Below are 57,671 nucleotides of genomic sequence, written 5' to 3' on the forward strand. Positions count from 1 at the left end.
AAGTGCCGCAAACTCATCAGCAAGGCTACCCTTTTTACCAATATCATAAGCTTCAACTTGTGACTCTAAACCTTCAACGCGACGCTCATATTGCTCAAACTTCACCATCGCATCATCAATTTTACTTGAATCAAGCTGCTTTTTAACTTCTAAACGTGAAGTGGCAGTTTGCTTGCGCATAATAATGGTTTTTTGGCGTGCTCTGGCATCATTCAGTTTTTCTTGTAACTGTTCAACTTCATGTTTAAGACGAGCAATGTGCTCTTCTACTACTTGAAGTTCCATCTCAAGGGTTTCTAATAATGAAACCGTTTTTTGTTTTTCAATTAGCGCAGCTTTTGCTAAGTCTTCTCTATCTTTCGATAAAGCTAATTCAGCTTTAGCTTGCCAATCAATCACTTGCTCTTGAACTCGGCTAATGCGTCTTAGTAATTCTTTCTTTTCTGCTAATACTTTTGCAGAAGTAGAGCGTACTTCAACTAACGTGTCTTCCATTTCCTGAATGATCAGGCGTACCATTTTTTCTGGATCTTCAGCTTTATCAAGTAAAGCACTGATGTTCGAATTAATGATATCTGCAAAGCGTGAGAAGATTCCCATAATGTGTCCCTCAAAAATATTGTTAATGTCGAAGTTTACTATTCACGAGTTGTGCCAACTTTTAAAAAACCAGACAATTCAACATCATAACCAAAATATTAACTTTTTCTTTCTTTTAATGCCGCAGCCCACTATTATGATTTTCACCACTTGTTAGCGTAATAGACTAAAAATTACAGTGACTAAACAATTTGAGCAAGACAATCTTATCGGACAATCTAATGCTTTGTTAGAGGTATTAGAACATGTTTCTAAAGTTGCCCCACTTTCTAAGCCGGTATTAATTATTGGTGAACGCGGCACAGGTAAAGAATTAATCGCCGAGCGGTTACACTATTTATCAGGCCGTTGGGATAAAGAGTTTATTAAATTAAACTGCTCTTCATTAAGTGAATCATTACTTGAAAGCGAACTGTTTGGCCACGAGTCTGGTGCGTTTACGGGCGCGAAAGGCAAACATGAAGGTCGCTTCGAACGCGCCGATGAAGGCACCTTATTTTTAGATGAGCTGGCCAATACCTCAGGATTAATTCAAGAGAAACTGTTACGTGTCATCGAATACGGTGAATTCGAACGAGTGGGTGGCAGTAAAACAGTTAATACCAATGTAAGGTTAATTTGTGCTGCCAATGAGGACTTACCTTCATTAGCTGAAAATGGTGAATTTAGGGCTGATTTACTGGATAGGTTAGCCTTTGATGTTATCACCCTACCGCCCCTTCGTAGCCGCACAGAAGACATTATGCCTTTAGCAGAGCATTTTGCCGTGAGCATGGCAAGGCAACTGAATTTAGATTATTTTGGCGGTTTTAGTCCAGTAGCTATAGAGCAACTCATGTCATATCGCTGGCCAGGTAATATCCGCGAACTTAAAAACGTGGTCGAACGCAGCGTCTATCGTCGAGGATCTGAAGGTGAAGAAATTGACCACATTATTGTCGATCCTTTTGCCTCTCCTTATCGACCAACATCAAGAATCAAAACTCGTGAAAGGCAGCAAACAGAGCATCAAGCTCCCGATACTTCAGTCGCGGTTCCAGTAACCGATGACTCCACTGAAAATGAAGCATCATCAGTTAGCACCAGTGCAACAGACAGAGATATTCGCTTCCCATTAGACTTTAAAGAGCATACTGAAAACTATGAGATTAACCTGCTAAAAAGTGCCTTAGCCCAAAGCCAATATAATCAAAAGAAAACCGCTGAAATATTAGGTTTAAGCTACCACCAACTGCGGGGCATTTTGAAAAAGTATAATTTACTTGAAAAGTCTTAATAGGATATTTGCTCCTAAGTTATTAACACTGCTAAAATACTTATTCAGTACCTAAATAATATGATGAAAAAATGCGTGAGACATTAAAACGCTTTAAACCTGCTGCATTACTCTGCTTGCTAAGTTTTTTAGTAACAGGTTGTGGTGAACTCAATGTCCCATCAGGTATTGTGTATTGCTCTGAGGGCAATCCTGAAACCTTTAATCCGCAATTGGTCACTTCTGGTACCACTATTGATGCCAGTTCTAATCAGTTATACAACCGCCTAATTGACTATAACAATGACTCATCTGATTTTATGGCTGCGCTGGCAACCCAGTGGCGCATATCCGATGATGGCTTACGTTATCACTTTGTGTTGCGTAAAGGCGTACAGTTCCAGCACAATAATTTGTTCAAACCTTCAAGAAATTTTAATGCCGATGATGTCCTATTCTCATTTAATCGCATCATTAATCCCGCGCATCCTTTTCACTCAGTGAGCAGAACTGGCTATCCATTTTTCCAAAGTATTGATTTTTCCAACTTAGTGAGTCGAGTCGAAAAAGTAAACGATTATGAAGTGGTATTCCACTTAACCCAACCTGATGCATCATTTTTAGCTAATTTGGCCACTGATTTTGCCGTTATTCTTTCTGCCGAATATGGCGAGCAACAATGGCAGGCAGGTACCCCTGAAAATATCGATTACTTCGCCATCGGCACAGGGCCTTTTTACCTCGCAGATTATGTCAAAAATGATTTTATTCGCTATAAACGCAATACCGCATATTGGGGTAAAGCGGCTAAAATTGACCTGTTAGTTTTTGATATCACACCTAAAAGTGAGTCTAGACTGGCTAAAATCATCACTAAAGATTGCCATGTGTCTGCCCTGCCAAAGGCAAATGAACTTGCAGTAATTAAACAGCATAAACACTTAAAAGTTAACACTAAACCGGGGTTAAACGTCGGTTTTTGGGCATTTAACACTCAAAAGCCTCCTCTAGACGATGTGCGAGTTCGACTTGCCCTTGCCCATGCCATTGATAAGAAAAATATCCTTAATGTGGTTTACCATGACACCGCTGTAGAAGCGACCGGAATGCTGCCGCCAGGATCATGGGCTTATTCAGACTCATCCGACCCTAATGATTTTGATCCTGAGAAAGCTAAAAGGCTGTTAGAAGAATCAGGGGTTAATAACTTAACCTTTGATATTTGGGCGATGCCAGTGGTGCGAATTTATAATCCAAACGCCCTCAAGACCGCAGAGCTGATTCAGGCCGACTTAGCCAACATTGGGGTTAAAGTGAATATTGTCAGTTATGACTGGAGCGTGTTTACGCAAAAATTAATTAGCCAAGATTATGATTCAGTATTAATTGGTTGGAATGCTGACAATACCGATCCTGATAATTTCTTTACCCCACTACTCAGTTGCTCAGCCCTAGAATCAAATAATAACCGTTCTAAATGGTGTTCAGCTGAATTGGACGCAATACTTGCACAAGCTAAAGCTACGCCAATAAAAACCACAAGAAAGGCGCTATATCAGCAAGCTGAACAGCTCATTCATCAGCAAGTTCCCTTGGTTAATATTGCCCATGGACAAAAATTGATCCTAAAAAACATTTCAGTATCAACTAAAGATGTTAACCCCTATGGTGGAATGGCTTTCTCTAATATCGAACTAAAAACTGCGGAGAAAAAACCTTAATGTGGCGTTATTTTCTAAGACGAATTAATTTATTTTTTGCCACTTCATTGGTTATGATTGCGGTACTGTTTTTTGCCACAGGTATGTTTCCAGTTGAAAAAAGCTACGCCTTAACTGGGATACAGTTCCCTAGCAGTGAGCAACAAGCACAAACCGTTGCAGACTTTAAGCTTGATAGTAACCAGCTTAGTCAATTTATCGCTTATTTAACCGAGCGATTATCAGGCAATTTAGGGATTTCGGTTAACTCACAACAAAGTGTCGCCACAGAGCTCAGTAACGTGTTACCCGCCTCTTTTGAATTGTCATTATTTGCTGGGACGATAGCAATATTTTTTGGAGTGCCACTTGGCGTATTGTCCTCATTAAGTGAAAGCAAGTCAGTCCAGCGCAGTATTTTAGCCCTAACCTTAACCGGTTACTCTATACCTGTATTCTGGCTCGGATTAACCTTGTCATTATGGTTTGGGGTAAAGCTAGAGTGGTTGCCGATCTCTGGACAAATCAATTTATTATATGAAATTGAACCCGTCACAGGTTTTATGCTGATCGATACTTTGCTATCACATGAAGCCTATCGGATCTCAGCATTTAAAGATGCCTTATTACACATCATTTTACCTGCGGTAACCTTAGCTGTATTACCTTTTACTGTCGTTATACGTATCACACGTCAAGCAATGATGACGGTTATGACCCAAACCTATATTCGCGCTGCTGAAGCCCGTGGCCTTAATACCTATAGTATTTTAATGAAACACGCCTTACCTAACGCGCTTATCCCAGTTCTTAAAGCCTTTGGCTTAATGCTTGGCTCGTTTGCCAGTTACGGCATTATTGTCGAGGTAATTTTTGCATGGCCAGGGGTGGGATCATGGCTTATTGCAGGAATATATCAGCGAGATTACACCGTGATTCAAGCAGGGATCCTTTCAGTCTCTTTGCTGATTATCTTTTTAAGCATTATGATTGATTTAGTGCATACCACTATTAACCCTATTAATAGGAAAGAACTGTATGCCAGCAATTAAAATATATCAGGATGAACACATAGCTTCACCTATGATGCAATTGTGGAAAGCATTTGCTAGTAACCCATTTGCTGTCGCAGGCCTTTGGGCGGTAATATTTTTATTACTACTGGTTGTATTGGGGCCGCTACTCGCTCCTTACCCACCAGAAATGCAAAATCCTGATGCCATATTATTACCGCCATCATGGGACGCCCTTGGACATGTTTCGCATTTTTTAGGTACCGATGATTTAGGCCGAGACTTATTCAGCCGCTTATTGCATGGGGTTAGATTAACGTTCGGCATGTCATTAATTGTGGTGCTTTGCGCCTTAATCGTCGGCTTTATTATTGGCTCCCTTTCAGGAATGATGCGTGGGTTAAAATCAAGTATTTTAGGTCATTTGCTCGATGCCTTATTATCAATTCCGTCATTATTGCTCGCCATTTTGGTTGTCGCAGTGACCGGTCCGGGGTTAATAAATGTATTTTGGGCAGTAGGCTTAGCCTTAACGCCGCAATTTGTGCGGGCAATTCACCAAGCAGTACATGAAGAGCTACAAAAAGAATACGTTATTGCCGCTAAACTTGATGGCGCCAGTCAAATACAAATCTTTTGGTATGTCATCATGCCAAACGTCTGGGAAGTGGTTATTATTCAAACGACCATTGCCATATCGGTGGCGATATTAGACATTGCCGCCTTAGGCTTTCTCAATCTTGGAGCACAAGCCCCTAGCTCAGAGTGGGGAGCGATGATTTTTCAAGGGTTAAACAGCCAATTAATTGCGCCTTGGTCGATTACCATTCCAGGTTTGGCGATCCTATTTACTGTGTTATCCATTAATTTGGTGGGTGACGGATTACGCTCGGCGCTCGCGCCGATAAGAAACTAGCCCATGCCATTACTTGATGTCAGAAATCTCACTATCGAACTCGATACCCCACAAGGCACAGTGAAGGTACTTGAGAAAGTCAGTTTAACCATTAATCCGGGTGAAATTCATGGCTTAGTTGGTGAATCAGGTTCTGGGCGTAGCTTATTAGCCAAAGCGGTACTAGGCGTTTTAGGCCCAAACTGGCGCATCATTGCCGATCGCATGATGTGGGATGGCAAAAATTTATTGGAAATGACTAAAAAGCAACGTCGCAGCTTAATGGGCAGTGATATGACCATGATTTTCCAAGACCCTTCTGGCAGTTTAGACCCGGTAAAAACTATCGGCAGTCAGTTAATTGAATCGCTCACGCCAAACAAAGCCGTGCCTTTTTGGCGCAGAGCAAAAGACACTCATTTAACCGCGCAAAAATGGCTTCATAAAGTTGGAATTAAAAAGCCCAAAGCCATTATGAAGCGCTACCCTTGGGAACTTTCTGAAGGTGCCTGCCAAAAGGTAATGATTGCTATGGCAGTAGCTAACCACCCTAAGTTATTAATCGCCGACGAACCAACGAATGCGATGGAATTAAGTACTCAAGCGCAAATATTTCGTTTGTTAGCTCAATTAAACCAACTTCAAAATGTCTCTATACTGCTAGTCAGCCATGAACTAGAAACTTTAGCAAAATGGTGCGATCGCATCAGTATTTTATACAGCGGACAAATCATGGAGTCGGGGCCCGTTAACGAATTAATCAAACAACCCTATCACCCCTATACCAAAGCATTATTCAAAAATCTGCCAGACTTTGCAGGCCAAATACGCCACAAAGCCTATTTACCAACATTGCAAGGTTCCTCGCCGTCATTGCAGCATTTGCCTGCAGGGTGCAGGCTGGGTCCTCGCTGCCCTGACGCCCAAAGAGCATGTGTTATCCAACCCAGTTTGGCCCACGAAAAAGATCGCTATTTTGCCTGCCATTTCCCGTATAACAGTGAGATAGAAGATGACAACTCCATTACTTAAAGTAAACCAGCTAAGCAAACGCTATTTTACGGGTTATAAAAGGTTCAAAGCGCAATATAATCAAGCCCTGTCACCACTATCATTTAAACTTGAGCGTGGACAAACCTTGGCTATTGTCGGTGAAGTAAGCTCAGGTAAAAGTACCTTAGCGCGAATACTGGTTGGCGCAGAGCCTCGCAGCGGTGGAGAAATATTGTTTGAAGGGGAAGCATTGGAGGCGCGAAATCTCAAACAGCGCAGCCGCTTAATTAGAATGATTTTTCAAGACCCTAACACCTCATTAAACCCGAGGTTAACCATTGGTAGCCTACTAGAAGAACCATTACGATTTAACACCACATTGAATTCAGCGGAACGAAAAGTGCGGGTGGCAGATAGACTCAGAAAAGTGGGCTTACTACCTGAACATGCCAATTTCTATCCTCATATGGTCTCTGAAGGTCAAAAACAACGTGTAGCCGTTGCTAGAGCTTTAATGTTAAACCCTAAAATCATTATCGCTGATGAAGCACTTGCCTCATTAGATTTATCAGTGCGTTCTCAAATACTTAATCTGCTGATAAAATTACAAAAAGAAATGGGGCTATCGTATATTTTTGTGACCCACAATTTGAACATTGTACGTCATTTTAGTGACAAGGTACTGGTGCTCAAAAATGGCAGCGTAGTTGAACTAGCGAGCACAGAAGAATTATTCAATCACCCACAACAAGAATACTCTCGCCGCTTAATATCGCAGCAAACACAACTCACAGCCAAACGCTAAACTGCTCCAACCACTGAGTAATTTAGCCAAAAAACATAAAAACTAGTGCCAATTCGTCGCCTAACTATTTATCCTAGTGCGATTGTTAAAGGAAGAAACCAAATTATGATTATTAAACCTAAAACACGTGGCTTTATTTGTACAACCACTCATCCTATCGGTTGTGAAGCTAACGTCAAAGAACAAATCGAATTAACCAAAGCAAAAGGCAAAATTGCCAATGGCCCTAAAAAAGTCTTAGTGGTTGGCTCTTCAAGTGGCTACGGCTTATCTTCTCGTATTGCATCAGCGTTCGGTAGTGATGCGGCCACCATTGGTGTTTTCTTTGAAAAACCAAGCACAGAAACCAAACCAGGTACGGCCGGTTGGTACAACTCTGCCTACTTTGATAAATTCGCTAAAGCTGAAGGTTTATATTCAAAAAGCATTAACTGTGATGCATTTAGCCATGAAGCTAAACAAAAAGTCATTGAGCTTATCAAACAAGACTTAGGTCAAATTGATATGGTGGTTTACTCTTTAGCTTCTCCAGTGCGTAAATTGCCTGATACCGGTGAAGTGATCCGCTCAAGCCTTAAGCCTATCGGTGAAACTTATACCGCAACTGCGGTAGACACCAACAAAAACACCATCATCGAAACCTCGGTAGAGCCAGCAACAGAGCAAGAAATTGCTGATACCGTGACAGTGATGGGCGGTCAAGATTGGGAATTATGGATGAGCGCCTTAAGTGATGCGGGTGTATTAGCGGATAATTGTAAAACCGTGGCCTACAGCTATATTGGCACCGAGATCACTTGGCCTATCTACTGGCATGGCGCATTAGGTAAAGCCAAAATGGATTTAGACCGTGCGGCTCATAGCCTTAATGAAAAGTTAGCCAAAACAGGCGGTTCTGCCAATGTGGCTGTGCTTAAGAGTGTTGTCACTCAAGCAAGCTCTGCTATCCCGGTAATGCCTTTATACATCGCGATGGTATTTAAGAAAATGCGTGAAGAAGGCGTTCATGAAGGCTGTATGGACCAAATTTACCGTATGTTCAGCGAGCGTTTATATCGCGCTGATGGTCAAGCGGCACCAACAGATGATGAAAATCGTCTTCGTTTAGATGATTGGGAGTTACGCGAAGAAATTCAAAAACATTGCCGTGACTTATGGCCGGATGTCACCACTGAAAACCTTGCTGAACTGACTGATTACAATGAATACAAAGAAGAGTTTTTAAAACTGTTTGGTTTTGGTATTGCTGGCATCGACTATGAAGCTGACGTTAATCCAAACGTGACTTTTGATGTTATCAGCCTTTAATCCCCTAAGGTAATAAGAAAAGCCAAGTTATTATAACTTGGCTTTTTTATATCTGGTTAAATGCACAGTGACTCTTTATTTTATTAATGCGGCGTTATTAATAAAAAAAGGCCAAGTTGATGAGACTTGGCCTTTATAAGGGAATGATGAAATTTAACTAAGAGTTATTTAGTTTTTAGCGCATGCTTAGCGGCGTTTTCACCAGCTTTACGACCAAATACTACCGTATCAGCGATTGCGTTACCGCCTAGACGGTTATAACCATGAACACCACCAGTGACCTCACCAGCCGCAAACAAACCAGGCATTTTCCAGCTTTGTAGGTTCAAGATATTCGTATCGGTATCAATTGCGATCCCGCCCATAGTATGGTGAATACCAGGTGCTACTTTTACAGCGTAGTATGGCGGCGTGCTTAAGCTTAATGGCATATTGGCGCGGCCGAATGCATCATCTTTACCTGCTGCTTTATACTTGTTGTAATCCGCTGCAGTTTTCGGTAAATCAGCCATTCCGGTGATTTTTGCCAGTTCTTCAATGGTGTTGGCTTTACTTAACATACCTAAATGTTCGTAACCACGTACCATTTTCTTTTTCTCAACCAATTGCTCATCGAACACTAACCAAGCATATTGATCTTTTTGCTTTAAGATTGCATCTGATGCACGGTCACGAGTCGTTAGTTCATTAATGAAACGGTTGCCATCAGTATTGACCATAATTGCACCAACACCGCGAACGGTTTCAGAAATCAAAATACGGCTATCTTTACCTACTGTAGGATGCGCTTGAACCCAATCAATATCAGTCATTGAAGCGCCAATTTCTTTAGCAAGTAGCACACCATCACCAGTGGCTGTAACGTTATTTGAACTAGACATGTCTTTCATTGTTGGGCGGTAGTAAGCAACCATTTGCTTATTCATACCATAACCACCTGTCGCTAATACAATAGAATCAGCAGCGACCATGTTGTAGCCTGAATGACGGCCGTGAACCACCACGCCAGCAACTGATTGATCATCATTTAAGACGATTTTTTCAACTCTTGAGTTAACGCGAACTGGAATATCACGTTCTACTGCGGCTTTACGCAAGGTATCAATTAAGTGTGGACCAATTGACGCGCCACCAGAAGGTGCGTGAGTACGCTCTGCTCTTGCGCCGCCTGAACGTTTAAGCTCTGACATATCAGCACCTAAAGACTCAAGCCATGCTACAGCGCCAGCAGACTCTTCAGCCATAGTTTGCACAAGTTTAGGGTCATTTTGATAACGACCGCCTTTCATGGCATCTTCAGCATACCAATCAACAGTGTCTTCAATGCCTTTGGCTTTTTGTTGTGGTGTGCCGACAGCATTAATACCGCCTGCAGCAAGCATTGAGTTACCACCGGTATAAGGGGCTTTTTCAAATAAAACAACGTTGGCACCTGCCAATTTAGCTGAAATCGCTGCATTGAAACCGGCACTACCGCCACCAACAACAATCACATCAACCGTTTCTACAGGGCCTTTATCAATCGCTTGTTGGATTTTGTCTTGATTCCAATCACCATCCCACTTCTTCTTCGCTTTTGAATCAGCAAATGGCATTTCTATTTCAAAGTTATGACAGTTATTACAAGTCAACTCAGGTTTAGCATGGGCGGTATGACAAGAAGTACAGTTGATATCTCCTAAATGAGATGCATGTGGGTCAAACTCAAGTTTATCGTTAACTAAATCAGCATAACCACCATGACAGTCCTGACACTGGGCGTTCTCATGAGTTTGGCTATCAGTCATGCTTTTCTTGATGTCTTTCATTTTTTCTGCAACGTGACAGCTTTGACAGTCACCCATTTCAGTATGGAAAGACGCTAAGTCATTTTTTGCCATTACGCTGCCAGAAGTAAGCATCATCACTGCCACTGCCGAAGCTAAATATTTAAGTTTCATTGGTTCATACCTCTAATTATCATTTTCACAACTTGCTTTGTTGGACGATAGAATACTCATAAAGAGATAGTAAAACTTAGACATTGGTCAACATTGGCACTTGGTTAAGTTTTAATGAAACCAAATTAAAATTAACTTAAATCGCTACAAAACCACAACATTTGTGACCCAGTTAGAATTTATCTCCATGATTCAATCCTATTATGTATATCAGGTTTACATACGCTGCAACCTCCTCAAAATTGATGATATTGAGGTTTATTAATGAATATATTCATTAGCTAAAGCAATATAACCAATTGATAATATTAATTTAAAATAGAGATGATTAAGAAGATGAAAAAATCACTAGTTTCACTCACTGTTGTATCAATCCTATCAGCGAGCTCTTTTGCCGCATTCGCTGAGTCACCGCAGTTCTATGGCCGCTTAGAAATGGCACTAACAGAGTCTGATAACGGTTTAACAACACAAAATCAAAAAGCGGGTACTGTGCTGGAAAATAACTTTTCTCGCCTAGGGGTAAAAGGCAGTGAGAAAATATATGAAAACATAGAGATTATTTATAATGTTGAAGTGCAAGTTAACGCTGCCACCAACGAAGCTGATGATGATTTATTTAAACCAAGAAACACCTATTTAGGGGTGAGAAGTGGTTTAGGTACTGTCATTGTTGGCCGAAATGATACGGTAATGAAAACATCTAAAGGCACAGCTGAAGCATTTGCATTAACCAATGCCGCCTACAATAGAATGATTGCTGGGCAAGATCGTAAAGCTGATGGCATTACTTACTATTCACCTAAAATTGCCGATTTAGTCAGTATAAATGCCACCTATTTAGTTGATGATAATTATGATTCTAACGAGAGTCAGTACGCATTAAGCGTTACCGCTGGTGACAAAAAGCTGAAAAAACAACGTTATTACGTTGCAGCGGCTTATAACACCATTGGCGGTGTCGACGCATACCGCGGGGTTGGTCAAGTCAAAATAGGTAGTCTTAAACTAGGCGGTTTATTACAAAATACCCAAAGCCAAACCTATAGTGATAAAGAAGGTAATTCCTACTTCGTTAGCGCAATATATAACTGGAGTGGCATCAACTTTAAAGCTGAATATGGCAAGGATAAGGCCGGTTTTGGTAAGTATTTTAAAAATAATGACGTCTCTTCAGCGCAATACAAGGAAGCTACCGATGTCGATATTAACTCCTTCACTGTAGGTGCCGATTACCGTCTATCAAAATCAACGATGGTGTTTGGCCACTACGCCACCTATGAAGGTGAATATCGGGTTGCTAACACAGGCCCGACGATTGAATTAGAAGATGACAGTGTATTTACTGTAGGCGTGCGCTACGATTTCTAAAATATTCTAATAGTAGATTGGCTATAACGTCGTATTATTGGCGTGTTATCTGATAGCCAATACATAATTAAATATGATAAACCCATCAACACTGATGGGTTTATGCTAACAAGGTAAGACTTTTTCAAATAACTTGAACTCGTTAGCAATTCCTAAAAATAATACCAAAAGTTTACAGAGTAATATTGTCAACTCGTTATACTATTGATGAATTCATAGAATAATTTGCCCATGAAAATCACACTCAAGCAACTGTCAATATTTAAAGCCATCCATATTAATGGTCAGATCTCTAAAGCAGCCAAAACATTACATATGTCAGTCCCCGCTGTCAGTATGGCGTTAAAGGATTTAGAAGGTTCATTAGGCACCCGTCTGTTTGAGAGAAGCAGTAACGGCTTAACCATTAATGATAATGGTGAAGTTATTTTGCCTTACGCCAATGAGATGCTTTCTAAAAGTAATCAATTAGAGCAGATGTTTACTGAGCGAACAGCCATCGGTGGCACCATCAAAGTTGGCAGTAGTAAAACTGCGGGTAACTATATTCTTTCAAGAATCATCCCATTATTTAAACAACAACACCCCTGTGTTGATATTAAACTATTGATTAACAACAGTTTAGCCATCGAGAAAATGGTGTCTGAAAAAGAACTGGATTTAGGTTTTGTCGATGCCAAGCCTGGGTTAAATAATTTACAATATCAGCAGTGGCTTAAAGATAGATTGTGTATCGTCATCGGCAGTAACAATCCAATAGCAAGCGAAACCATTACCCCTGAATTGCTGTCGCAACAATTATGGGTTATGGATGAAACCATTTCGGTGTCGAGGCTACGTAATACCCAGCTATTAAAAAGTGCCAGTATCAATATTCATCAAGAATTATCAATGAATACTATGGGCGCGATAAAACGTGCTATTGGTACTGGCATTGGCGTTAGTGTACTGCCCTACCTTGCTGTAAAAGAAGAAATAGCCAGCGGTCAACTTATTGAAATAGATTTACCAGAGTGGGATTTCGAGCGAAACTACTGGTCTATTTGGCGTAATGAAGAAGCATTAAGTCCGTTACTTGAAGAGTTCATCCAATTCTGCAATCAATAACAAAGCGATAAACTAATAAGGTTGCCAATATAAATTATGATTACTGCAGATCCGGTCATTTTTGGCTTGTTGGCCGCGATTATTGGTTTGGTATTTTATACTAGCAAGCTAAAACAAAGCTTTTGGAAACAACTTTACCGTTTTGTGCCCATTATGGTCATGATTTATGTGTTGCCATCATTTTTAAATACCTTAAACATTGTCGATGCTTCCCAAAGTCAATTACCCCACATATCCTCAAAGTATTTAATGCCCGCTTGTTTAACATTACTAATTATCAGTGTAGACATAAAATCCATTCTATTATTGGGCCCTAAAATTGTCATGCTGTTTTTAATTGCCAGCTTAGGCATTATTATTGGCGGCCCGTTAACTCTGATACTTTTTGCGAAAATAGCGCCTGAATCTATTAATTGGCTAGGTGAAGATGCTGCCTGGCGCGGAATGGCGACCTTAGCAGGGAATTGGGTTGGTGGCACAGCGAATCAACTTGCCATGAAAGAAATCTATCAGGTAAAAGAAAACTTATTTGCGATTATGATTTCGGTCAATGTAGTCTACTCAGCGATTTGGATGTCATTTTTATTAATCTGCGCCAATAATGCTGCTGCGATAGATAAAAAAACGGGTGCCGACTCAAGCAATTATCAGCGGTTAATCGCTACAAGCGAATATCAGCAAGCTCACACGGTCAAGAATATCACCATAACTGATTACATATTAATATTCAGTGTGGCATTTGGCGTGACGGGATTAGCACATATGGGGGCTGATATTCTGGCGCCATATTTTGCCGCCCACTACCCTGCAACAGAAAAGTTTAGTCTGACTTCAAATTTCTTTTGGATTGTCATCATAGTGACCACTATCAGTATTGCACTTTCAAATACCAAAGTGCGTGAACTTGAGCAATTAGGTGCATCAAAGGTCTCCACTGTCATGCTGTATATTTTGATTGCTAGTATGGGCCTTAGAATGGACTTGACAATGATTGATGACTTTCCAATCTACTTTGCCATCGGCTTTGTATGGTTAGCAATTCATAGCCTGTTCGTGATTATTGCTGGGCTAGTGATGAAAGCACCTGTGGCTTATATGGCATTAGCAAGTCAATGCTGTATTGGCGGCGCGGCATCATCCCCTGTGGTGGCAATTGCATTTCACCGCTCACTGGTACCTATCGCGATCATGTTCTCAGTATTTGGTTATGCTTGGGCAACTTACATGGCTTGGCTATGCGCCGAGATGATGCGGCTCGTATCGCAATAAAACGATGAGTTAATTTCTTACAGTGAACATATACGGATACCTGTTACTGTAATTTTAAATAGACTCTAACCTCTACAAGCTCTTGGTTGTCATCGGCAATAGCAGCTTCAACAGCCTCACTCTTAATCACATCCAAGCGTTCAATTATCAGCGGCTGGGTCGTTAAAGTCCAATCACTGGCAGCAAGCCAATGACTATAAAGATATTTTATTTTGCTATTGAGCTCTTTTTCAGAACCCAAATGATAAAACTGAGCATAACGCCCCTTAGCCACAGACTTATTCGAAAAATAACCAGACTCAGCAATAACAGGCGCTAATTCAGTAAGCTTCGCTTGATTGACACTCACACCAATATCCAGCGATAACATGGATTGATCGTCAGTTAAGGCATTAATTTGCGGATAAGGCATATCATAAACGAAATTAAAGGTGCGACTAGTACTGGGCGATAAATGATATTTTTGCCTAAATGCGTTTAAGGCATTTTTCGATTGAGATAAATAACAAGCGGGTCCACGATGCTTAATAACCACTAACTCTGTCGCCGTTAGATCCGATGCCTGAATATTAACCTCAGCAGCAGAAAACTGCTCGTGTCCTTCGGCTAGGGTACTCAGTGGTTGCTGCTTGGCAAAAAAATTCCCCCAATCAGGTGAGGCTTGAAAGCTTTGCGGACTTTGACCAATGCTGTCGGTAAACGCGGTAATAAATGCCGCAGTTGACGGGTAGCCCATTTTTAACGCGACAGTATCTAAGCTAATAGTTTTATCAAAACCCAGTAACTGCGCCGCTTCAAGGTTTTTTAGCAAACGAATATAATCCTGCACTTTAGTATGAAACAGACTGTAAAATAACGCACCAAAATGCACTTCAGCAACCCCTGCAATCGCCGCTAAGCGGCTGTTGAGATTGTCATCAAACGCAGAAATTGCAGGTAGATTATTATCGATATAGCTTAACAGCACTTCAAATTGAGCATGTAAATCTTTCAATTTTTGACTAGACCTCTTAGTTTAAAACTGACTTATCTTTCATATAAACACAACTTACAAGTCCGATTTTTAGTCCCATGACTGCAACAAGTTGTTTGGCTTATAAACCGCTAGATTTACTAGTAAACAGTAAAGCCATACCTTAGTTTTTTACTATATAACGGCGTTAGCCTGTCAGTTTTTGCCATCGGTAATAACTGACATCAGCAAGTTCTAGCATGGGTTTATCTTCTTCTGTATCACCATAGGCATACACTTTATCAAAATCTTGTAGGTCAAACTGAGCTAAAACTCGATTTGATTTTGCAGCGCCGCTACAGTCACCATTAATATACCGTCCGGTCAGTTTACCCTTTTTACTTTCTAGCTCTGCACATATCAGTTTAAATCCATGCTGGCGACACCATGGCGCTAAATAAACATTAAGTGATGCCGAAACCACAACAATGGTGTCACCTTGCATCTGATGCCATTGCAGACGCGCTAGCGCTTGAGGTTTGATTTGTAGATCAAAACTTGTAGCATAATCTTCGCCGATGGCCTTAATGTGTTGCTCATCTTGTTGCCAAAAAGCAAACTTAGAAATGATGCTACGCGTTCTTGACCCACCAATGAGCTGCCATTTATAAGCGGCTATCACAGGGATTAATATCGGATAACAAACGATTAAACGCCACTTAGGTACACTTGAGTAAATAAATGGCGTGTAAGTATCTTTACTTGTAATAGTTCCATCAAAATCAAACAATGCTAAGTTCATAAATATCCTTATAAGAACCTCAAAATTTTGACATAAAAAAGCCAAGGCGAACCTTGGCTTTTGTGAATTCCAATCAGCTTATTCAGCTACTGGGTATTCAACTGTTGCTTTTGCTTTTAAAGCTGCGACAACTGAACGGTAATCAGCTTCGCTGTATTGAGGTACTAAACGTTGCTTAATACTTTCAACAATATTTGCATCAATACCTTCTGCATCATTAACTTTATCCAAAGCAATAACCGCATAGCCATTAGCTAATGCAGCGGTATCAAATGAGCTTGCACCAGCATCTGGAGCTGCAATTTTAAATGCCTTAGTCGAAATAGCTTGATCAATATCTTGATTAAATCGTGCTAGCTTCTCTTTCGTTGCTACTGCAACTTCAGTGATTTCAGTGCCTGCTTTTAATTGCGCTAAATATTCATTGGCTTTTTCACTTGCGGCAAAGTTCGCTTTATCTTGCAATAAACGTGCTTCAATGCTGCTAGATACTTCAGTTAATGGCAATGTACCAGCATCTTTATGTTGCAGTAAACGAATCACAACCACATGGTTAGGTGCTAACTCAATCACTTCACTGTTCATGCCGCTACCAATAACGTCATCAGAAAATGCAGCTTTGATTAAAGCTGGAGTATTTAAATTAACAGGCGCATTATCACGAGAAAATAACGCTGTTGATTGAACCTCAACGCCTAATGCTTTAGCTGTTTCATCTAAAGTGTCAGGTATTTCGTAGCTGGTATCGGCTAAAACACTTTGTAAGCTATAAAATTCATCAACCGCTTTTTTGTTTTGAAGATCAGCGATGATTTTATCTTGCACGTCATCAAACGGCGCTGCAGCACCAGATTCCACATCGAGTAACTTGATAATGTGATAACCAAATTCACTCTTCACAATTTGTGAGTACTCACCAGTTGAAAGTGCAAATAAAGCTGAGTCAAATGCAGGATCCATTACACCTTGTTCGAACCAATCGAGTTGACCGCCCTGCTCTGCGCTAAATTGGTCATCTGAATCTGATTTAGCAACGGCAGCAAAGTCTTCACCAGCTTGTAATTTAGCTAAAGCAGCTTCGGCCTTTGCTTCATCGGCGCTATCATCGCCAGATGCAAATAAAATATGTGCAGCTAAACGTTTTTCTGGCGTTTGATATTGTTGTTGGTTGTCTTCATAAAAAGCACGCGCATCATCAACTGACGTTTCGATACCTTTAGCCAGATCTGCAACGTCCAACTCGACATATTCTAAGCTAACTTTTTCTTGGCTCATGAACTGAATTAAGTTACTTTCGTAATAGGCTTTAATCTCTTCAGCAGAAACTGTTGAAGAAGCTAAGAAAGGTGTAGAGTCCACAACTAAATAACGAATATCACGGGTTTGACCTTGAACTTCAGCTAATTGCTTTGCTTCACCATCAAGAACAAACTCACTGCCCACTAGCGCGGTTAAAAGTTGACGACGAGTCATATCAACACGCATCATATTTCTAAAGCTAGTGGTTTGATAACCTAATTGACGTAGTACAGCTAAGTAGCGGTCATTATCAAATACACCATCGGTTTGGAATGCTTGCTCATTCAGAATCGCTTGTTTAATTTGCTCATCTGAAACACGTAGTCCCAAATCTTCAGCCGCTTGGCTAATTAGCTTATCTGAAATCAAACGATCTAATACATTCTGCTTGATACCATTCATATAGTTATCATCAGCAGCTAAGGCATCAAACATTTCGCCTAGTTGTTGTTCTAAACGGCCACGTTCATTTTGGAATGCTTGTTCTAATTCATTGGCTGTGATTTCGTCACCATTAACTACTGCGGCTGGAACATCTGTCGAGGTTCCTAGGTAACTACTGACACCAGCAAATGCGAACGAAAGGATCACCAGTACTAAAATACTTTTAGCTATAACGCCCTGTGAACCTTCGCGAATTTTTTCTAACATCTGAATTCTCGCTTGTTGCGACATAATAAAATAAAAAGGCGCACCTTTTGCGGATGCGCCTTCTTGTAATTTAGACGGAGTATTCAGACGCTACCGAGGTATGCCTTATCTCTCCTAATATCAAAAAAACAAAGTTAATTCTGATACTTTATTTCGCAAAAAGCACTGTTAAAACAGTGCTTTCTACAAATGCCTTACAAAAGGCAACGATACCAACTATTTAGTTAACAGCGTCTTTTAGTGCTTTACCAGCTTTGAAGGCAGGAATGTTTGCTGCTGCAATTTTGATTTCTGCACCCGTTTGTGGGTTACGGCCAGTACGTTCTGCACGTTGACGTACTTCAAAAGTACCAAAACCAACTAGAGAAATCTTATCGCCTTCTTTAAGCGCTTCAGTAACAGCAGCAATAAAAGAATCTAGTGCACGGCCAGCGCCTGCTTTAGAAATGTCAGCACCAGAAGCGATTTTCTCGATTAGTTCAGATTTGTTCATGTCATCCCCTTGAATGTTATTTTTGCGCCGCAACCAAATCCGTCTTTGGAACGGTCTACGGAGGCTTTTTATCGTAAGTTTGATACCACACCAAACTTAGTTGGAAAACCAAAAAAAATGTACTTGGATACAGCTCAAAGTCAGATGCGCCAAGGGTTTGGTGCTAACTGACTCTCCACTTATCTAGGCTACCACAGCTTTCGTGTTTGTTAAGCCCCTTTTTTCATTTTTTTTGGGTTACTAGCAAGTTTTCTTACTGATTAGTTACTTTTTGACCACTTCGAAGCCTTTAACAGGTCTTTCTAAGGCCAATTCAAGGACTTCCTCGACCCACCTTACAGGGTGGATCTTTAAATCAGCAATCACATTTGCTGGAATTTCTTCTAAATCACGCTCATTTTCTTTAGGAATAAGCACAACTTTTATCCCACCGCGATGCGCCGCAAGCAGTTTCTCTTTCAGGCCACCAATTGGTAACACTTCACCACGAAGGGTAATTTCACCCGTCATCGCTACGTCACTTTTAACCGGGTTGCCGGTTAAACTTGATACTAAAGCAGTACACATTGCCGCACCTGCTGAAGGACCATCTTTTGGCGTTGCACCTTCTGGTACATGAACATGGATATCACGCTTTTCATAAAAGTCGTTATTGATCCCCAACTGCTCTGCGCGGCCTCTAACAACGGTCATTGCAGCTTGAATTGACTCTTGCATCACGTCACCTAGCGAACCGGTATAAGCAAGTTTGCCTTTACCTGGCACCGAAGTGGCTTCAATGGTCAGTAAATCACCACCAACTTGAGTCCATGCAAGGCCAGTAACTTGACCAATTTGATTGTTAGATTCAGCTTTACCGTAATCAAAGCGCTGCACACCTAAGAAAGATTTCAGGTTATCTTGATCCACAACAACGGTTTTCACTGACTTATCAAGCAAAATCATTTTTACGACTTTACGACAAACTTTAGACAGCTCACGCTCTAATGAACGCACGCCAGCTTCACGGGTGTAATAACGGATCATGCCAATAATGGCACTGTCTTCTATGGTTATCTCACTCGCTTTTAAGCCATTACGCTCAATCTGTTTGGTTAATAAATGCTTCTTAGCAATATTAAGCTTTTCATCTTCGGTGTAACCCGATAAACGGATCACTTCCATACGGTCAAGTAATGGTCCAGGGATATCCATTGAGTTTGAGGTAGCGACAAACATTACGTCTGATAAGTCGTAATCCACTTCAAGGTAATGATCGTTAAATGCTGAGTTTTGTTCAGGATCTAATACTTCTAATAATGCTGACGATGGATCGCCGCGCATATCAGAACTCATTTTATCAATTTCATCTAATAGGAATAATGGGTTTTTAACGCCCACTTTAGCCATTTTTTGAATGACTTTACCTGGCATAGAACCAATATAAGTACGACGATGACCACGGATCTCGGCTTCATCACGCACACCACCTAATGCAACACGCACATACTTACGACCTGTCGCCTTTGCAATTGACTGACCGAGTGACGTTTTACCGACACCTGGTGGGCCCACTAGACAAAGAATTGGCCCTTTAAGCTGTTTAACACGGCTTTGTACCGCAAGATACTCTAAAATGCGCTCTTTAACCTTCTCAAGCCCATGGTGATCGGTATCAAGAATGGCTTCAGCTTTTGATAAATCACGCTTAATTTTAGAACGCTGACTCCAAGGTACCGAGGTCATCCAATCGACATAGCTTCTGACAACAGTCGCTTCTGCAGACATTGGAGACATCATCTTCAGTTTGTTTAACTCAGCTTCGGCTTTTTCTTTGGCTTCTGCTGGCATTTTAGCCTCAGTGATCTTCCGAGCTAATACTTCAAACTCATCTTGGCCTTCATCAAGATCGCCTAATTCTTTTTGAATGGCTTTCATTTGCTCATTCAAATAGTATTCGCGTTGACTCTTTTCCATTTGTTTCTTAACGCGGCCACGGATGCGTTTTTCAACTTGTAATAAGTCAATCTCGCCTTCCATCATCGCCATTAAGTATTCAAGGCGCTCACCAACATTAATCATCTCAAGCACAGACTGTTTGTCTTCTAGCTTAAGTGGCATATGCGCCGCCATGGTGTCAGCAAGGCGCGCTGCTTCTTCAATACCGGTTAATGAAGTGAGCACTTCAGGCGGTATTTTCTTGTTAAGCTTGATGTAACCTTCAAATTGACTGATTGCACTGCGGACTAAGACTTCTTCTTCTTTGTCAGCTAAGTCTTCAGAAGCTAAGTATTCAGCTGTCGCGACAAAGAATTCATCTTCTTGGGTGTAAGCGGTTACTTTTGCACGCTGACCACCTTCAACTAAGACTTTAACGGTCCCGTCAGGTAGTTTTAATAACTGCAAAATTGAGGCTACGGTACCGACGTCGAAAATATCTTCTTTTGTTGGCTCGTCTAAATCAGCTTCTCGCTGTGCGACCAATAAAATTTGCTTGTCTTGTTCCATTGCCGATTCGAGACAACGAATAGATTTCTCTCGTCCGACGAACAACGGAATTACCATATGGGGATAAACCACTACATCTCGCAGTGGCAGCACGGGGAGTTCGATATGCGCTTCACGCTCTTGGGTCATAGTTCGATTCCGTTTGATGAATGGATTTTATAAGTCAGTATATTGGGATGTTTCTCAAACTTTCAATGGTTAATACGAAAAAAGGAGCCCAATGGACTCCTTATTTTTAATAAAAGACTAAATCGTCTATTTATTGTTCACCACCAGCAACTTGGCTTTCGGCATTTTCGTAAATTAGGATTGGTGCGGATTCGCCTTTTACTACAGACTCATCAACAACGGCCTTAATCACGCCTTCCACTGAAGGGATGTCATACATGGTATCGAGTAAAATATCTTCGATAATTGAACGAAGTCCACGAGCACCGGTTTTACGGGTCATTGCTTTATGAGCAATGGCTTTAAGCGCATCTTCGCGGAACTCTAACTCAACATCTTCCATCTCAAATAAGGCACCATATTGCTTAGTAAGTGCATTTTTAGGTTGAGATAAGATTTGAACCAATGCAGATTCATCTAATTCAGTTAGCGTCGCAACAACAGGTAAACGACCGATAAACTCTGGGATCAAACCAAATTTAATTAAATCTTCTGGTTCAACCTTACCTAATGTTTGCGAGATAGTCGCTTTATCTGCATCACCTTTAACTTCAGCGCCAAAACCGATACCAGTACCTGTTAAGCCACGTTGCTCAATAACTTTTTCAAGCCCAGCAAACGCACCACCACAAATAAATAAGATCTTTGAAGTATCAACTTGCAAAAACTCTTGTTGTGGATGCTTACGACCACCTTGAGGTGGCACAGAAGCAACAGTACCTTCAATTAGTTTTAGTAACGCCTGCTGAACACCTTCACCCGATACATCACGAGTTATAGAAGGATTGTCAGATTTACGACTAATCTTGTCGATTTCATCGATGTAAACAATACCACGTTCCGCTTTTTCAACGTCGTAATCACATTTTTGCAGAAGTTTCTGAATAATGTTTTCAACGTCTTCACCCACATAACCTGCTTCAGTTAATGTGGTTGCATCAGCCATAGTAAACGGCACATCAAGTGAACGCGCTAAGGTTTCAGCCAGTAATGTTTTACCACTACCTGTAGGCCCAATAAGTAAGATATTACTTTTACCAAGCTCAACACCTTCAATCGGCGTACCATTACGTAAGCGCTTATAGTGATTATAAACCGCTACCGATAGCACCTTTTTTGCCTGATTCTGACCAATGACGTAATCATCGAGGTGATTACGTAATTCGTGTGGCGTTGGTAATTGGTCTTGATCGCGTTTAGGCGAAATTTCTTTTATCTCTTCACGAATTATGTCATTACATAACTCGACACATTCGTCACAAACATATACTGAAGGTCCAGCAATTAGCTTTCTAACTTCATGTTGGCTTTTCCCGCAAAAAGAGCAGTACAGCAGCTTACCGCTGTCACCGGAATTTTTGTTATCGCCCATTAACTCTACCTCTGTTACAGCCTAGACACTGTCTGTAGAAAACCATCTGTACTGTTTAAATGCACAAACACAGTCTTATATTTTAATACTCTATTCTTCAAAGAATAGCGCACTCAGGCGTAAAGATCAGCTACGCTTTTCAAAAACTGAATCAACTAAACCATAATCGGCTGCTTCTTGAGCACTCATGAAGTTATCACGGTCAGTATCACGTTCAATGATTTCCATTGGTTGACCGGTATGTTCCGCCAACATTTGGTTCAATTTGTTCTTAATGCCAAGAATTTCTTGAGCATGAATTGCAATATCTGAAGCCTGACCTTGGAAACCGCCTAATGGTTGGTGGATCATCACGCGAGAATTAGGTAAACAATGACGTTTGCCTTTTGCGCCACCAGCAAGTAAAAAAGCGCCCATGCTTGCTGCTTGACCAATACATACTGTACTGACATTTGGCTTGATAAACTGCATGGTGTCATAAATCGCCATGCCGGCTGTTACTGAGCCTCCTGGCGAGTTAATGTAAATTGAAATATCTTTGTCTGGGCTTTCTGATTCTAGGAACAATAATTGCGCCACGATCAAATTAGCCATGTGTTCTTCAACCTGGCCAACCAAGAAAATTACACGCTCTTTTAATAAACGAGAGTAAATATCATATGAACGCTCACCTTTTGCTGTTTGTTCAACAACCATAGGTACGAGAGCATTGAGTACAGATTCTGGCGCTTTATGCATTTTATACTTTCCCTAAAATAAAAATGGCTCGTATGAGAACCTCATACGAGCCATTATAAATGGCGAACCGCCAATCAAGTCAAGCGAAGGTTACGCTTTACCTGTTGCCTTGTTCATAAATTCTTCAAAAGCAACTTCTTTTAGAGTTACTTTTGCTGATTTTAATAGCACTTCAACAGCTTGCTCTTCAAGAGCTACGTTACGCATGTTCTGCATAAGCTCTTTGTTGCCATTGTAGTATTCAACAACTTCAGTTGGATCTTCGTAAGCAGAAGCCATTGAAGCGATTAAACCTTGAACGCGCTCATCTTCAGCTTGAAGTTCATTCGTTTTGATTACTTCGCCTAATAATAGACCAACTTTAACGCGACGCTCAGCTTGCTCAGTGAATAGATCAGCTGGAAGCTCAGGCATGTTTTCAGCTTGACCACCAAAACGTTGCATAGCTTGTTGACGAAGAACATTCACTTCACCGTCTACAAGTGCTTTAGGGATAGTGATGTCGTTAGCAGCTAATAAGCCTTCGATAACTTGCTCTTTAACATTCGCTTTAAGCGCTTGATCAAGTTCACGAGTCATGTTTTTACGGATTTCAGCTTTAAGGGCTTCTAGGCCACCTTCAGCAATACCGAATAATGAAGCGAACTCGTCATTCACTTCTGGTAATTCTGCAGCTTGAACTTCGGTAAGAGTAATAACGAAATTAGCCGCTTTACCTTTTAAGTTTTCAGCGTGGTAATCTTCAGGGAAAGTGACTTCAACTTCAAATTCTTCACCGGCTTTATGACCAATGATGCCAGTTTCAAAACCTGGGATCATACGGTTGCTACCAAGCTCAAGTTCGAAATCGTCAGCTTTGCCACCTTCAAATTCTTCACCTTCAACTGAACCAACAAAGTTCATTTTAACTTTGTTGCCTTCTTCAGCAGCAGTTTCAACTACAGCGAAAGTAGCGTGTTGCTTGCGAAGCGTTTCAATCATGGTGTCAACGTCAGCGTCATTAACTTCAGCTTGTGGTTGTTCAACAGCGATTGCATCTAAACCAGTTAATTCAACTTCTGGGTAGATTTCAAAAGTAGCAACGAACTCGAAGTTCTCGCCTTCTGCTTTACTAGGAGCAAATACTGGTGCGCCAGCTGGGTTTAGTTTTTCAGCCATGATAGCTTCAATGAAGTTGCGTTGCATAACTTCACCGGTCACATCTTGACGGATAGCTTTACCGTAACGTTGGTTGATTACTGATACTGGTACTTTACCTGGACGGAAACCAGAGATCTTTGCACGCTTCGCTTCACGTAATAAATTGTCTTTAACTAATTTCTCAATTTGCTCAGCAGGTACAGAAATTGTTAGGCGACGTTCTAGGCCTTGAGTTGTTTCAACAGAAACTTGCATTGTTTTACCTCGAAATATGTCTGACGTCCTTTGTAATAGTCGAAAACTCAACTATTAAATATTCATTTCTTGATGATTAATGTTTACTAATAAAAGTAGTGATACAGCAGCGTTTAAGCGCTGTTACCCGTAGTAATCCGTATTAGATATTTATCAAGACGCGACATTATAGCGACCGTTTACTGCCGAGTCGAGTCTGAAAACGCGGTTAAATGGGGATTTTAGACATAAAAAAAGCGACCTTAGGTCGCTTTTTCTACAACTGTGCATTATCAATGCAAAATTTGGGGTGACTGATGGGGCTCGAACCCACGACAACCGGAATCACAATCCGGGGCTCTACCAACTGAGCTACAATCACCATAATTTGGTACGCCCGGCAGGATTCGAACCTGCGACCACCCGCTTAGAAGGCGGGTGCTCTATCCAACTGAGCTACGGGCGCATGGTTTACAGATAAATCTGTATATCCTACTAGCGTGATAAGTTGCTTTGGTTAACAACTTATCTTTTTACAGCTTATTCATAAAACCGAAGCTTTACAAATAAATAAATTTGGTCGGTGATAGAGGATTCGAACCTCTGACCCTCTCGTCCCAAACGAGATGCGCTACCGGGCTGCGCTAATCACCGAGATGTTCAATGCTACAATGTTTATTTTCTTTAAACACCTTCGCTGTGAGAACGGAGCGCATATTAACGAGTCACTTTCCTATCGTCAACGATTTTTTTGACAAACTTGTTCAGCTGCTGTTTTAACAAACAAAAAATTCTGTTTTTAAAAAATCACTAAGGCAATATTCATGACATGACTTTAGCTGACTGATAGAATACGCTTCGTTAATTTCGTCTTATTATCGCGCCATAAAGGAAACTATACCCCCATGACTGCCCAAAATATTGATGGCAAAGCGATCGCTCAATCTATTCGAACCACTTTAAAAGAAAAAGTACTTGCCCGTAAAGAAGCAGGTAAAAGAATTCCTGGCTTAGCGGTCATCTTAGTTGGTGCAGATGCTGCATCACAAGTCTATGTAGGAAGTAAGCGCCGCGCGTGTGAAGAAGTCGGCTTTCAATCTTATTCATATGATTTAGAGACCACGGCCACTGAAGCAGAATTGTTAGCCTTAATTGATCAATGCAATGATGACCCTAAAATTGATGGCATTTTAGTGCAACTGCCATTACCTGCACACATTGAAGAATCTAAAGTCATTGAGCAAATTCGCCCTGATAAAGATGTTGATGGTTTCCACCCTTATAATGTCGGCCGACTTGCTCAGCGCATCCCAGTGCTGCGTTCATGTACGCCAAAAGGCATTATGACCTTGATCAATTCAACGGGTGTAGATACATATGGTCTTGATGCAACGATTGTTGGCGCGTCTAATATTGTCGGTAGACCAATGACATTGGAGCTACTACTTGCAGGCTGTACTACGACCACCTGTCATCGCTTTACTAAAAACCTTGAACAAAAGGTACGCCAAGCTGACTTGTTGATTGTTGCAGTAGGTAAACCTGGTTTTATTGCTGGTGATTGGATTAAACCTGGTGCGATTGTTATCGATGTGGGCATTAACCGCTTAGACAATGGCCGCTTAGTGGGTGATGTAGAATTTGACCTTGCTGCTGAGAAAGCGGCATTCATTACCCCAGTACCCGGTGGTGTAGGTCCGATGACAATTGCCAGCTTACTAGAAAATACCTTATATGCTGCTGAGACTTACCACGACTAAACCTTTGTTTAATCAGAGTTAATAATTGTATTAACTAAAAAAGCCTGCTAATGCAGGCTTTTTTATGGCGGATTAAACTTAGACGTTACTTTTTACGCCAAGTTGTTACACCATTTTCGCCATCTTCCAGAATAACCCCAAGGGCATTTAGTCTATCTCTAGCGATATCTGCAGCAGGCCAATCTTTTTCAGCGCGGGCGCGATTACGTTCAACGATCAAGGCCTCAATTTCAGCGACTTCATCATCACTGCCCTCGCCTTGGAAATAAACATCAACATCGTTGCTGATAATGCCTAGCACGTCTGTTAATTGCTTAAGGCTAACACCTAAGGCGCTGGCTTGCGCCATATCAACTGATTTAAGACGGTTAATCTCACGTACCATATCAAAGATAACCGAGTAGGCTTCTGGTGTATTAAAATCATCATCCATCGCCAGTTTAAATTTACCGACATACTCAGGTGCAGCTGCTGGAGCAACTGATAAATCTAAGCCTTTTAACGAAGTATAAATACGTTCTAAAGCCGACTTAGCTTGCTTTAAATTATCTTCAGAATAATTTAGCTGGCTACGATAGTGACCCGATAATAAGAAGTAACGTACTGTTTCTGGATCGTAATGTTCTAACACATCTCTGATTGTGAAGAAGTTGCCCAGTGATTTAGACATTTTTTCTTTATCAACCATCACCATGCCAGTATGCATCCAGTAGTTGACATACTTTGAGCCATGAGCACAGCAAGACTGCGCAATTTCGTTTTCATGATGTGGGAACTGTAAATCGCTACCGCCGCCATGAATATCAAAGTTTTCACCTAAGTGTTTGCCATTCATTGCAGAACATTCAATGTGCCAGCCAGGACGACCAGGCCCCCATGGAGACTCCCACGTTGGTTCGCCAGGTTTTGACATTTTCCACAACACAAAATCCATAGGATTACGTTTAGCAGCTTCCACTTCAACGCGCGCGCCAGCTTGAAGCTGTTCAAGGTTTTGTCCTGATAAGCGGCCATATTCCGCAAATGAAGCCACACTAAAGAGCACATCGCCATTGTCAGCAACATAAGCATGCTCTTTAGCGATGAGTGTCTGCACCATGTCGATGATCTCATCAATATGCAGGGTCGCTCTTGGTTCGAAATCTGGGCGTAGCATATTTAATGAATCAAAATCATTGTGCATCTCACCAATCAAACGCTCAGTGAGTGAGTCACAACTTTCGTTATTTTCAGCGGCGCGTTTAATGATTTTATCGTCGACATCGGTGATGTTACGTAAGTAGTTCACCGCATAGCCACTATAACGTAAGTAGCGAACTATCATATCGAAAGACACAAAAGTACGACCATGACCAATGTGACATAAATCATATATGGTGATCCCACATACATACATGTCAATCTTGCCAGGGTTAATCGGTTTAAACTCTTGCTTTTCACGACTCATACTATTGTAAATTTTCAACATCGATGGTTCTCTTTTACTCTTAATAAAACTCAATTTAATTGCCACAAAGTCTACCATGAGCAACACTGTTTTGAACACTGCACTTTAAGCCTCACGTAAGATAAGTTAGAATCGCGCAACAATTTTTATCTAGGTAATTAAATATGATCACTTTGCACACAAATATGGGCGACATCAAAATCGCTTTAAATGCTGAAAAAGCACCTTTAACTGTTGAAAGCTTCATTAAGTACGTAAAAGAAGGTTTCTACGACGGTACTATTTTTCACCGTGTGATTGATGGTTTCATGGTACAAGGTGGTGGCTTTACTGAAGATATGGTTCAGAAAACCCCTCATGCTGCAGTTAAAAATGAAGCGAACAACGGCTTATCAAACAAAGTCGGTACCTTAGCGATGGCGCGTACATCTGATCCGCATTCAGCAACATCACAGTTTTTTATCAATGTGAATGACAACACTTTCTTAGACTTTAAAGCCGAAACATCTCAAGGCTGGGGCTATTGTGTATTCGCTGAAGTTGTTGAAGGTCTTGATATTGTTGAGAAAATCAAAACTGTTAGCACTGGTAACCGTGGCATGCATCAAGACGTACCACTAGAAGCTGTTATCATTAACAGTGCAAGCATTGCTGAATAATCATTAATGCAGACTGTTTTTATGGGCGATTTGCACTTAAGTGCAGACCGCCCAGATATTAGCCAAGCTTTTATTCGCTACCTCAACTCAGATCTTGCTGATGTTGAAGCGATTTATATCATCGGTGACTTGTTTGAAGTCTGGACCAGTGATGATATTGCCGAGCCCTTTACTGACGAAATAGCCACCCATCTAAAACGTGTCGCCACAAGCATCCCTATTTATTTTATCCACGGTAATCGAGATTTTATGATTGGCAAATCATTTGCTCGTAAAGCTGGAATGATCATACTTCCAGAAGTTGTCGAGTTAGATTTGTATGGCATAAAAACAGTAGTCTTGCATGGTGATAGCCTTTGCACGCTCGATAAGGCTTATCAAAGATTTAGAAGCTTCAGAAATTCATCATTCGTGAAATGGATTTACCGTAACTTGCCTAAATCAACGCGACAGAACATCGCTGCTGATATTCGCAAAAAAAGTCAAAAAAGCAATCAACAAAAAAGCTATACCATTATGGATGTTGAGCAATCAGCCGTTGACAGCCTACTGCTAAAAACCAACTGCCAAAGAATGATCCATGGCCATACCCACCGTCCGGCAATACATCAATTAGCCGATAACAAGCAGCGCATTGTGGTTGGTGACTGGTACGAGCAAGGCAGCATACTGATTGTCGACCAATACACTGCCAATCTTAAACAACTGCCCTTGCTAACTTGAGGACTTCAAATACCGCAAGGATATAGTGTTAATTGGGTAAACCACTGTGGAATTTAAAATCGGTATCTGGGGTTAAAATAAGCTCAGCTTCAACCTCGGTCAAAAACCTTACTCTGTCACTAATATCTTTATCCGATACTAACTCGGCCAACGTCAGGTAATCTTGGTAGTGACGAGCTTCAGAGCGAAGTAGCGATACGTAGAATTTACTTAATTCTTCATCCAGATGCGGGGCAAGTTTGGCAAAACGTTCACAAGATCTGGCCTCAATTAGTGCACCAATAATTAACTTATCGACTAATGCATCTGGCTCGAAGGTTTTAACATGTTTCAGTAAGCCTTTGGCATAACGTCCGGCCTCTATTAGCTCATACTGTACCTGTTTTTTTTCCATCAACTCCATTACTTGATAGAAATGATGTAATTCTTCTTTGATCAGCAATACCATTTTATCAACTAACTCTTGACCATAAACACAGCCTTCACGCACTGTGATTTGTTTGCTGACGTTACTTTTTCCTTTAAGAGAGGCTAAATCGCCGACCTTTTTATAGGCAAACTCTTCGTATGGCTTTATCCATTGGGATAACTGCTCAGCACTGGGTTTATCCACCGCGTATTTCCTAATTAAAAACATCGCGCTTTGGGCGGCTTTTAACTCACAAATCATATGATCACGAAGAATGATGGATAAGTTTTCAGGCTTGCTGGCCATTTCAATCCACTTATCAGGTGTTTCACAATTCAAAAAAGAGTAAATCGGCTCAAGTAAACCCTGCTCATACATCATTGAAGTACCACTAAATATTTTATGTGGCGCCATTGTATTAAAAAAATGAAACAGATACGACAACCCATCTGCATATTCTAAGATTGCATTAAGCAGCAAATAGATATTTAACAATCATCAACTAAGTTACATTAACGTCGAATATTTACATATAAATCGACAATCTAAAGAGAAAAATACTGCATGAGCTAACTTCTGATGAGCTTATTAGCTTTTTATACTGATAAAACAACAATAGCACTTGACGAATGGCCGCTAATGTTCAATAAATAGTCTATACATCTGCGTAACAATAGTTGCTTAAGTTGTATTTCAATCACCTTTAATGGATAAGCTTCGATAGGGATGAAGTTATTACTTAAACGGCTCACTAGTAACGAGTGCATTAAGTATGTGTAGGACTGATTAAGGCGATTGATATATGGGGCTATGATCAGTTCGTCTGAAGTTTGGCGAGCTATGTATGAAATGCTAAACAAGGATAATAACAATGATATTGAATCACCTAATGGGGCTATACACTCATCCGAAACAAGAGTGGCAAACAATTGAACGTAATCACGAGGCAGTTAAAAGCAGCCTTAGTCATATCTTACTTATCGCCTTAATTCCTGCTGTGTGCAGTTTTGTAGCAACTGCTTATATAGGCTGGCATCCTGCTAACGGCGAGCTACTATTTCTCACTCCACAAAGCGCCATGTTCATGTCAGTGGGTATGTACTTTGGCCTCATTGCTGGCGTATTTGCACTGGCATATTTATCTTATTGGATGGCAAAAACCTTTGATGCCGCACCAACCTTCACTCAAGCACTTGAGTTAGCCGCCTATACCGCTACACCATTATTTATGGTTGGCATATCAGCGCTATACCCTGTGTTATGGTTTATGATGTTAGTGGGCCTTGCAGGCTTAGCCTACTCAGTATATCTACTTTATGCTGGTGTCCCCATCATTATGAATATCCCTGAAGAAAAAGGCTTTATTTACGCAAGTTCAGTCGTTACTGCAGGTTTAGTGCTATTGGTCGGATTAATGGGCACTAGCGTTATATTATGGAGCTTAGGCTTAGGACCTATGATGCAGTAAATGTTTTTGTACTATATTTAAAAGGCGCTTTCGCGCCTTTTTTGTTATGGCTCGGCCCATAAAGTGAGTTTGAACTAAGGTGATATATGACTCAAAATACCTATCAAAAAATCCTTTTTGTATTGCTGCTTCTAGCGGGTTTATTTGCCATCAACTACTGGGTTAAGTCATCCACTACAGAAAATGAGACTGATACTACTGGTACAAACGCGACTAAATCTCCAACAGCAACAATTGAGCCAAATGTTAATCATCAATATATAGATGCCGCAAACAACAAACTCACAACTAAAAAACCGCAAACCAAGGCCTCAACAGAGATTATTTTAAACTCGCTCGATCAATTAATTGAATTATTCGACTCGTTAAATTACAACAAACAAAGCTGGGATGCCGGTGTAAGGGAAGTACCTCGATTAACCTTTGATAGCGTGAGTGAGAATTGGCAAAAAACCTCAAATGAGATCCCTGTACAGGTTAAGAAAATGGTTTTTTTCAGATTAATGGCGCCATTAATATTACTCAGTAATGAAAATATTATTTTAGAGCGAAAATGGGTGAAACAGGCTGAGCTAACCGATAACAAGCTTATTGATATCGCAACAAAATACAAGGTCATCCCCGATAAGCAAACACCATTAACTCAAGATTTGCGAAAACAACTGCTTAAGCGCGTAGACATCATGCCGCCGTCATTAGTGCTAGCCCAAGCGGCTGAAGAAAGCGGCTGGGCGACATCGCGATTTACCGTTGAAGGTAACGCCTTTTTTGGCCAGTGGGATTTCAGTGGCAACGGCATGGCTCCTAAAAAGCAAAGAACAGAGTTAGGCAATTACGGTTTAGCACGATTTAATACTCCGCAAGCATCCGTTGAGGGCTATATGCTAAATATCAATACCCATGCAGCCTACCTTAAACTGAGACAAATGAGACAGCAATTACGTTATGAGAAAAAACCGATTACAGGCCTTAAATTAGTCACCACATTAGATAAATATTCCGAACGTGGCCAAGCCTATATTGATAGTATCCAGCAGATGATCCGTTACAACAAACTTGATCAAGTGGACGCCGCCTATTTAAGTGATGGTGCGCCAATACACTTAATTTCCGCAAATAACCAAGCCAGTTCTACTGATGATTAACCAAAAAAATGCCAGAACAATATTGTTCTGGCATTTTTATTAACTGACTTAGGGATAAACTACCCCCAGTAAAAGCTACAGGTAAACTTTAAGCAAAAGAATCACGTAGTGCCACAGTTAAGTTAAACACTAAAGCCTCTTTTGATGAATCCTTGTTATCAGCGCAGAAGTAACCTTCACGTTCAAACTGGTACGCTTTTTCTGCCACTGCATTGGCTAAGCTTGCTTCAGCGACACCCTTAAGCACAGTTAAAGAGTCATCGCTTAACACTTCGTCTAAGGTTTCAAAAGCTGCTGGAGACGCTTCAGTAAATAAACGGTGGTATAAACGAAATTCAGCCGGTTTGGCCGTTGTCGCTTCAACCCAATGAATAACACCTTTAACTTTGCGGCCATCACTTGGGTTCTTACCCAATGTTTCATTGTCGTAAGTACAATAAACCGTGGTGACATAACCGTCTTCATCTTGATCAAAACGTTCAGCTTTAATCACATAAGCATTACGTAAACGAACTTCTTTACCAAGTACTAAACGCTTAAAATGCTTATTAGCAGACTCTTTAAAGTCTTCGGCATCGATGAATAACTCTTTACCAAATGCAATTTCGCGGGTACCCATTTCAGGTTTATTCGGATGCATTGGGGCATTAATTATTTCAGGTGTATCCGACGGGTAGTTTTCAATTACCACTTTAATCGGTCTTAACACAGCCATGGCACGAGGTGCATTTTCGTTGAGCTCTTCACGAATACACGCATCAAGCACGCCACCTTCAATAAGGTTTTCTTGCTTTGTAACACCGATACGTTGGCAGAATTCACGAATAGACGCCGGAGTATAACCGCGACGGCGTAAACCTGCGATAGTTGGCATACGAGGATCATCCCAACCAGACACGATTTCACGCGTTACTAAATCGTTCAATTTACGTTTCGACATCATGGTGTATTCAAGGTTAAGTCTTGAAAATTCATACTGACGTGTACGGTTTGGTTGATTAAAATCATCTAAATGATCTAACACCCAATCATACAAACGACGGTTGTCTTGGAACTCTAAAGTACATAACGAATGAGTGATGTTTTCAATCGCATCTGAAATACAGTGAGTAAAGTCGTACATTGGGTAAATGCACCACTTATCGCCTGTTTGATGATGGTGAGCAAAACGAATACGGTAAATAACCGGATCACGCATACACATGAATGGTGAAGCCATATCGATTTTAGCCCGCAGTGCACACTCACCCTCTTTGAATTCACCTGCACGCATTTTTTCAAATAGGTTCAAGTTTTCTTCAACTGAGGTATCACGGTAAGGGCTATTTTTACCAGGTGCTTTTAATGTGCCACGGTACTCGCGTGTTTCTTCAGCATTTAAGAAGCACACATAAGCTAAACCTTTTGAGATTAGCTCAACCGCATATTGATGTAATTGATCGAAGTAATTCGAAGAATAACGAACTTCACCTGACCATTTAAAGCCTAACCAACGTACATCATCCTGAATAGAATGAACATAATCGATGTCTTCCTTTTCAGGGTTAGTATCATCAAAACGTAAGTTACATTGACCTTGATAATCTTGTGCTATGCCAAAATTTAAACAAATAGACTTTGCATGGCCAATGTGTAAAAAACCATTTGGCTCTGGCGGAAAACGGGTTTGCACACTGGTGTGTTTACCACTTTTTAAGTCTTCATCAATAATATTACGAATGAAGTTACTTGGACGTACTTCGTTGTCCACTTGGCTCATGGAGTTCCTCTTGGTGCACGATGGTGAAATTTATGACCTTTGATGATCCTACAGATTTACGCGAGTTACAATGCCTGTTTGCTAAAAATAACCCTCAAAAAACAAAAAACCAGCATTTCGTAAAATGCTGGTTTTAATTTGAACACAAAATCTCTTATTCAGTGATGATTTTAATTCCTGGGATAATCTGTTGACTCTTTTTACCTTGCTTTTTAAGCCAGAAATAAAAGCCCACTAGCGCAATAGAAAAGAATGAAATCCACCCGATAGATTGCACTGGATGCTTAGCAATGTTGGCACCTTGATATACTACCGTTGCACTGCCATAAGCTAATGCAAAGGTCCATAGCGCAGCAAATCGAGCCCACTTAGCACCAAACTCATTCACTAATGCGCCCATTGCCGCAACACAAGGCGTGTATAGCAAGATGAAGAGCAAATATGAGAATGCAGCAATTTTGGTTGTGAAACCAGCTTGCAGTGCACTGAATGTTGAGCGGTCAACATCAAGCTCTGCAGCGGCTTCTTCTAAATTTTCAACATTACCAACATCGATTGATAAAGGATCTTCAGGTGCAATTCCCAATAAGTTTTCAGGAATAGTGCTTAATGCCTCTGAAAAGCTTTCAGACAGACTCGCTAACTCTTCGTCTTCGCCTGCTGGCGTGGCATATAAGCTGTTTAATGTCCCTACAACAGCCTCTTTAGCAAATATACCCGTGATAATACCTACTGTTGCAGGCCAGTTATCTTGCTCTACACCCATTGGTGAGAAAAATGGTGTTACTTTTTGGCTTAATACACTTAGTACTGACTCGTTACTGTCTTCATGGCCGAAACTACCATCGGTACCAATTGCATTGACAAAATTCAGCAGCGTCACCACGATAACAATGGTTTTACCGGCACCTAAAATAAAGCTTTTAGTACGCTTAACAGTACGAGAAAAAACCGCCTTCGCTTTTGGCATTTCATAGCTTGGCAGTTCCATCACTACAGCGCTGCTTGAACCTGGCAATACTGTGCTGCGAAGTAATAAACCCGTACCAATAGCAGCAAAAATACCAATGATATACAGTAAAAATACTAAGTTTTGACCAGAATCAGGAAAGAACGCCGCGGCAAATAAAGCATAAACGGGAAGACGTGCACCACATGACATAAAGGGCGCCATCATGCCGGTAACGATTCTTTCACGCTCACTACCCAGTGTCCTTGTTGCCATAATGGCAGGTACAGAACAACCAAAACCGACAATCATTGGTACAAACGCTTTGCCCGGTAAACCAATGCGTCTCATTAATCCATCAACGACAAATGCAGCACGAGACATGTAACCCGATGCTTCAAGTACAGATAAAGCAAGAAATAGTGCTGCAATAACCGGTATAAAGGTGGCCACGGTTTGAATGCCCTGACCTATACCGCCAGCAATAATTGTCACTAACCATACTGGAGCACCAATTGTGGTTAACAATGCACCTAAATGATCGACAAAAATAGCCCCAGCTGTAATATCAAAAAAGTCGATAAACGAGCTACCAACATTGATACTGAACATGAACATTAAATACATCACTAACAAAAACACCGGAACACCGAGTGCTGGATGTAAAATCAATTTATCGAGCTTGTCACTGGTGCTTTCAAAATCACCCACTTCAACAGATTGGCTAAATACCGTCTCAACAAAATCAAAACGGGTGGTTGCCACTAACACTTCAACGTCTGTACCTGATTGTTCAGCAATTTTAGTACAATCATTAACAACATCTTTTAAGCTAGTATTATTACATTTTCCACAGCCATTACCGTTACCAAGCATAGCAAGTGCTCGGCCGCGACTTAGATCGCTAGCATGTTGTTGCAGAGTTTGCACGCCCGCTTCAATACGCTCATCATAATTAAGCATTAAAGCAGACTCTGAGATTTCGCCTTTGAGTAACTTTAAGACTTGATCTTGAACCTGTTTAACATCGTTTAGTTCTCGTGAACAAACGGCAATAACAGGGCAACCAAGCTCTGCAGACATTTTCTTAAGGTTGACTTCGATACCTAATTTTTTAGCCGCATCAATTTTATTCAACACCACAACCATTGGAATACCCAGCTCTCTTAATTGAACTGTGAGGTAAAGATGTCGCTCGATATTGGTTGCGTCCACAAGATTGATGATGCCATCAATTCTTTGTTCGGCGAGATATTGCTGGGCGATTTGTTCATCTAAAGAACAGTCACAGCTATTTCCTGCCGGTAATAAATCATAAATACCTGGTAAATCCGTCAAATGGATATTGGTGTTATCAAGAGTGAAATAACCGGTTTTCTTTTCTACCGTTACGCCAGACCAATTACCCACCTGCTGATTAGAGCCCGTTAATGCATTAAACAGCGTTGACTTGCCTGCATTGGGATTACCTACGGTGACGCAATGAAATTCTTTAGTCATTTGTTTTTATTACCTCAATAACATCCGCTAAATCACGGCGCATACATAAACGGCTACCACGTAAATCTAATTCAACTCCTGAACCCATCGGCGCTCTGCGTAACATTTTAAATGACGTATGAGGAGTGATGCCCATAGAGAGTAATTTACGCTTTACTGTTTGAGGTAAAGAGAGTTGGCCAACCTCTGCAATCTTAGCGCTATCGCCGGGATTGAGTTCACTAAGCTTCATAAAGCAGTTACCTTGGGATTATAAATATGAATTACACTAATTTTATATGAGCTAACTAAGCAAAACCTTTACCTAGATCATGTTTTACGAGTGCAAACGAGAATGGTTTTCAATTGTATTGTCAATTATGTGATAAAAGCCCAAAAGAAAATAGTGCTTTGAGTATTATATTTTGATAACGGCTAAATTGGCTGCTTATATGAGGTGTTTGTTTACTTAAATGTTAACGAGTGTCTTGAGTAAGTAGGCCAAAAGTAAATTCATCATGCCAATCGGGGCCTATTTTATAATTTTGTCTTAAGCAGCCTTCATTAATAAAACCACAAGCCGTCATTACCTTGGCTGAAGCGAGATTGTTAGTTGAACAGATACCAATATACTTGTGGACCCCAAATTGATGGATCCCCCAATCAATAACTGCGTTTAAGCTTTCAGTAGCGTAACCTTGACCGGACATCTCAGGTGCTATGATATAACCTACCTCAGCGCGCCTTAGCAAGGCATCATCACAATGAAAACCTGTAAAACCAATAAAAGCACCGGTGTGAATATCTTCAATCACTAACGTTAACCACTCTCCTAAATCAAACTCCCACGGTGCAAGTCTTGAATTAAATTTCTGTTTAATGGCTAACTCAGTCATTGGCTCACAGATATATTGGATGACATCAGGATTTTGATGCAGGCGGTTAAAACTGTCCCAATCCTCCTTGATTAAGGTTCTAATTTTTAATCTGTCAGTATATAACGCAATCATTAAGTGGTGACCTCCAATAAAAAAGGCAGCCTAAGCTGCCTTAATCAACATAAGGCGTTTAGCCTCTGCTGGTTACTTCTAATAAATGGTAACCAAATTGAGTTTTAACTGGGCCTTGTACTTCATTTAAAGGCGCGCTAAATACGACTTCATCAAACTCACGAACCATCATACCTGGACCGAAAGAGCCAAGTTCTCCACCTTGTGCACCTGATGGACATGATGAATGGGCTTTAGCAATTTCAGCGAAGTCTGCACCTGCTATGATTTGCTGCTTAAGCGTTTCACATTGTTCTTCAGAACTCACAAGAAGATGCCTAGCTGTTGCCTGTACCATTTATAGCTCCTTTGGCAGTTGATGCCATTAATTAGTCATTTTTTTATAAAAAATAAAAGGGAGCATAAATTGCTCCCTTGTTACTCAGATTACATTTACTAAACTATCAGTTATTGGTTATTTTGCCAATTCGGATTCAATCCAGCGGGCAATTTTTTTCTCCATGACTGCCATAGGTAACGAACCGGTTGTTAAAATTTGATCATGAAAGCCCTTAAGATCAAATTTATCACTAAGCTGGGCTTCAGCATCAGCACGTAATCTTAAAATAGTCAGCTGACCAATTTTGTAAGATAACGCCTGACCAGGGATAGCCATATAACGTTCTACTTCCGCAATAATGTCAGACTCTGCCATTGGCGAGTTGTCCTTCATATACTGAATAGCTTGCTCACGGCTCCAGCCTTTAGCATGTAAGCCAGTATCAACCACCAACCGCATTGCACGGAGCATTTCATCAGATAGCTTACCAAAGTACTGATAAGGATCGCTGAATAAGCCCATTTCGATGCCTAAGTACTCAGCATATAATGCCCAGCCTTCTTCAAATGCAGTATAACCTTGGAAACGTTGGAACTCAGGAATACCGGTTAACTCTTGTTTAATGGCAATTTGAAAGTGATGCCCAGGCGCGGCTTCATGTAAAGAAAGCGTTGTCATGCCCCACTTAGGCTGTGCTTTTAAATTAAAGGTATTAATATAAAACACACCAGGACGTGAGCCATCTACCGCAGGAGATTGATAAGAAGCCCCTGCTGCTGATTTTTCTCTAAAGCTTTCAACAGGTTTAACAACATAATCAGCTTTTGGCATCACGTTAAAGTATTTAGGTAACTCTTTATTGATGTCATCTTTTAGTGCCATATAGCCATCAATTAAGCCTTGGCGCTCACTAAAGAAATATTCTGGATCACTTGAAAGTGATGCGAAGAAAGCGCTTAAATCACCTTCAAAGCCAACTTGTTCACGTACTGTATCCATTTCAGTTAAAATGCGTTTTACTTCTGAAAGACCAATTTGATGAATTTCATCAACCGGCATTTTAGTGGTGGTATGACTATTTGCTAGCGTTTGATACCACTCTTTACCATTAGGTAATCCCCACCAACCATCAGAAGCTCTTGCGTGGGAAAGATAACTATCTTTAAAATAATTTCTTAAATCTGTTAAAGCTGGAATTAACTGAGATTGAATAAGCTTACTGTACTCTGCTGTTAATTGAGTCTTATCTTGCTCACTAAAGTCTTCAGGCATGATATTAATTGGTGCATAAAATAAGCTTTGCTTAGCCTCTTTAACCAATTGAGCATCTAACTGCGGGATAATACGTTCAACCAAGACTTTAGGTAACACAACTTTACTGGCGATCCCCTCATCCATTCTTGCTTGAGCCAGGCCTATCCAATTGATAAAACCTGTAAGACGACCTAACCAGTTGTTATAATCTTCAACGGTGTTAAAAGGCTGGGCACTTTCACCACTGCCCAATTGGATCATGCTGATAACCGTACTGTAAAACTGATTCATTGGCATAAAATGCTCAGGATACGACTCGGCAACAAGATCCATATGACGGTCATACATGAACATATCAAAGCTTAATTGTAAATCTGCAGGAAGTTCATTTGCATTAATTGATTTTGCTCGTTTTAGAAACTGACTATTTAGTTCATGTCGTTGTTTTAGGTAAGCCTCAGTTAATGAACCACCAAACTCAGCGTTGTAATCATTAACCCCTACATAGGTTGCATAGATAGGTTCTAATGCTAACAGTGCTTTAAAGTAATCATCCGCTAAAGCATTATATGCTTGTGCTGCTGTCTGGCTACTTTGTTGCGCGCTTTGTAGACTTGCGGTGCTTGAGTTGTTTGGGCTTGTTTGCTCGCTGCATGCTTGAAGCGATAATAAAGAAGCAATAGCAACGGTCAGTAATGTTTTTTTCATCATCAGATCCCTGTCAGAGCCACAAATTTAGCGGCCTTAAAATATGATTTATCTTTTTAGTTATTATTTACAATGTATCGCAATTAGTTGTTATTAGTTAGCAAATAATTGTAACTGAGAATAACAATCTATTCTCTTTATACCTAAAAATACGACTCAAAAAAAAAGCCCCTTGAAAGGGGCTTTTTTCAAATTAACCAGATTACAAAGTAATATTGTTAATTCGCGCTTTTTCTTTGATATAAGAAATATAGCTGTTAGCGCTGCGCTTCGTTTTGCTGTGTTTAGCAGCACGATTTGCGCGCTTATAAGCAGACTTATATTGCTTCAAACTTAAATGGGCTAAAGTTAACTCAAGTTCAGCTTCACCTGGCTCATCCAAACCTGCTGCAAGTGCTTTTTCAAACACAGGAATTGCAGCTTTAGGCTCTTCAGCGATAGCAAGAATTTTACCTTGTTTAAGGTATAACTCAGCATCACCAGATAACTCAGCAGCTTGACCATATAATTTGGCTGCTTGCTTGAAGTTTTTAGCATTATGGTAGAAACCCGCTAAGATTTTAATCGACTTTTCAGTCTCTTTAATCATTCCCGATTTCATGTGCTTTTCATAAAGCTTAGCAGCGTTATACGGCGCACCATTTTGCGACATAAGTTGTGCTAATCGAGTAATGTTAGCGTCAGTTTCTAAAAAACCATTTTTATAAGCTAAATCATAAGTTTGCAATGACTTGGTATAGTCTTCAGTCATCAAATAAAATTGCGCTAACTGTACCCATAAACGTTTATCGTCTTGGAACAGCGGTACCATAATTTCGAGTACCTTTACCGCTTCTTTATACTTCTTTTGATTGAAGTATGCAGTTAATTTCATTTGATAAAGGCCTTTATCAGGCTTCTCTACTAGAGAAAGTCCTTTATCGGCAACTTCAAGTACTTTATCCCACTGCTTAAGTTCGCTGTATGCAATACCGATACGACGGTATACAACAGGGTCGACTTTACAAGTAAAGTCCATCCACTTGTAGTAGTAAGGAATAGCGTCTTTAAACTTCTTTTCTTGTAGTAATAAGTCAGCATACAAACGTAATGTTGCTGCGTGATCTGTACCACCAAGAATGTCAGCATCTACAGCTGTTTTTAAATACTTGATTGACGTTGCCATTTGACCTTTTTCAGCATAGAAAGAACCGATCATTCGTCCTATATACGCTGCATCAAAATCATTTTTGGTATTCACTTCAAGCAAAATTTCAATTGCTTGGTCCAAACGTCCTTCTGTGTATTCTTCGAAAGCTTTTTGAACTTTCTTACCAGCACTAGCACCAACTGCACGAGATTGACGCTCATCAATTGGACATTTTTCAGCTGCTTGAGCAGTTGAAACTGTGAGTAGCGAACTACCACACAAAGTTAGTAGCAACGCACTAGCGATTTTATTTACTTTACGCATTATCTACCTCCTTTATCCAATGTGAAATCAAGTTGTACAGTCATACCAGGAACCTTCATAGCCTTACCATCAATGATTTTAGGCTTGTATTTCCATTTCTTTAACGCACGAACTGCTTCGCGGTCAAAAATACGTTTAGGTTCTGCTTTAATAACTTTAACGTCTTCGATGCCACCTAATTCGTTGATGGTAAATGAAAGTTGTACATAACCTTCTTTACCATCACGTGCTGCAGCAATTGGGTATTGAGGATCAATACGTACAATTGGTGTTGCATCACCGTCACGTGTCATCATGTTACCAAGTTTAAAACCTGTGCTAGCACCGCCAGCGACAACACCACTCATGTTAAATGCCATATTCGTATCAATATCTGATGACGTATCTGGCGGAGTAGTATCCGGTTTCGGTGGTTGCTCAGGTGGTGCTGGTGGCTTAGGTTTAACCCTAGGCTTATCCTGCACTTTCGTATCCTGCTTATCCATACTGATCTCAATAATAGGAGAATCAGTTGAAGTGTCGGCGCGTTTAGCGCCGCCACCGACCAAGAAGGCCATGAAGACAAACAGGGCGAAAGTAACAGCAGCACCAACTATGAGTGATACTATTGCTCTCAGCATATTAGTCTTTCCCCGCTGAAATCGAGATTTTGTCGATACCCGCTTTCTTTACGTTGTCCATAACCTTAACTACAAGGCCATGTTCTGCTTCTTGGTCTGCTTCGATTAATACAGCCGCTTCTGGTGCTTCAGCTAACATACGCTCTACGTTCGCTGTTACACGCTCGATGTCAACCTGACGGTTTTCCATCTTAATTACGCCTGTCTTACTCACACCAATAAAGATGTTTGCAGATTTTTGTTGTGTCGCTGTAGAAGCTTCAGGTTTCTTATAATCAAGACCTGATGGCTTAATGAACGAAGTCGTCACAATAAAGAAGATCAACATGATAAACACGATGTCGAGCATCGGAGTCATATCTACTTGTGCTTCTTCTTCTACACTAAAATGCTTTTTACGTGCCATTTTCAATACTCTCTCTAGTGGTGTGGCAAGCTATCTTTTAGCTTTTCGAGACTAATTTTCAATTTTGCATCTAATCGAGTGCTAAAAAATACACCTGATAGTGCTGCTACCATTCCTGCCATTGTCGGCATGGTTGCCATTGAAATACCAGCCGCCATCATACGAGCGTTACTCGTACCATGAACTGCCATCACATCGAACACTGCTATCATTCCGGTTACGGTACCTAGTAGACCAATCATTGGACAAATGGCTACTAATGTTTTGATAAGCAGCATACGAGCATTCATATCTTGCTTAGCTTGGGACACCCAAGCTTCACGGATACGGTGTGCATACCAAGAGGTTGAATCCTCTCTATTATTCCATGCGTTGATAATCGCTTTATGCTCTTTTGGTGCAGTTAAATTGATATACCAAAAACGCTCAAGCATTAACACCCACATTAGAAATAGCACTGCCGCTACCAACCAGAGGATATCTCCTCCGGTGGCCATGAAGCCCCTGACAGAGTCCCAAACATCCATCAGGATTAGCATCATTAGTCAGCCCTCTTCTCAGCGTGCTCTGCAATGATACCAGCGCTTTGTTCTTCAAGAACTTGAACTACTGACTTGCTACGAGCGATAACAACTGCGTGCATAAGCATTAGAGGAAGTGCAGCAACAAGACCTTGTACCGTTGTCATCAATGCCATAGAGATACCACCTGCCATTAGACGTGGATCACCAGTACCGAACAATTGAATTGTTTGGAAGGTTGCAATCATACCGGTTACTGTACCAAGTAGACCCATCATAGGCGCGATAGCTGCTAGAACTTTAATGATTGAAATACGTGCTTCTAGAGCTGGCGTTTCTTTCAAAATTGCTTCATCAAGTTTAAGTTCAAGCGTTTCAACATCAACGTCTTTGTTTTCTTGATAAACTTTAAGTACACGACCTAATGCGTTATTACCTGGGTTTGCAGTATCTTTACGTTGAGCTTTAACTTTAGCACCAACAATATAAAGAGTAACTAAACGCTCAATTGAAATTAGCGCACCAAGAACAAGTAAACCGATGATGATGTAACCAATTGGTCCACCCGCTTCAATACGCTCTTCGATTGTCGCTTTTTGAGTGAATACACTTAGTAACACACCACGTGCAGGGTCAACAAACAGCTTTTCATAGCCAGAAGTCGCACTTGTAAATGACTTAACACTTGATACTTGTGCACTACCTGGTTGCTGTGAAAGCTCTTGGATTAGACCAAGGTCAGCGTTGTAAACAACGTATTTGCCATCAGCAAGTAAGTTATATGCACCAACACGAGTAACTGTAGTATTAGTAACACCGCCATCTAAACCTGTTACATCAGCATCGAAAGTAACAACTTTACCAGATTCGACCATTTCAAAAAGTTGAGCTTCCCAGAATTGTTCTAGCTCATTAATTTTTGGAAGTTCTTTACGAGCACCAAGTTCTGCAATAAATGCATCACGGCCAGGGAACTGTGCAGTAATGTTAGAACCAACTAACTTACCAGCAAAGTCACCTGCTTCACCTTTAACAACACCGAACATTTCGCCTAAGTCACCAGAAGCAATCTTACGATCTTCTTCTAATTGTGCGATTTTACGTTCGTTATCAGTAAATGCTTGCGCTAGATCTTTACCACGTTGTCTTTCAGCTGCAAGCGCTGATTTTTCACGTTTAAGAAGAGCAGCTTTATCGCCACGCTCATTTAAGAACTCTGCTTCACGCTTCTTATTGGTTTTAGTCGCATTAGCACGGTCTGTTTGAACTTGCTTTAATAGTTGTTCAATCGTTTTTGGTGCATCTGCAGCGCTAACCATACCTGATGTTAGTGACAGAGTTGCAGCAACGATTGCTGTAGTAATAAACTTTTTCATTATTGTGCAGCCTCCGCAGCAGGGATTGGTAAGGCGAATAGATCAGGAGCACCTTGACCACGAGCCTGTTTAATAGCTTTGCTTAAGTTACGAAGATAGCTATCTTCTAACACATCCCAACCTTTAGTTTCTGCGTTATACATCCAAGCTGACTTTTGGTCTTGGCTTTGAGCGTATAGGCTTACACGACCGAAGTTTAAGAAATCAACTAGAATTTCTTTACCATCAATTTGTAATTGACCAGTTTCTGCAATTAACTTAGAACCATATTCACGTTCAATGTTATACGCATCTAAGATCAAGCGGTACTTTTCAGCAAGTGTTACTTCAGCGCTATTTAATGTATCTTTTAAGCGTTGAACACGAGCTTCACGAGCGTCTTTGTTAAATGGTAAGTCTAAAGCGATAAATTGCTCTAAAGCGTCTACCATTTTAAACATTAAAGGAACAACACCTTGTCTAAGAGCATCAACACCGTCGATATCGTCTTGGATAAGTTTCATTGTCGCCTGTTGGTCTGCAACCAATCCGGCAACATAGTCATTGTATGATTTTAAAGATTCGCGTTCGTCAGCAACTGAGCCATACTCAAAAAGCATGTCTTGTGCTTGATCAAAATACTTATCAACTTTGTTTTGCGACGCAGCAGCATCAGCATGAATTTTGCCGTCTGCTTTTTGTACGTCACTTAGAGGATCTGCAATCACGAAGTTGCTGCTAGCTAATGCAAGCGCGCCAACAAGTGCAGTAGCGATTTTTGTTCTATTGCTTACCTTGGACATAGTTCCCAACCAATTTATAGTGAATTAGAAAGCTTTAACTCGAAAGTAACAACTGCGATTTTATTGTTAACCGATGTTGCACTCACTAAGTGTATCTTTCTCTTGTGATTGTTAGTTTTTTCTTCCCTATTCTATACCCGCTAAGGCATAGACCCGCTCGCATCATTTCACAAAATGTTGACCTGTGTCAACAATTGAGGACATCAAAAACCATAGTAAAAGAAGCTTTATTCATAGATTTACATCGAAAGGTGAATTTGTATACAAGTTCAGTCTAAAAATAGCCAAGCCCCAATATTTCTTTGCAATTATTCATACAGATACCCTGCATCAATTCAGCGCCCATGTTAATTATTCTTTATTTTTATAACTGTTATGGTGTTGATACCAGAAAGGACCCGAATTCAACTTCGAAGTGCGACACTCGACAAACTAATACAGCTAATTATCTAAACACAACAGCTGGCTGTTTAAACTTCAAACAACTCCCCGGTCGATAGTTAATTCTATTGAGTGCAAACAAGATGGCATCATCGTTTACAGTTCTTAACTCAGACCCTTTTTTGAAATATTGTCTTAATAAGCCATTGGCATTTTCATTCGCACCACTCTTCCAAGAACTCTAAGGGTGAGCAAAATACACATCAGCCTCCAATGCTTTGGCAATCGCTTGATGACCTGTAAACTCACGACCATTATCTGCCGTATTTGTATGCACGAAATCCTAGTAGGACCTTAACAAGTCTATGGTCGCTTTGGCGACATCTTTTGCTGACTTAAAAGGCACCTTCTTAGCAAAGTAGAAACGTATTTCACGCTCTAAAATAGTCACTATTGTACCTGTTCCATGCTGTCCCAAAACCGTATCAATTTCCCGCGCTCCCAAACGCTCACGTTTATCAACAGTTTCTTGCCTTTCATCTATGATATTGCATTTTTAATAACAGGTGACTTCTTTTTTTGCCTCGACCATAGCTTTTTATGCACTTGCCGCAAATGCTTAAAAAGTTTGCCACTTTGCTGTTTATCACGCCTGATGAAACAATGTATTCACTCATTATTAATATCACCTCCAATGTCTGTTAGCACGTTCAATAATTTTTGTTAGCTCCAGTTATGAGTTGTTAAGATTTCGATAAAATCGATACGTTGTAGAGGTATGTGGAATTTGTAGCATAACGACGTTTGGTAACCGATAACTGATGTGCTATTTCTGGTTATTAATGTGCTTTATGGTTACTACGCTTTTACTTTCGATAAATGGTGGAGCGATGACATTTAAATGTTTTGGCAATGTCTAATATTAAAATTCCTCGTTCCAAAAGGACTGAAATCTGATATCTTCTTCACTCAGCCAACTGCTGATAATTCATAGTGATACCCATTTTTCTTTGGCGAGATAAATCCTACCACTTTCAGCAGTGGCTTCCTCTATACCTCAATGAAGAGTGCCGCAGTTATTATCTGGATTCGTTGGAAGAATTCATGGCAATTATTATTTTGGAGAAGTAATGCAACTAAATACCTTAAAGAAAGATTATGAATCCGGCTCAGTAATGGCCAGTTTTCATATCGCGCTTTTTTATTTACGTACTAATCAAAAACTTTTCAATCTTTGGATAGATAAAGCAATAGACCATGAATTAAAAATTGCCTGGGATTTTATGATGTCTTATGAAGGACAGAAATTAGTTACGCCAAAATTTATACAAAGCAGATTTAACACTTCAGGCTTCGCTGAATATTATTTAGCTACAATAAGCTTTAAACCCACAAAAGAAGGTTTTGAAACATTTGCATCTTTAATTGATAAAGCGATTCATATGAAATGCCAAAAAGCTAAGCAGCTCAAAGCGATCATATTAGAGAACTTTTCAATTGATATAACTGATAAAGATGAGCTTTTAAAGCTGTTTGATTCAGTAAAGTTATCTGCAAAAAATGTTTCTTCAAATAGGGAGATTTCACTTTATACGCAAACATTCAACAGTGATTTTTCTATGCTAATTATTGATGAACTGTCTATTTATCTTCAGCCCTCACTAATATTAGACCCCGTTAACAATCAACCAAGACTGTCACCGCATAGAACTGCTTTTTCTGCACAGTGGCTACCCTCAACTCTCGGTTTTTTAGGTCTTTTATTCGAAAAGTTGATTACTGAATTAATTGACACTCAAGCACAGTATGGTGAACCAATGACATTATTACAGTATCTGCCGGGGCAAGAGTATAAGCCTCACTTTGACTTTATAAATAATCATGAACATGGTTATTCTGATGGTCAGCAAAGAGTGAAAACAATATTAATTGGATTAAATAGTGAAGAGTATCAAGGTGGGGATACTCTTTTTCCCAATATAAAAGCAAAATTCCATCTAATGTGTGGAGATATTTTGGTTTTCAACAACACTTCAACGGATGGAAAGTTGTTACAAGACTCTTTACATCAAAGTACTCCAATAATTTCTGGGAAAAAAACGATTATTTCAAAATGGATAAGACAATCTAAAACGACTTATGACTCTGAAAAGTTGAATTTTTTAAAAATTAATTAGCAATCACATCAAATACAACAGCCAAACGGTTGCTGCTAGATTTAAATTCATTTACACCGTGCCAAAAGTGAGATGGAAATAGTACGATTTGACCTTCTTTGGGTTTTATATAATACTCAGCAAAATCATCCATATAGGGCAAACCTAATTGCCCTAATCTGAGCCAACCTGAACCTTGACCTAAACTAGTACTATCAATATCAAGATATAAAACTCCGCTAACGATGCCATTAGAGTGATAATGATCTACATGGTGACCACTTTCTTTCAATCTAATTGAAAATGAGGACGAATATTCAAACTCCTTGCTCTCAAAAAACTCTTTTATAAACTTGGTGTGTGCTTTTTTATCGAGATAGTTGCTAACAGCTCCATCAATAACGTTTTTTAACTCTAAAACATTCTCACTCTGATATGTGAATAGAGTTCCTTCTGTTTGAGTACCATTTCTTACAGTTTGATCTTGAGAATAGAACTCTTCCTTATCATGTAGACTATGAATAAATTGTTTAATATTTCTAAAATTAAAATCACCAAAGCTAAGGTCCTCTACATACAAAAGTTCATTTAACTCTTTAGTGAAACGTTCTGAATTTTGATGTAAAACTTTATCTGCAGAAATTTCAAGGTTCTTCTTAGTGATAAGGTTTTCACAGGAAAGCCCTTTCATGACAGCATTAAATTTGCTTAGACAATTTTGCTTAGCGTTTAAAATCCTCATTTCATAAGCAAGGGGCTCTGGCATCGTATAATTCTCGATGTTTATTGCAAAGTTTAAGATTTCACTTAACTCTGTATGTAAACTCGAAGCCATGCAGTAAAAAATTGACTCATTGTAATAAACATAATTTTTATTATTAAATTGTTCTATAAGTAACTTAACACCGTTAGCGACTTCTCCTTGCTTGCACAAAGTCAACCCTAAAATTGAGTTATACAGTGGCAATGTTTTGAAATTAGTAAGTGAATTAAAATTAATCCCACTTTTGTCGCAATAATTTTGTTTCAACTTTAAAAATTCAAAAGTTTCTTTTATATTTTGGCGTAGTAATTCGTATTGTTCTGCAAACCCGTTCATATCCACTAGCAAGAGTGAACTAAAATAGCGAAAAATAACTGGGTAGCTCGCTGAGGTAACTTTACTCTTAAGTAATACAATAACGTCTTCATGTAAATGCAACTTTGCTTTTAAATTAGCAAAGTTTAGGAGTAATAAATTATCTGAAGGAAACTTACGTATTAACTTGGCATAAATATCTTGAGCTTCATTGAATTTTTTCTGCTCTATGAATACTGAAGCTATTCCTACTTCATAAAAGTACTCATTACCTTTCTGTAAAAACCTTACTTCTGTATAGTAATTTAATGCAAGATCAAAAACTTTCAAATTTAAAAAGCAAGTTGCAAGGTTTACTTTAACATCTAAATTTGCCGAAATTTTTGAATCAATCAGCTTGAAGTCTAGGATAGCTTCAGAGTAGTTATGGCTTTTCTTTAAAAGATTCGCTCTTCGATAATAATAGTTTAAATCTGCCTTATTAATTTCTATGGCTTTATCCATTGACTGAATAGCCATTTCCAAGTTATTTGCCTCATAAACTGCACTAGCTAGATACCAAAAGTAATCAATTTTTGCAAAAGCATTTTTCATTTTAACTACTTTTGATAAAGCTAAATTAAATTGGCCAGCCTTTACTGTATGTTCTAAATCCATCAGTTCATTTTTCAAAACTAAATCCCTAGGCATAAAAAAGGCCAGTATATACTGGCCTTTTTTTTAAGTTAACTCTTAAATTAGAAGCTAACAGTTACACGACCGTAGAAGTAACGACCTGTACCATCATATTGATTAACATCAAACGAGTTAGCAAAAGCTTGTACTGAAACAGGAGGCTCTTCATCAAAGATGTTATTAACACCGACTTCAAATCGAGTATTAAATGTATCTATGCGGTAAGCGGCCTGTAAATCATGTACATAGTAATCACCGTAATCGTTGTAGTAATCACGTACTTCATCATCTCCAGTACCTGTTGAAGTGTAGCCATCACATAAGCCTTCATAATCTTCAAAACCATTACAATCTTCAGTTTGACTGCTAATGAAACGAGTTTTCCAATTAACTGAAACATCTTCATATGACCAAGATAGTGTCATATTTGACTTAAGTCTTGGGTAGCCATCATCACCAAAGTTTTGACCAGCATAGTTATCTGTTTCAATACCATTATCATCAGTTAGTGAATAATTATCAGTATAAGTATTATCCCAAGCGATTTTGAAATCACCAACTTCTGTTTCGATACCGTAGTTAAACGATACGTCCCAACCATTAGTTGCTAGTGTACCTAAGTTAAGAGCTGGGTTAACAAATAATGAAGGGATACCACTTGGTGAACGTTCTAATATTGAATCACAATATTGTGCTACAGGGTGGTTTTGTTCACCAGGTACACCAGCACAGGTATCGAGTACTTGTTGGTGACCTGCACGTGTAATTACGTCTTCAATTTCAATATCCCAGTAATCAATCGATACGTCAAACCCTTCAGCCCAGCTTGGGTTATACACTAAACCAGCACTTAAACTCTCTGAAGTTTCTGGTTGTAGTTGCGAGTTAGAACCAGTTTGCCCTTCAATTTGTGAGTTTGGTTGAGTGTATGCTGGTGGTACACCTGCACATCCTGGTAAGCCATCACCACCCTCATTACATGGGTCTTGTACCGATGGGAAAGTAGTACTTAATCCACCAAATAGATTGTTAATAGTTGGCGCTCGGAAGCCTTGTGACCATGTTGAACGAACGAGTAATTCTTCCGTAGGACGATACTGCATTGCTACTTTAGCACTTGTATTATCAGCATCGAAGCCTTCAGAGTTTTCAAGGTCTGTATAACGAATCGCAAATTCAAATTCTAGTAATTCAGCAAATGCCATGTCAGCTAAAACCGGCACTACAAACTCACCGTAGTAAGAGCTCTCTTTGAAAGAACCTTCTGTAGGTAAAATTTTACCACCAGTAGACTGACCAGAAGTAACCATATAATCAGGGCTATTGAAACCAGTTTCTTTACGGTATTCCCAACCAAAAGCAGCACCGACTTCACCAGCAGGTAAATCGAACAGTGAACCAGACACGTTTGCAGTGTAGTTAGTAATTGAATCGCCGCTAGAGCTTTGCTCAGTTGTTGAGATATAGTCTAACTGATCTTGCGTGATTGAGCCTTCACCACCAAATAGGTTCAAAGGAACACAAGTTGCATCTGCATTACATTCTGAACTTAACGCGTGACCGATACGGGTCTTGTTTAAACGACCTGTTGTTGTTGATTTACCTGAGTTTTCACCATAAGCATAGTGAGCACCCCATGACCATTCACGTTCACCAATGTCAAATTCGCCATCAAGAGCAACAGCAAAACGCCATGTATCTTGGCTTTGTTCAAATATACGGTTACCATTTTCAATCATACGACGACCAATGAAACCCGTAGAGAAACTATCTGTACCTTGAGCAAAAATATCTTCACCAAATGGGTTATAGATATTGTCAGCAGAGACAACAGTAGGCTCTAAGGCTTCTGCACCGCCTGCCCAAGGGCCAATAAATAATGGCATTGGAGCTAGTAATTGTGAAGACTCACGATGGTTATATAACGCCTCTGTAGATATGCGTAAGTTATCCGCTAGCTCGTAAGTGCCTTGGATAAAACTACTCCAACGCTCTTGTGGAGTTAGCATGTAGTTTGCTGGAGCATAGTTATAACGAACATCATTTGAAAATGGTTGAAAATCATTATAAGCAGTTACATTTCCATCAGCATCAAGCGTAGGCAGTGTTGGATTACCCTGAGTCCAATCAAAATCATCAGCTACAGAGTAATTAGCGAAGCCATTGTTTGCAGTTGGGAAGGTAAAACGGCCTTGAGGTGTACCAGAACTACCAAAGTCATTACCTGTATTGTAAACAGGTTCACTTGATATATCTCGGTCACCAGCCCAAATAGGGCTTGTTTTTGTATAACTTGTATTAAAGAAGATACTTCCTTTTTCGCCAACTTGACCTAAAGAAAGATCAAACTGTTCTTGGTCACCATCACCTTCGGCTGATTGACCGTAATATGCTGAAGCTTCAACACCTTCGAAGTCATTACGAGTAATAACGTTTACTACACCAGCAATTGCATCTGAACCATAAACGGCTGCTGCGCCGTCTTTAAGTACTTCAATACGCTTAATTACAGTTGAAGGAATAGTGTTTAAATCGACTGAGCCGCCATCACTAACCCAACGACGTCCATTCACTAATACTAGCACTCGGCTAGAACCTAAGTTTCTCATACTTAGACGTGTTGAACCGTCACCGCCGTTATTTGATTGTGTATTAATCGCCGCACCACCAATAGTCATGGTGTTTAGGAAATCACCGACAGATGTTAGACCACTAGCTAGTAGGTCTTCACGGTTAACGATTTCAACTGGTTGAGCACTTTCCATATCTGTACGCTTAATACGCGAACCAGTTACTTCGATACGTTCAACTTTAGCGCCTTCTTCAGCAGCAAAAGCTACTGGTGACGTGAATGCTGCCGCAGCTGCACCGCTAATCATTGCTAGACGCACTGATTTAGCTAAAAAATTCTTTTGCATTGTCAATCTCCCTGGACTTGTGTCTTTCTTATTGTTCCAACCTTATTAATTTAGGTTGGTTAACGAAGTTGAACATCGCTCAACCACATTTCGTATGCAATAAAATCACAAATAAAACATTAATTCAACATATGTTTCATTAATATCGGGTAAGTTAACATGTTTAGAATGGTTATTTCGTCCACAAAAACATATAAAAATAGAGAATTAAACTACACAACCACCTTAAACCTCTGTATTTAATAGCATTTAAAAATAACAAATAACAATTTAAAATGTTGCAGAATTGTTCCAACCGGCTATTTTACACCCACAACAATAAATAGATATGTGGTCAAATGACCTTCGAGACTTACAATTAATTAACAAGCAGACGGTCGCTATGAATTTTAAAGCAAAAAAAACACCCCTTTCGGAGTGTTTTAATAGGTAGTTGTTAAATTTTAATTTTATAAAATGTAACGAATACCGAAGCCAATGCCATCATCTTCACTGATCTTCATTTTGTCTTCGTTTGTTCCGCGGAAATCACTGCTGTCGATACGACCTTCAAAATAAAGGATAGTGTTTGTATCCCAGATATAATGAATACCTGCTGTAGTGAACTGACGCTTAAATACTTCACCTTCATCAGCGCCTAATACGCTATCAGCATCTAACATGTTATATGCTAAGAAAACACGGATGTTGTTGTCAAAACGATATGATACTAATGACTCTACACCTTTCGCACTTTCAATCATACGGCCAATGTTATCTGTGTCATGAAATTTATTTTCATTGTAGTTAGCAGAGAAATAAATACCTTCTGCATCCCAGTTACCATAAGTTACGCTTAGGCCGTAAATTTCATCACGCTCTTCAATGCGGGTGCCGTTCTCTAATTCACCTTCAAATTTACCCGTGTTGTAACCAATACCAACAGATAATTCATCAGTGAATTGATACATAGCCGATAAACCGAAGGTATTACCGTATTCTACAGTACCTAGTGACTCTTCATCACTAATACTTGGTGCATCAGAAAAACCATCTACGTTCTCATCTTCGTAAATAACGAATTCATTTTGCTTTAACTGTACTTGCGCACCAAAACTGAATTTATCAAACGAGTTACGGTATTGAATGGTTTTATCACCACGGCCTACACCGTTAATAGCGCCATCAGCTTTATTGTATGTGTATACACCTGCAGCATTACCATCCCATACGATAGGGTAGTTTGTTCCGGCAACAACGTCGTACCAAACACCCCATTGCTTACCTAGGCTGATTGAGCCGTAAGTATCATTTGATACGCCAACGTAACCTAAACGGTTATTTAGAAAGTCATCGCTTTGTGATTCAAATTGACTACCAGCACTATAAACGATTTCACTGTTACCGAATGGGTTAACACCCCACTCGAATTTAGCAAAGGTTGCCCAACCATCATTCATTTGACGATCAAAGGCGAAGTTAATACGTGATGCGCCATTGACGATTTCAGTTTCACCTTGGCCACTATAAATACGTGCATCGATGAAACCACCAATAGCAACAGAGTTTTTCTCATCTTTATAGATTTCGATAGCAGAAGCTGTTGGTACAAACATAACTGCTGCAAGTGTTGATGCGATTAAAGTCTTTTTCATCGAGCTAAACCTTCCCATTTCATTTTCATCATTAATTATTTTAAATAATCTATTTGCATAGAATTTTTCCATTAACTGAAGGCTAGCATGATGAATTAGCATGAAACAAAGAGATAAATCGATTAAATATCATAATAAACTAAATAAGCACATTGCAAAGCACAAACCACTACCAAAAGACATAAAAATGATAACGTATCACCATAAATTACACAGCCAGCAACATTAAAGTAACAACATCTGATTGCTCACAAGACTATCAAAACTGTCACCTTTGAGCCCTAATACTGGTTCTGCAATGGGCTCGATTTGTTTATCAAGGTAATATTGGTAATCAATTGATTCATTGGTTGCTTCTATAGGTTGCGCACCATTCAGAGTCATCCTGTAAGCGATCATGGTGCCTCTTTTACCAAGCTCCGAATTACCTGTTATTTGACATAGACGCGTTGCGGCTTTCACATGTGGTGAAGATTTAGCCGTATAATCTTCAATGTTACGCTTTAGGCGTTTTCTAAAAATTAGTTCATCATCAAATGAGCCATTTTGAAGCTCCTTAATTTGCTTTAACAAGTAGCCTCTAACGTCCCCTTGGGTAAATAATAACAAGTATAAATGATATTGCATTCTTCTGGCTAAAGGGCTCCAATCACTTCTGACTTGCTCCATGCCTTTAAAGGTCAGTGCTAATTGTCCCTCCTTGTCAGTGGTTGCCCCTACATAGCGTTTTTTACTGCCAGCATCTGAGCCTCTTAATGTCGGCATGACAAATTGATTAAAGTGACTTTCAAATTCAAGTTCCAAATAACTTTTTAACTGAAACTTGGTAGCACAAAAATCGGCCCATTTTTGGGTAATTTTCTGTGCCAGCATATGACCTAACTGACTAATATCGTCTATTTGATGCTTTTCTCCTAACCACACAAAGGTAGAGTCGGTATCACCATAAATCACCTTATAACCCAACTCTTCAATCCAAGCTTTTGTTTGCTTCATGATTTGATGGCCACGCATGGTAATCGAGCTTGCAAGCTTGGCATCATGGAACACACAGCCTCTAGAGCCCAATACGCCATATAAAGAGTTCATGATTATTTTAATGGCTTGGGACAGAGGTTGGTTGTTAAGTTGTTTGGCTTGCTCACGCTGCTGCGCGAGTGTTGCTATTAGCTCTGGCAATATGGGGTTGTCTCTGCTAAATCTTGCATTGAGAAAACCCGGCACAGTCACTTCGTCAGGCTGCTGTTCGCCCACCACCAAGCCTTTGGGATCAATCAAAAACGTTCTAATAATTGATGGATAAAGGCTTTTAAAGTCCAACACTAAAACATCTTTGTAAAAACCCGGGATAGAATCCATCACATAGCCACCAGGAGATTCAAGTCCATCACTAGCTGGGTGAGCAGGGGCAACAAAACCGCTTCGATGTAAGTGCGGTAGGTATAAATTATTAAAAGCAGCAACAGATGCGCCAACGCGGCCAAATTCTAAGCCGGTTAGTTTGGCCCGTTCAATGGCAAAAGCCAGCAACTGGGTTTTATCAAAAATATCCCATACTAGGCGGCAATCGGTAATATTATAAAACGCCAATGCGACTTTATCATGGGCAAACAAATGACAGATTTCTTGGCTGCGATTATCAACATGATCAATAGCCTTGCCTTCATTTAGTAATTGTTGCGATACGTGCTCTAATGAATAGCGTTCAAAATGATAAAATGCCGCTTTAATCCAATCGATGCCATCTAGCACCACTCGCCCCGGTAAAGATAAGGTTTCAGGGCGATGCTTATCTTCAACCTTCCAGCTTAATACCGTCGCCCCACGACCAATGGTTAACGGTATCGAATGTAACTGACAACGTTTATACAATAGTGACAAATCAAAAGTGACGACCGCCCAGCCAATAATGACATCAGGATCATATTCGGCAAACCAAACAATTAATCGCTTAATAAGCTCAACTTCGGTAACCACCCACTGAATATAGTGCTCTGACTCTTGAGGCTGTCCCACCATAATGACTAATTGATAATCTTGCCCATATAAGCCAACTGAATATAACTCGCCGCTAGGGCTACATTCGAAATCCAACGAAATCATAGAAAGCGAGATGTCATTATCGCTTTTTCTTGCTTTTACAGCTTGGTACACTGGCAATTGACTTAAGCTGGTATTCTGACTGTTACATAAATCAGCCTCTAAACTAGAATGCCCGATAAACTCAACATCAAAGGCAATAAAGCGTTCTATCAAATATCGCTGCTCTGCCCTAATATCTGCCTCATAAATCTCAATCCCCATATCATTGGCAATCCGCAATAACTGCCTTTGTACACTGGCTGACTTTAAATAAATACAGGCGATAGCTTGGTGATTAAAGTTTTTAAGCGCGATAGTTTCGATTCTGCAACCTTGATGAATATGTCCTGCGAGTTTTGGTATATCTATTTGACGGCAAAAACACACTACTTCAGCCCCGTCCACTTCTATCAGCACAGGGCCAGATCTCGTTTTTAAATAATATTGCAATATAAGTCGACCATCACGAAAAGCTGAATGCCGCGTCAACACTCGCCCTTTGATAGAAGTCACCTTATTTACGCTTACTGTCATAGTTTTTGGCTCGATTAAATATTTCGTGCAGTTCAATTCACTGTTATTATGTACAGCATATAACAGCGAACACATAAACAGTAAGCAAAGAATGCGAATAGGTCACTCATGTTAACGGATAAAGTCAAAAGTCAGATCCGCACTATCTATAAAGATATCGCGGCGGCAATGCCAAATTTTCGCTCTCGCCGTGAGCAAAACTATATGGTGGCTGAAATATCTAAAACACTGGCCGGTGAATATGACAAACACCGTCGCATTATGGTTTGTGAAGCCGGCACCGGTATTGGTAAATCCTTATCCTATATTCTTGGCACGATTCCGTTAGCCATTGCCAGCAAGAAAAAAGTCTGTATAGCAACGGCAACCGTAGCATTACAAGAGCAATTACTGCATAAAGATTTACCCTTCTTTTTGCAACAGTCTGGGGTAGACTTTAAATTTGGTTTAGTCAAAGGCCGTCAGCGCTATGTTTGCTTAGCAAAGCTTGAAGCCATGATTGGCCCCGAAGACACCTCACAAATGGCGATGTGGCAGACAAAGCCTGATCAAAGCCAGATTGACCAACTCAAAAAAATCCATAAAGATTACCAAGATAAAAAGTGGAACGGTGAAATCGACACTTTAGAGCAACCTGTTCCTGACTTTTTATGGCAGCAAATATGCTGTGATAAACACAGCTGCCATCGTCAGTTATCCAATCATCATAACTGCCCTTTTCATAAAGCCCGTGAAGATGTCGAAACCTGGGACGTACTCATTGTTAACCACAGTTTGTTATTTGCCGACTTAGAACTAGGCGGCGGGGTTATTTTACCAGAGCCTGAAGAGATGTTTTATGTCATCGATGAGGCGCATCATCTGCCAACAGTTGCCAGAGATTTCTCCAGCGCCCAAGCAAGTCTTCGCGGCACAGCTGATTGGCTAGAAAAGGCAGGTAAAACCTGCTCTAAATTACAAAACCAATTAAAAACCACTCATATTATTGCACCAGTGCAAGCGATGCTAGATCACATTAATGAGCTGGTTAGCCAGCTTAATCAAGTGGCACATTTTTGTGATACCCAGCCGCAGCTCTTTGCCAACCCAGAAACCCGTTTAAGATTTGAAAATGGCAAATTACCAGAGTCATTACTCATACAGGCCGAAAACTTAGCTTCAGCATCGAATTCTGCATTAAAGCAATTTAATAAAATTCAAACCGTTTTAAGTGAAGCGATAAAAGATGGTGAGTTACCTAAACATCAATCAGAAACAGTGCTTTCAGAAGCAGGCTTTATTTCCCAGCGTTTAGAAAACTTGCATAAATTATGGAAAATGCTCGCTAAAGAAGACTCAAAAAAAGGTGCGCCCATGGCGCGCTGGGCTGAACTG

At 40.1% G+C, this 57,671-nt stretch carries 45 protein-coding genes, 3 tRNA genes and 1 pseudogene (2 of these 49 cut by a window edge); 17 read left to right on the forward strand and 32 right to left on the reverse strand.

Annotation, left to right across the window (positions count from 1 at the left end):
* Positions 1-600, reverse strand: partial view of a phage shock protein PspA gene (pspA, locus tag Q4557_RS04780; protein ID WP_076536951.1) — the 5' portion only. Its footprint begins 96 nt before the window's first position; the window shows 600 of its 696 coding nt (coding positions 1-600); its start codon is at positions 598-600; its stop codon lies off the left edge, out of view.
* 178 nt (positions 601-778) lie between these two features.
* Here pspA and pspF point away from each other — a divergent pair, with 178 nt between their 5' ends.
* From pspF to fabV, 7 genes are all read left to right on the forward strand, one after another.
* Positions 779-1,876, forward strand: a complete 1,098-nt coding sequence (gene pspF, locus Q4557_RS04785) for a phage shock protein operon transcriptional activator (protein ID WP_102440531.1) — start codon at positions 779-781, stop codon at positions 1,874-1,876.
* A 71-nt stretch (positions 1,877-1,947) separates the two neighbouring features.
* Positions 1,948-3,576 (forward strand): ABC transporter substrate-binding protein, encoded by a 1,629-nt coding sequence (locus Q4557_RS04790; RefSeq protein WP_102440530.1) that lies wholly within the window; start codon positions 1,948-1,950, stop codon positions 3,574-3,576.
* Complete coding sequence (locus Q4557_RS04795; protein ID WP_102476349.1) at positions 3,576-4,607, forward strand: ABC transporter permease subunit; 1,032 nt, start codon at positions 3,576-3,578, stop codon at positions 4,605-4,607. Before Q4557_RS04790 ends, Q4557_RS04795 begins: the two co-directional genes overlap by 1 nt.
* On the forward strand, positions 4,594-5,484 hold the full coding sequence (locus Q4557_RS04800; RefSeq protein ID WP_102440528.1) for an ABC transporter permease subunit: 891 nt from the start codon (positions 4,594-4,596) through the stop codon (positions 5,482-5,484). The genes Q4557_RS04795 and Q4557_RS04800 overlap by 14 nt, the downstream gene beginning before the upstream one ends.
* 3 nt (positions 5,485-5,487) lie before the next feature.
* Positions 5,488-6,495 carry an oligopeptide/dipeptide ABC transporter ATP-binding protein gene (locus Q4557_RS04805; RefSeq protein WP_102440527.1) on the forward strand — a complete coding sequence of 336 codons (1,008 nt, stop codon included), beginning with the start codon at positions 5,488-5,490 and terminating at the stop codon, positions 6,493-6,495.
* Complete coding sequence (locus tag Q4557_RS04810; protein ID WP_102440526.1) at positions 6,476-7,261, forward strand: ATP-binding cassette domain-containing protein; 786 nt, start codon at positions 6,476-6,478, stop codon at positions 7,259-7,261. Before Q4557_RS04805 ends, Q4557_RS04810 begins: the two co-directional genes overlap by 20 nt.
* 105 nt (positions 7,262-7,366) lie before the next feature.
* Positions 7,367-8,569, forward strand: a complete 1,203-nt coding sequence (gene fabV / locus Q4557_RS04815) for an enoyl-ACP reductase FabV (protein ID WP_102440525.1) — start codon at positions 7,367-7,369, stop codon at positions 8,567-8,569.
* A 164-nt stretch (positions 8,570-8,733) separates the two neighbouring features.
* Here fabV and Q4557_RS04820 read toward each other — a convergent pair whose 3' ends face one another.
* A complete protein-coding gene (locus Q4557_RS04820; protein WP_303411038.1) occupies positions 8,734-10,509 on the reverse strand; it encodes a flavocytochrome c in 1,776 nt (591 codons plus the stop codon).
* A 336-nt stretch (positions 10,510-10,845) separates the two neighbouring features.
* Here Q4557_RS04820 and Q4557_RS04825 point away from each other — a divergent pair, with 336 nt between their 5' ends.
* From Q4557_RS04825 to Q4557_RS04835, 3 genes are all read left to right on the forward strand, one after another.
* Positions 10,846-11,880: a porin gene (locus tag Q4557_RS04825; RefSeq protein WP_303411040.1), complete on the forward strand. Its 1,035-nt coding sequence runs from the start codon at positions 10,846-10,848 to the stop codon at positions 11,878-11,880.
* 231 nt (positions 11,881-12,111) lie between these two features.
* Complete coding sequence (locus tag Q4557_RS04830; protein ID WP_303411042.1) at positions 12,112-12,987, forward strand: LysR family transcriptional regulator; 876 nt, start codon at positions 12,112-12,114, stop codon at positions 12,985-12,987.
* 36 nt (positions 12,988-13,023) lie between these two features.
* On the forward strand, positions 13,024-14,256 hold the full coding sequence (locus tag Q4557_RS04835) for a DUF819 domain-containing protein (RefSeq protein WP_102440521.1): 1,233 nt from the start codon (positions 13,024-13,026) through the stop codon (positions 14,254-14,256).
* Between the two features lie 43 nt (positions 14,257-14,299).
* Here the strand turns inward: Q4557_RS04835 and Q4557_RS04840 are convergent, their stop codons facing one another.
* From Q4557_RS04840 to Q4557_RS04890, 11 genes are all read right to left on the reverse strand, one after another.
* Entirely contained in the window at positions 14,300-15,250 is a 951-nt protein-coding gene (locus tag Q4557_RS04840) for a GyrI-like domain-containing protein (RefSeq protein ID WP_303411045.1), read from the reverse strand.
* Positions 15,251-15,416: 166 nt separating this feature from the next.
* Entirely contained in the window at positions 15,417-16,010 is a 594-nt protein-coding gene (locus Q4557_RS04845) for an HAD-IB family hydrolase (protein ID WP_102440519.1), read from the reverse strand.
* Positions 16,011-16,088: 78 nt separating this feature from the next.
* Complete coding sequence (locus Q4557_RS04850) at positions 16,089-17,960, reverse strand: SurA N-terminal domain-containing protein (protein ID WP_102440574.1); 1,872 nt, start codon at positions 17,958-17,960, stop codon at positions 16,089-16,091.
* A gap of 220 nt (positions 17,961-18,180) precedes the next feature.
* Positions 18,181-18,453: an HU family DNA-binding protein gene (locus Q4557_RS04855; protein WP_076536981.1), complete on the reverse strand. Its 273-nt coding sequence runs from the start codon at positions 18,451-18,453 to the stop codon at positions 18,181-18,183.
* 264 nt (positions 18,454-18,717) lie between these two features.
* Positions 18,718-21,069 carry an endopeptidase La gene (lon, locus tag Q4557_RS04860; RefSeq protein ID WP_102440518.1) on the reverse strand — a complete coding sequence of 784 codons (2,352 nt, stop codon included), beginning with the start codon at positions 21,067-21,069 and terminating at the stop codon, positions 18,718-18,720.
* A 130-nt stretch (positions 21,070-21,199) separates the two neighbouring features.
* Entirely contained in the window at positions 21,200-22,480 is a 1,281-nt protein-coding gene (gene clpX / locus Q4557_RS04865; RefSeq protein ID WP_076536985.1) for an ATP-dependent protease ATP-binding subunit ClpX, read from the reverse strand.
* A 126-nt stretch (positions 22,481-22,606) separates the two neighbouring features.
* Entirely contained in the window at positions 22,607-23,218 is a 612-nt protein-coding gene (gene clpP, locus Q4557_RS04870; RefSeq protein WP_076536986.1) for an ATP-dependent Clp endopeptidase proteolytic subunit ClpP, read from the reverse strand.
* A gap of 90 nt (positions 23,219-23,308) precedes the next feature.
* The gene (gene tig, locus Q4557_RS04875) at positions 23,309-24,613 is read right to left on the reverse strand and encodes a trigger factor (RefSeq protein WP_102440517.1); all 1,305 of its coding nucleotides are present in this window, start codon (positions 24,611-24,613) and stop codon (positions 23,309-23,311) included.
* A 285-nt stretch (positions 24,614-24,898) separates the two neighbouring features.
* Positions 24,899-24,974 (reverse strand) — tRNA-His (locus Q4557_RS04880).
* 7 nt (positions 24,975-24,981) lie between these two features.
* Positions 24,982-25,058, reverse strand: a tRNA-Arg gene (locus tag Q4557_RS04885).
* A gap of 111 nt (positions 25,059-25,169) precedes the next feature.
* Positions 25,170-25,246: transfer RNA gene (locus tag Q4557_RS04890), tRNA-Pro, on the reverse strand.
* A gap of 251 nt (positions 25,247-25,497) precedes the next feature.
* Here Q4557_RS04890 and folD point away from each other — a divergent pair.
* Entirely contained in the window at positions 25,498-26,352 is an 855-nt protein-coding gene (folD, locus tag Q4557_RS04895) for a bifunctional methylenetetrahydrofolate dehydrogenase/methenyltetrahydrofolate cyclohydrolase FolD (protein WP_102476354.1), read from the forward strand.
* 85 nt (positions 26,353-26,437) lie between these two features.
* Here the strand turns inward: folD and cysS are convergent, their stop codons facing one another.
* A complete protein-coding gene (gene cysS / locus Q4557_RS04900) occupies positions 26,438-27,820 on the reverse strand; it encodes a cysteine--tRNA ligase (protein ID WP_303411051.1) in 1,383 nt (460 codons plus the stop codon).
* Positions 27,821-27,963: 143 nt separating this feature from the next.
* Here cysS and Q4557_RS04905 point away from each other — a divergent pair, with 143 nt between their 5' ends.
* Together Q4557_RS04905 and Q4557_RS04910 are read left to right on the forward strand one after the other, a co-directional pair.
* Positions 27,964-28,458, forward strand: a complete 495-nt coding sequence (locus tag Q4557_RS04905) for a peptidylprolyl isomerase (RefSeq protein WP_102519804.1) — start codon at positions 27,964-27,966, stop codon at positions 28,456-28,458.
* A 6-nt stretch (positions 28,459-28,464) separates the two neighbouring features.
* The gene (locus tag Q4557_RS04910) at positions 28,465-29,181 is read left to right on the forward strand and encodes a UDP-2,3-diacylglucosamine diphosphatase (RefSeq protein WP_102476356.1); all 717 of its coding nucleotides are present in this window, start codon (positions 28,465-28,467) and stop codon (positions 29,179-29,181) included.
* Positions 29,182-29,209: 28 nt separating this feature from the next.
* Here Q4557_RS04910 and Q4557_RS04915 read toward each other — a convergent pair whose 3' ends face one another.
* Positions 29,210-29,971 (reverse strand): tRNA-(ms[2]io[6]A)-hydroxylase, encoded by a 762-nt coding sequence (locus tag Q4557_RS04915; RefSeq protein WP_198590877.1) that lies wholly within the window; start codon positions 29,969-29,971, stop codon positions 29,210-29,212.
* Between the two features lie 490 nt (positions 29,972-30,461).
* Here Q4557_RS04915 and Q4557_RS04920 point away from each other — a divergent pair, with 490 nt between their 5' ends.
* Together Q4557_RS04920 and Q4557_RS04925 are read left to right on the forward strand one after the other, a co-directional pair.
* Complete coding sequence (locus Q4557_RS04920; protein ID WP_102440512.1) at positions 30,462-31,058, forward strand: Yip1 family protein; 597 nt, start codon at positions 30,462-30,464, stop codon at positions 31,056-31,058.
* Positions 31,059-31,144: 86 nt separating this feature from the next.
* Positions 31,145-32,203 (forward strand): glucosaminidase domain-containing protein, encoded by a 1,059-nt coding sequence (locus tag Q4557_RS04925; protein WP_303411053.1) that lies wholly within the window; start codon positions 31,145-31,147, stop codon positions 32,201-32,203.
* 88 nt (positions 32,204-32,291) lie between these two features.
* Here Q4557_RS04925 and glnS read toward each other — a convergent pair whose 3' ends face one another.
* From glnS to Q4557_RS04990, 13 genes and pseudogenes are all read right to left on the reverse strand, one after another.
* Positions 32,292-33,962 carry a glutamine--tRNA ligase gene (gene glnS / locus Q4557_RS04930; RefSeq protein WP_303411055.1) on the reverse strand — a complete coding sequence of 557 codons (1,671 nt, stop codon included), beginning with the start codon at positions 33,960-33,962 and terminating at the stop codon, positions 32,292-32,294.
* 154 nt (positions 33,963-34,116) lie between these two features.
* Positions 34,117-36,411, reverse strand: coding sequence for a Fe(2+) transporter permease subunit FeoB (gene feoB / locus Q4557_RS04935; RefSeq protein WP_303411057.1), 2,295 nt, complete (start codon positions 36,409-36,411; stop codon positions 34,117-34,119).
* Positions 36,404-36,643 (reverse strand): FeoA family protein, encoded by a 240-nt coding sequence (locus tag Q4557_RS04940; protein WP_102531826.1) that lies wholly within the window; start codon positions 36,641-36,643, stop codon positions 36,404-36,406. The genes feoB and Q4557_RS04940 overlap by 8 nt, the downstream gene beginning before the upstream one ends.
* 223 nt (positions 36,644-36,866) lie before the next feature.
* Positions 36,867-37,400 carry a GNAT family N-acetyltransferase gene (locus Q4557_RS04945; protein WP_102476361.1) on the reverse strand — a complete coding sequence of 178 codons (534 nt, stop codon included), beginning with the start codon at positions 37,398-37,400 and terminating at the stop codon, positions 36,867-36,869.
* A 58-nt stretch (positions 37,401-37,458) separates the two neighbouring features.
* A complete protein-coding gene (locus Q4557_RS04950; RefSeq protein ID WP_076537011.1) occupies positions 37,459-37,737 on the reverse strand; it encodes a peptidylprolyl isomerase in 279 nt (92 codons plus the stop codon).
* A 117-nt stretch (positions 37,738-37,854) separates the two neighbouring features.
* On the reverse strand, positions 37,855-39,681 hold the full coding sequence (locus tag Q4557_RS04955; protein WP_102531827.1) for a DUF885 family protein: 1,827 nt from the start codon (positions 39,679-39,681) through the stop codon (positions 37,855-37,857).
* A 202-nt stretch (positions 39,682-39,883) separates the two neighbouring features.
* Positions 39,884-41,134 carry a tetratricopeptide repeat protein gene (locus Q4557_RS04960; RefSeq protein WP_102519798.1) on the reverse strand — a complete coding sequence of 417 codons (1,251 nt, stop codon included), beginning with the start codon at positions 41,132-41,134 and terminating at the stop codon, positions 39,884-39,886.
* Positions 41,134-41,754: an energy transducer TonB gene (locus Q4557_RS04965; protein ID WP_076537016.1), complete on the reverse strand. Its 621-nt coding sequence runs from the start codon at positions 41,752-41,754 to the stop codon at positions 41,134-41,136. Before Q4557_RS04965 ends, Q4557_RS04960 begins: the two co-directional genes overlap by 1 nt.
* 1 nt (position 41,755) lies before the next feature.
* On the reverse strand, positions 41,756-42,160 hold the full coding sequence (locus Q4557_RS04970) for a biopolymer transporter ExbD (protein ID WP_076537018.1): 405 nt from the start codon (positions 42,158-42,160) through the stop codon (positions 41,756-41,758).
* Positions 42,161-42,174: 14 nt separating this feature from the next.
* Entirely contained in the window at positions 42,175-42,702 is a 528-nt protein-coding gene (locus Q4557_RS04975) for a MotA/TolQ/ExbB proton channel family protein (RefSeq protein WP_076537019.1), read from the reverse strand.
* Positions 42,702-44,057 (reverse strand): MotA/TolQ/ExbB proton channel family protein, encoded by a 1,356-nt coding sequence (locus Q4557_RS04980; RefSeq protein WP_102476363.1) that lies wholly within the window; start codon positions 44,055-44,057, stop codon positions 42,702-42,704. Before Q4557_RS04980 ends, Q4557_RS04975 begins: the two co-directional genes overlap by 1 nt.
* Positions 44,057-44,839, reverse strand: coding sequence for a DUF3450 domain-containing protein (locus Q4557_RS04985; RefSeq protein WP_102436074.1), 783 nt, complete (start codon positions 44,837-44,839; stop codon positions 44,057-44,059). Before Q4557_RS04985 ends, Q4557_RS04980 begins: the two co-directional genes overlap by 1 nt.
* Positions 44,840-45,284: 445 nt before the next feature.
* Positions 45,285-46,173 (reverse strand): annotated as a pseudogene (locus Q4557_RS04990) (IS30 family transposase).
* A gap of 177 nt (positions 46,174-46,350) precedes the next feature.
* On the opposite strand from Q4557_RS04990, the gene Q4557_RS04995 reads away from it, so the two are divergent.
* A complete protein-coding gene (locus tag Q4557_RS04995) occupies positions 46,351-47,397 on the forward strand; it encodes a 2OG-Fe(II) oxygenase (protein WP_303411063.1) in 1,047 nt (348 codons plus the stop codon).
* Here Q4557_RS04995 and Q4557_RS05000 read toward each other — a convergent pair.
* The 4 genes from Q4557_RS05000 to Q4557_RS05015 form a co-directional block, all read right to left on the reverse strand.
* Positions 47,390-49,126, reverse strand: coding sequence for a putative 2OG-Fe(II) oxygenase (locus Q4557_RS05000; protein ID WP_303411064.1), 1,737 nt, complete (start codon positions 49,124-49,126; stop codon positions 47,390-47,392). The two genes, Q4557_RS04995 and Q4557_RS05000, sit on opposite strands and share 8 nt — an antisense overlap.
* 65 nt (positions 49,127-49,191) lie before the next feature.
* Positions 49,192-52,047, reverse strand: a complete 2,856-nt coding sequence (locus Q4557_RS05005) for a TonB-dependent receptor (protein WP_303411065.1) — start codon at positions 52,045-52,047, stop codon at positions 49,192-49,194.
* A 449-nt stretch (positions 52,048-52,496) separates the two neighbouring features.
* Entirely contained in the window at positions 52,497-53,681 is a 1,185-nt protein-coding gene (locus Q4557_RS05010; protein ID WP_303411066.1) for a porin, read from the reverse strand.
* Positions 53,682-53,906: 225 nt separating this feature from the next.
* On the reverse strand, positions 53,907-56,297 hold the full coding sequence (locus tag Q4557_RS05015) for a DNA polymerase II (RefSeq protein WP_303411068.1): 2,391 nt from the start codon (positions 56,295-56,297) through the stop codon (positions 53,907-53,909).
* 108 nt (positions 56,298-56,405) lie between these two features.
* On the opposite strand from Q4557_RS05015, the gene dinG reads away from it, so the two are divergent.
* Positions 56,406-57,671, forward strand: the 5' portion of a protein-coding gene (gene dinG / locus Q4557_RS05020) for an ATP-dependent DNA helicase DinG (protein WP_102436084.1). 810 nt of this gene lie beyond the right edge of the window; 1,266 of the gene's 2,076 nt are visible here — the first part of the coding sequence; its start codon is at positions 56,406-56,408; its stop codon lies beyond the right edge, outside the window.

The organism is Shewanella sp. 5_MG-2023 (assembly GCF_030547465.1).
Classification (GTDB): domain Bacteria; phylum Pseudomonadota; class Gammaproteobacteria; order Enterobacterales; family Shewanellaceae; genus Shewanella.

Coding starts and splice junctions, on each gene's coding strand:
- Q4557_RS04790 (WP_102440530.1), top strand. CDS start 1,948: ATGCGTGAGACATTAAAACGCTTTAAACCTGCTGCATTACTCTGCTTG.
- Q4557_RS04795 (WP_102476349.1), top strand. CDS start 3,576: ATGTGGCGTTATTTTCTAAGACGAATTAATTTATTTTTTGCCACTTCA.
- Q4557_RS04800 (WP_102440528.1), top strand. CDS start 4,594: ATGCCAGCAATTAAAATATATCAGGATGAACACATAGCTTCACCTATG.
- Q4557_RS04805 (WP_102440527.1), top strand. CDS start 5,488: ATGCCATTACTTGATGTCAGAAATCTCACTATCGAACTCGATACCCCA.
- Q4557_RS04810 (WP_102440526.1), top strand. CDS start 6,476: ATGACAACTCCATTACTTAAAGTAAACCAGCTAAGCAAACGCTATTTT.
- fabV (WP_102440525.1), top strand. CDS start 7,367: ATGATTATTAAACCTAAAACACGTGGCTTTATTTGTACAACCACTCAT.
- Q4557_RS04820 (WP_303411038.1), bottom strand. CDS start 10,509: ATGAAACTTAAATATTTAGCTTCGGCAGTGGCAGTGATGATGCTTACT.
- Q4557_RS04825 (WP_303411040.1), top strand. CDS start 10,846: ATGAAAAAATCACTAGTTTCACTCACTGTTGTATCAATCCTATCAGCG.
- Q4557_RS04830 (WP_303411042.1), top strand. CDS start 12,112: ATGAAAATCACACTCAAGCAACTGTCAATATTTAAAGCCATCCATATT.
- Q4557_RS04835 (WP_102440521.1), top strand. CDS start 13,024: ATGATTACTGCAGATCCGGTCATTTTTGGCTTGTTGGCCGCGATTATT.
- Q4557_RS04845 (WP_102440519.1), bottom strand. CDS start 16,010: ATGAACTTAGCATTGTTTGATTTTGATGGAACTATTACAAGTAAAGAT.
- Q4557_RS04850 (WP_102440574.1), bottom strand. CDS start 17,960: ATGTTAGAAAAAATTCGCGAAGGTTCACAGGGCGTTATAGCTAAAAGT.
- Q4557_RS04855 (WP_076536981.1), bottom strand. CDS start 18,453: ATGAACAAATCTGAACTAATCGAGAAAATCGCTTCTGGTGCTGACATT.
- lon (WP_102440518.1), bottom strand. CDS start 21,069: ATGACCCAAGAGCGTGAAGCGCATATCGAACTCCCCGTGCTGCCACTG.
- clpX (WP_076536985.1), bottom strand. CDS start 22,480: ATGGGCGATAACAAAAATTCCGGTGACAGCGGTAAGCTGCTGTACTGC.
- clpP (WP_076536986.1), bottom strand. CDS start 23,218: ATGCATAAAGCGCCAGAATCTGTACTCAATGCTCTCGTACCTATGGTT.
- tig (WP_102440517.1), bottom strand. CDS start 24,613: ATGCAAGTTTCTGTTGAAACAACTCAAGGCCTAGAACGTCGCCTAACA.
- folD (WP_102476354.1), top strand. CDS start 25,498: ATGACTGCCCAAAATATTGATGGCAAAGCGATCGCTCAATCTATTCGA.
- cysS (WP_303411051.1), bottom strand. CDS start 27,820: ATGTTGAAAATTTACAATAGTATGAGTCGTGAAAAGCAAGAGTTTAAA.
- Q4557_RS04905 (WP_102519804.1), top strand. CDS start 27,964: ATGATCACTTTGCACACAAATATGGGCGACATCAAAATCGCTTTAAAT.
- Q4557_RS04910 (WP_102476356.1), top strand. CDS start 28,465: ATGCAGACTGTTTTTATGGGCGATTTGCACTTAAGTGCAGACCGCCCA.
- Q4557_RS04915 (WP_198590877.1), bottom strand. CDS start 29,971: ATGATGTATGAGCAGGGTTTACTTGAGCCGATTTACTCTTTTTTGAAT.
- Q4557_RS04920 (WP_102440512.1), top strand. CDS start 30,462: ATGATATTGAATCACCTAATGGGGCTATACACTCATCCGAAACAAGAG.
- Q4557_RS04925 (WP_303411053.1), top strand. CDS start 31,145: ATGACTCAAAATACCTATCAAAAAATCCTTTTTGTATTGCTGCTTCTA.
- glnS (WP_303411055.1), bottom strand. CDS start 33,962: ATGAGCCAAGTGGACAACGAAGTACGTCCAAGTAACTTCATTCGTAAT.
- feoB (WP_303411057.1), bottom strand. CDS start 36,411: ATGACTAAAGAATTTCATTGCGTCACCGTAGGTAATCCCAATGCAGGC.
- Q4557_RS04940 (WP_102531826.1), bottom strand. CDS start 36,643: ATGAAGCTTAGTGAACTCAATCCCGGCGATAGCGCTAAGATTGCAGAG.
- Q4557_RS04945 (WP_102476361.1), bottom strand. CDS start 37,400: ATGATTGCGTTATATACTGACAGATTAAAAATTAGAACCTTAATCAAG.
- Q4557_RS04950 (WP_076537011.1), bottom strand. CDS start 37,737: ATGGTACAGGCAACAGCTAGGCATCTTCTTGTGAGTTCTGAAGAACAA.
- Q4557_RS04955 (WP_102531827.1), bottom strand. CDS start 39,681: ATGAAAAAAACATTACTGACCGTTGCTATTGCTTCTTTATTATCGCTT.
- Q4557_RS04960 (WP_102519798.1), bottom strand. CDS start 41,134: ATGCGTAAAGTAAATAAAATCGCTAGTGCGTTGCTACTAACTTTGTGT.
- Q4557_RS04965 (WP_076537016.1), bottom strand. CDS start 41,754: ATGCTGAGAGCAATAGTATCACTCATAGTTGGTGCTGCTGTTACTTTC.
- Q4557_RS04970 (WP_076537018.1), bottom strand. CDS start 42,160: ATGGCACGTAAAAAGCATTTTAGTGTAGAAGAAGAAGCACAAGTAGAT.
- Q4557_RS04975 (WP_076537019.1), bottom strand. CDS start 42,702: ATGATGCTAATCCTGATGGATGTTTGGGACTCTGTCAGGGGCTTCATG.
- Q4557_RS04980 (WP_102476363.1), bottom strand. CDS start 44,057: ATGAAAAAGTTTATTACTACAGCAATCGTTGCTGCAACTCTGTCACTA.
- Q4557_RS04985 (WP_102436074.1), bottom strand. CDS start 44,839: ATGTCCAAGGTAAGCAATAGAACAAAAATCGCTACTGCACTTGTTGGC.
- Q4557_RS04995 (WP_303411063.1), top strand. CDS start 46,351: ATGCAACTAAATACCTTAAAGAAAGATTATGAATCCGGCTCAGTAATG.
- Q4557_RS05005 (WP_303411065.1), bottom strand. CDS start 52,047: ATGCAAAAGAATTTTTTAGCTAAATCAGTGCGTCTAGCAATGATTAGC.
- Q4557_RS05010 (WP_303411066.1), bottom strand. CDS start 53,681: ATGAAAAAGACTTTAATCGCATCAACACTTGCAGCAGTTATGTTTGTA.
- Q4557_RS05015 (WP_303411068.1), bottom strand. CDS start 56,297: ATGACAGTAAGCGTAAATAAGGTGACTTCTATCAAAGGGCGAGTGTTG.